Here is a 56,213-nt window from a genome sequence, read left to right as displayed (position 1 = left end):
ATGTCTATAACGTCTTCAGGGAGAGGCCAGTCGCCGTCATAAGTTCTTCCATAGAAGACGCGCCGACCTGTTTCGCCGCCTCGCAGACGATGAAGGCGCAGGCCCGGGCGTCGTCCAAGGCCTGATGGTGGCGGAAGGAATAGCCCAGGAAACCGGCTACCGTATCGAGCTTGTGATTGGGCAGGCCGGGCCAGACCTTGCGGGAAATTTCCACCGTGCAGGCGTACGTCGCCCGGGGCGGTTTCAATTCGTACGTCTTGAGGAGGCTGCGCAGGACCCGCGTGTCGAACACGGCGTAGTGGGCCACGAGGATGCGGCCCTCCAGATGAGGCCGGACGCGGTCCCACAGGGCGTCGAATTTCGGCTTGTCCCGCACCTGGTCGGGCGTGATGCCGTGGATGCGGATGTTGTCCGGCGAAAAGGACATGTAGGGAGGGCGGATGAGGGTATAGCCTTCCCGGACCGTCTCGTAGTCCCGTACGGAAACGGCCGCCAGGGAGCAGGCGCTGTTGTAATATTTATTGGCTGTTTCAAAATCGATAGCCGTAAAATCGAGCATGATAGTATCTCCTTGCAGCATATAGTATAATATGATGGTATTATACCACATCGACAGAGGAGAAGAACATGAATCCCATATCGCAGCGCCCCATCTGCCTCGGAGACCGTCAGCTGACGTACATCCTGGAGCGGAAGGCCGTCAAAAACATCAACCTCCGCGTCCGCCCCGACTTATCCATTTACGTGTCGGCAGGGCCCCGCGTCCCCATAGAGCACATCGAGGCCTTTCTGCAAAAGCAGGGTCCCTTCATCGTAAAAGCTCTGGACGAGTACGCCTGCCAGAAAGCCCTGCCGGTACTGGCCTTGCGGGACGGCGACGGCCTGTACGTGGCGGGGACGGCCTGCACCCTCGACGTGCGCCTGGGCCTGCGCAATACGGTGCGCCGCCGCAGCCGGACCGTATACATGGAGCTGGCCGACAACACCATCGAACAGCGCCGCCATCTGTACCACGAGCTGCTGCGCAGGGAAGGGGAGAAGCTGTTCGCCGAAAGCCTGGCCCGCATCTTCCCCCGGCTTTCGGCCTACGGCATCGCCATGCCCAAGCTCCGCCAGCGCGTCATGCGCTCCCGCTGGGGCTCGTGCATGCCTGCCAAGGCCATCATTACCATGAACACCTATTTAGCCATCATGCCGGAGGAAATCATCGACCACGTCATGCTCCACGAGCTGTGCCACCTCGTCCATCCCAACCACTCGCGCCACTTTTACAACGTCATGACGATAATCATGCCCGACTGGAAGGAGCGCCGCGCCGCCATGACGCCATACCTGCCGTACTGCGTGTAGTATTGTTATAGAAAGGAGTAGAACTATCCATGGCTAGACACATTTACCCGAAACGCAATCCGTATCCGCCAGTTTCTTTAAACCCTATGACCTTTTTAGATACGTCAAGTAATCGATGGTCTGATCGCATCCTATTTTCCCCGAAAGAAGTATCCGAACTAACGGGAGTCCCTTTGACGGGCATCTATGAATTATGCTACAGCGGACAGCTGCAGGCTTTTAAAATTGGCAAGCGATGGCGTATTCATCGCGAAGGATTGTACAACTACTTAAAACATCAACTGGACACGGCGATTATCATATAAATCCTCAGCAGCATCTCACCAACTACATCTCGTCGTATTGCAAAAAAATTGCGGAACTGTCATCTCGACGACAATTCCGCAATTTTTTATGTCTGCCACCGCGTACAGCCTATCATAATTGGACCGTCGGCCGCTTTTCCAGCAGCGCTGGCTTTCCCTGCCAGAAGGTCATGATAAAGACCGGCTTGATAGCGTCGTGGTTGGCGTCCAGGGCGATCATGCCCGTCACGCCGTGGTAATCGATGGTCTTGGCCAGCTCTGCGGCGATTTTTTCCGGGTCTGCCGAGCCGCTGCGCCGCACGGCCTCAGCTACCATCATGAAGGAGTCGTAGCCCAGGGCGGCGTAGCTGTCGGGAAGCTCGCCGTATTTTTCATAATAGGCCTCGGCAAATTCCTCCGCCACGGGTTCGCTGGCGTCGTTGGCATAGTGGTCCGTATAGAACAGGTTCTGCAGATACGCCGGCGACAGGGACTGGGCCATGCGCCGGCCGTTCCAGCCGTCAGGGCCTAAAATCAGGGCCGCAATGCCGGCGTCGCGGGCCTTTACGATGAATTCCATAGCCTTTTCATCGTAAAAGGGCGCATATACGACCTGGCACGGCGAAGCCTTCAAGGCCGCTACGGCCGCCGCAAAGCTGTCATCTGACGAGACGTCAACGTAGACCGGTACCTGGCCGCCGTCGGCTAAGAAGGACTGCTTGAAAAAAGCCGCCAGCCCTTTGGAGTAGGCCTGCCGTTCGTCGTACACGACGGCGGCCGTGCGGGCCTTCAGCTGGCCGAAGGCGTAATCGGCCATAGCCCGCCCCTGATAGGAGTCGATAAAGGTCGCCCGGAACATGTACTCGTGGGCTTCGCCCGTCCCATGGTCGACGGTGATGTCGGGATTGGTGCCGGCCGGGCTGATGACGGGCATCTTCGCCGCCGTCGCGTCGCGGACGACGGCCAGGGCGCAGTGGGATAAGTTCGGGCCGATCATCGCCACGGCATGGCGGCTCGTCAGCTGCTTCACCGCCGCTTCGGCGTCGCCGGCGCTGCCGTGATTATCGACGGCGACGACCGTTACGGCCTCGTCCAGCAGGCCGCCTTCGGCGTTGATCTTATCGCGGGCCATGCCGATGCCCCGGGCCGTCGCCTCGCCGTAGGCCTTTTCCTCGCCGCTGAGGGCCAGGTTGACGCCGATGACGACGTTATGGGGCCGCTGGACGTAGGACGTGCCGAAGCCCAAGGCGCCGACGACGATAAAAAACAAGATAACGCTGCCATAATATTTGAGTTTCTGCATAACAACCTGCCTTTCAAAAAAAGAGGCGGCGCCGCCCTATATAGGGCAGCGTCCCCTCATCTTTACGGCAAGAACAACAAGGGGTCGGTCGGAGTCCCTTGTACGCGGACTTCATAATGGACATGGGGCCCCGTGCTGCGGCCCGTGCTGCCGGCCAGGGCGAGGATGTCGCCGGTATGCACCGTTTGTCCCACTACGACGAGAACCATGGAGTTGTGACCATATCGCGTGACAAAGCCGTTGCCGTGATCGACTTCGACAAGGTTTCCGTAGCCGTCTACCCAGCCGGCCGCCGTGACCTCGCCGGCCGCCGTCGCCTGAACGGGCGTACCGTAATCGACGGCAATATCCAGGCCTTCGTGGAAGCCCGTGCCGCCGCCGATGGGATTGCCGCGGTAGCCAAAGTTAGACGTAATCGTGCCGTACGCCGGCCAGATAGACGGCGTCGTCGACGATGCGTATTGCGCTGATACCTGCTGCATCTGCCGGACCTGCAGCCCCGCCGTATCGCTCAGTACGGTTTTCAGCGTAATGAAGCTGATAATGCGGGCGTTCGTTTTCGTTTCCAGACGGGCGGTGGCCAGCAGCAGGTCGTTGTAATCGGCAGACGAAAGATCCGGCCCTTTCTTCTGCGCCCCTGCTGCGCCACCGTCACCTTTTGGGCTGCTGCCCGTCCCTGCGCCCTTGACCATCTGGCGGAGCTCCTGGTCCAGGGCGTCCATCTTATCCATTTTTTCCTGAAGCGACGCCGTCTTTTCCCGCATGAGCTGCAGCTGCTGCTCGTGGAGCGACTCCTGGGCCCGGGCCTGCTGCAGGGAAATGAACTGGTACAGGCCGAACCCGATAGCCGCGACTAAGACGACGGCCCCGGCGATGGCCGCCCGCAGCGCCGTCCGATACTGCTGCGGCGACAGGGTGACCGGCTCCGTCCCGGAACGGCGCAGGGCGCCGGCCAGGTCGGCGGCGGACTGCGTCATATTGCGCCAACGGGCCCTAAGCCCCGTCATGATTTCCTGTAATTTCAAGGTCTATCCCTTCTTCAATCCTACAATACGGCGCTGCCGCGCCTGTTATCCTAATCCTTCCGGACCGGCTGCACGTCGCCGTGATAGTGCAGGGCCTGGTCCAGGCTTTCCTTTTCCTCTTCGCTCATGCCGTACAGGCATTTTCCCTCGACGATGGGCTTGGCAAAGATGCGCGACTCGCTGCGGCCGTATACGCTCGACAGGCAGAAGCCGTCGTCCTTGCCGTCCAGGACGGTGCAGGCGAAGCTCAGGTTGTTGCCGATGTTGTCAAAGGCGTTGTACCGCACGAAGCCGATTTTACGGAAGCAGTGGTTCTGCACGGCCAGGATATCCTTCTGGGTCTCGTGAATCCGGTCCAGCGTGTCCTGCAGGCCGTGGAGCTCCGCCACGTCCTCGCGCAGCTTGGCTTCGACGCTTTTCCCCGTTTCATCCTTCATAAAAAAGGTGTATTTTTCTTCCAGCGCCTTGATGCGCCGGTTCAATATGACAATATACGCCAGCAGCAGCACCAGCACGAGCCCGGCGATGCCGGCTCCTATCATGTACGCGAGCTGCGCGTCCAATCCGTAAAGCATGTCTTTCCTCCTGACAGGTCAATAACTTTCGTAAACAGGCCTGTTTTTGCCGATCACACGCGGAAAGAGGAAGGGGAGAAGGAATCCCCGTCTTCCGGCTCATCAGTCAAAATAGCCAGCAATCGTTCAAATTCTTCTTCTGAGGCAAAGGAAATCTCGATTTTCCCCTTCTTCTTGTTCCGGCCCAGACGGATGGCTACGTTGGTACCCAAATGCATCTTCATCCGGTCCTGCATGGATTCCAGATAGGCGTCGGGCTCCGGCGCGTCCTTCGGCGGCTCTTCCCGGAGCATGGCCCGGACCATGGCTTCGACCTGACGGGCCGACAGCTCCTGGTCGATGATGCGGGCCGCCGCTTCCAGCTGGGCCTGCCGTGCCTTCAGCTGCAGCAGGGGGCGGGCCTGTCCGATAGACAGGACGCCGTCGATTAAATACTGCTGGATTTCCTCCGGCAGCTGGAGAAGGCGCATCATATTGGACACGTGGACCCGGCTCCGGCCGACCTTTTCCGCCGCCTGCTCCTGGGTCAGGCCGAATTCCTGAATCAGGGCGCGGTACGCCGACGCTTCTTCTACAGGGTCCAAATCTTCCCGCTGCAAATTTTCAATGAGGGCCAGCTCTGCCGACGCCTGAGGCGCGCAGTCCCGCACGACGGCGGGAATCTTCGTCAGGCCGCAGAGCTTCGCCGCCCGCAGCCGCCGCTCGCCGGCGATCAGCTCGTAGGCGCCGCCCTTTTTCTGGACGACGACGGGCTGGATCAGGCCGTACTGCCGAATGGACTCGGCCAGCGACTGGAGCGCCTCATCGGAAAAGGCCCGGCGGGGCTGCTTCGGGTTGGGGGAAATCAAGTCGATGTCGATTTCCAGGGCTGCGCCGTCGTGAGGCTCCGGATGCTCCTTCAGCCCCAGGGCCTGCAGGCCCCGGCCTAAGGGCTGGTTCTTGCCCAGTCCCATCTTCTTAGCCGACACGGCGTATCACCTCTTTCGCTAATTTCGTATACACCTCGGCGCCCCGCGAATGGGGATCGTATATCGTAATGGGCTCGCCGTGGCTCGGCGCTTCGCCCAAGCGGACGTTGCGCGGAATAATCGTGTGGAACACCTTGCCGCTGAAGTATTTCTTCACTTCCTCCGTCACCTGGATGGACAAATTCGTCCGGCCGTCGTACATCGTCATGAGCAGTCCCAGGAGCTGCAGGCGGGAATTCAGATTGTCCCGCACCATGTCCACGGTCTGCATAAGCTGGGCCAGCCCTTCCAGCGCGTAAAACTCGCACTGCACGGGAATGAGGACGAAATCAGCCGCCGCCAGGGCGTTGAGCGTCAGCAGCCCCAGCGAAGGAGGGCAGTCGATGACGACGTAGTCGTAGGACTTCTTCACCTGCCCCAGGTAGGCCTGCAGGGCCTTCTTCAAAATATACTCGCGGTCTTCCATCGTGACCAGCTCCACCGCCGCGCCGGCGACGTCCATCGTGGCCGGTACGAGGGATAATTTCTTTATCATTGTCGGCTGCACGACGTCTTCCATCGGCCTTCCTTCGATCAGGCAGTCGTACAGATTCGTTTCCAAGCTCGCCTTGTCGACGCCCAAGCCGCTTGTCGCGTTGCCCTGCGGGTCCAAATCGACGAGGAGCGTCCGCTTGCCGCTTTCGGCCAGACAAGCGCTTACATTGACGGCCGTCGTCGTCTTGCCGACACCGCCTTTCTGGTTCGTTATGGCGATGATATGCGCCAACACACCCACCTCATTCCCTGTATATAAAGTCAACTTCATTTTAAAGTCTATATTATAGTATAGCATAGTCAATGTCTCGTAGCCAGTGGTCAGCGAGGTATGATAACGTAAAGTTGCAGAATGATTTACGTATGGTTCCGTTGTTCCAGCGCCAACCCAATCAGCCGGTCCGTTTGGTCAGCCATAAACAGGGGAATGTTCAGCATATCGTCGTCCAGCTTCAAATTATCCAGCGAAAACCGGACGCGGAGCTTCACCTGCTTTGGGAACAATTCCTTGAATTTCTTTAAGCTCTTGCTGGCTGTGTTTGCCTCGGATTTGACTTCGATTGGAAATATGTCGTTCTCCCGCTGAATTAAGAAATCTACTTCGTAAGGCGGATTGTTCTGGCTCCAGTACCGCGGAACGACTTCAAATTGCGTAATCAAGGTCTGCAGCACGAAATTCTCCGTCAGCGCCCCCCTGAACTCGGTAAACAAGCGATTTCCCTCGCCAAAGGCCGTCGGCGCCAGCTGAGCCAGCCGGCGGAGCAGCCCCACGTCTGCCAGGTAAATCTTAAACGCTGAAAGATCATCGTAAGCAGACACGGGCAGGCCCGGCGCGGTACTTCGGTAAATCTTATGCACCAGGCGGGAATCGACCAGCCACTGCAGGGCGTCCTCATATTCGCGGGCTCTTGCCCCTTCTTTGACTACTTTATAAAGAAACTTTTTATTTTCCCTCGCCAGCTGGGACGGAATCGATTTCCAGATCATCGAAATCTTGGGAAACTCGCTGACGTTGGGGTGCTTGGCAAAGTCTCGCTCATAGGCCCCCAGGATATCGGACAACGCCTCCTGCATGGCCTCCACATCCCGCGCCTCAGTCCACATCTTGACAGGTTCGGGCATGCCGCCGGTCACATAATACATTTTCAGCTTTTCGTATAAAGGATTAAAAAAGGCGTCGGGAATGGGCTCTAGGGTATTCACTGTTTCCAGATATGCTGCCAGGTTTTCATCCCCATTGGCCAGCAGGAACTCCGTAAAGGTCATGGGGTCAATCTGCATGAAGTTGACCTTGCCTACGGGGAACGAAGAGGGCTTTGCCAAAGCGATGCCCAAGAGGGAGCCGGCGCAGGCCACGTGATACTGCGGCGCATTTTCACAGAAATACTTCATGGAGTTCATGACCTTGGGGCAGTCCTGCACCTCGTCAAAAATGATCAGGGTTTGTTCCGGCACGATCTTTTGGCCGCTTGCCAGCATCAGATTCTGCAAAATCCGGTCTATATCCTTTGTCGTTTCAAAAAACTGCTTATATTCTTCATGTTCATCAAAGTTGAAATACGCCGTGTTTTCATAACAGCGTTTTCCGAATTCCTTCAGAATCCAGGTCTTGCCGACCTGGCGCACGCCTTTCAAAATCAACGGCTTGCGATAGGGGGAATTCTTCCATTTCAGCAGTGTATTCAATATCAATCGTTCCATAGGCCCACCTCATCACACTTTTATACGGTATTTAGTGTTGTTGTATCACATTTTTATTGTATATCACTGGCCATGAAAATGACAAGGCCCATCACAAAATTATCAGTAGCCTCAAATTTTTATGGTATAATAAGACCATCGTCACACATCGTTCAGAAGACGACTACACTACACGAAAGAAAGGGAACCATCATGCCAGTATACGAAGGTACCATACCCTCCATCAACATGGAGCAAGTGAGAGAATACGCCGCCCAGCGGGGACAAGGGGATGCAGACGACGCCGTCGTCAGCGAAGCCTGCACCACGGCCCTGCGCCTGGCCGCGCCGAAGGGCGTCTTCCAGCAGGGATACTACGACGCCGCGTCCCATCATATCCTCTGCAGCGCCCCCTTTAAGCTGAAAAGCGAGCAAATCGTCCCGTATTTGGAACAGGCGCGCATCCTTCTCATGGCCGCCGTCACCATCGGCCCGGCCGTAGAAGAAGAAATCGACAAGCGCTTCCTCAACCAGGACGTCGCCGGCGGCATCGTCCTCGACTCGGCGGCAGCTGTCGCCACGGGACAGCTCCTGGACCAGCTGACCCATCACATCAACGAAATCTGCGAACCCAAGGGATATAAAATCCTCTGGCGCGTCAGCCCCGGCACGGCCGACTGGCCCATCGGCCAGCAGATGGACCTGGCCAACGCCGCCGGAGGCGGGCAAATCGGCCTGGCCGTCACGGCCGGCGGCATGCTCAGCCCCCGCAAAACCCTGACAGCCCTGTTCGGCCTCGTCCCGACAGAAGAAGGCTGCGGCGGCTCCTGCTCGAGCTGCTCCATGTCGGGATGCTGCGGCAGCTGCTAAGCTGTTAATGTAATAGTATATAAGACGTCAAACGCCGCCGCGCGATGAAAAAGTCGCGCGGCGGCGTTTTGCCTTACCGTTTCAAATCCTCCATAAGCTCGGCGACAGAACCGAAGGTCCGGCTTAGATTCTTTCCCTGCTGTACGTTCTCTATAGCCGCTGTCGTCTCGGCGTTGGGAGCAGAAGGGAGTGCATCATCCGGTCCATCTTCGCCAAAGCGCCGTATCACCCGGCAGGGATTGCCGACGGCTACGCAGTTGGCCGGAATCGAGCGGGTCACGACGCTTCCGGCTCCGACGACACTGTTTTTCCCGATGGTGACGCCGGGCAAAATGACTACTCCACCGCCAATCCACACGTTGTCCTGTATTTCCACCGGCAGGGCGTAGGTGCGGAAGAAGGGCTCTTCCGTCTCGTTCCCGTCCAGACGCAGCCGTTCCTGGGGCAAAATGGGATGGGACGAGGTGTAAATCTGCACGTTCGAGGCGATGAGCACCTTGCTTCCAATCCGTATAGGCTTATTGTCTACGAAGGTGCAGTTCATGTTGATGATGACGTCGCTGCCGATATGGATATTCTTCCCATAGTCGCAGTAAAAGGGCGTGTCGATTTCTACATTTTTACCGATTTCGCCCAGCAGCTCCTCCAGGATAGCCCGTCTCCGTTCCGCGTCTTCATGGTCCGTCATATAGTATTCCCTCGTCAGCCTGCGCGTGCGGGCAATCAGCTTCATCGTCGCCTCGCCGTTTGTTTCTACAAAATCCGTCGTATCATACTGCATCGTATCGCCGCCTTTCCAAAAACCTGCGCCGGTATACGGAAAAGGCCGGCCCCAGATAGGCCGGCTCTTTTCCTCATGTTGTATTGTTATGGTGAAAATCCAAAAATCTCTTAGAAGATGTCGTGCAAGATGATGGTCTGGCTGCGGTTCGGGCCGACGGAGACGATGCCCAGGGGGACTTCCGTCAGTTCGCTGATGCGTTCCACGTACTTGCGGGCCGCTTCAGGCAGTTCTTCATAGGTCTTGCAGTCCGAAATGTGGCATTTCCAGCCGGGCATTTCTTCGTATACCGGTTCGACCTGTTCCAATACGTCAAGGCTGGCCGGGTATTCTTTGAGCAGCTCGCCCTGGTATTTGTAGCCCGTGCAGATCTTGATCGTGTCGAGGTCGTCGAGGATATCCAGACGGGTGATAGCCAGGTAGTCGAGGCTGTTCAGCATAGCCGCGTATTTGACGACAGCCGTATCGAGCCAGCCGCAGCGGCGGGGACGGCCCGTAACGGTGCCGAATTCATGGCCCGTGTTGCGGAGGTATTCGCCGATTTCGTTGTTCTGTTCCGCCGGGAAGGGGCCTGCGCCGACGCGGGTCGTGTAGGCTTTGACGACGCCGACGATGTTTTCCATGCGGCGGGGGCCGACGCCGGAACCGGTGCAGGCGCCGCCGGCCGTCGGGTTGGAGCTGGTGACGAAGGGATACGTGCCGTGGTCGAGGTCGAGCATGGCCGCCTGGGCGCCTTCAAAGAGGACCTTCTTGCCTTCCTTGACGTACAGGTTGGCCGAGTAGTTCGTATCCTTGACGTACTGGCGGATCTGGTCGGCGTAGCCCAAATATTCCTTGAGCATCGTATCGTAATCGAAGCCTTCGCAGCCGTAGTATTTCTCAAATAAGCGGTTCTTCAATTCCAAGTTGACGCGCAGCTTTTCGGCGAAGACCTTTTCGTCCATCAAGTCGCCGATGCGGATGCCGACGCGGTTTACTTTATCTGCATAGCAGGGACCGATGCCGTTTTTCGTCGTGCCGATCTTGGCGTCGCCCTTGAGCTTTTCGTCTTCTTCATCGATGCGGATATGGTAAGGCATGATGACGTGGGCCCGCGTGGAGATTTCCAGCTTGCTGATCTGCACGCCCTTGGACGTCATGCCTTCGATTTCTTCCAGGAGGACGGCCGGATTGACGACGACGCCGCTGCCGATGATGCAGGTCTTATCGGCAAACAAGATGCCCGACGGCAAAAGACGGAGCGCAAAGGATTTATCGTCGACGACGACCGTATGGCCTGCGTTGTTGCCGCCTTGGGAACGGATGACAACGTCCGCTTTCTGCGCCAAATAATCTACGATTTTACCTTTACCTTCATCACCCCACTGGGTGCCTATTACCATTGCTGTAGCCATATATTCAACATCCCTTCACTAACTTTCAAATTAACAAACACTTATATTATACACGAAAACCGGCTGAATTCCTATTCTCTTGCGAAAAATATATACAAAAGGCCGGGAGAATTTGGCATGGCTTCCATTTTTTGCATAGTTTTTACAGTATTGCGGTAGAAAACCCCGAAATTACCTTGCTATGATAGGGTATACATGGAAAAAATTGCAGTAAAACAGAATAAAGGCAGGGATTTTCATGGCAAAAACATACGTAATCGACACGAACGTACTCATCCAGGCGCCGTACGCCCTTCAATGCTTTGAAGAGAACCGCCTCGTCCTTCCGCTGGTCGTCCTGGAAGAGCTGGACGGCCTGAAAAAGGCCGACGGCGAGCGGGGAGCCAACGCCCGGCGGGCTATCCGCTTTTTGGAAAAGCTGCGCCTCCAGGGCGACCTGCTGGGCGGCGTGGCCTTGCCCACAGGAGGGACGCTGCGCGTCGAGGCCAACTGCTCCGATGTCGAGCTGCCGGCGGCCTTGCCCGACGACAAGGCGGACAACCGCATCCTCAAGGTCTGCCAAGGCCTGAAGGAAGAAGGGCCTATCCTCGTCACCAAGGATCTCGTCCTGCGCCTGAAGGCCCAGATCCTCGGCATCGAAGCCGAAGATTTCAGCACCGAGCAGGTCATCCCCGAGGAGGACCAGTACACGGGCCGCCTCCAGTGCTACGTGCCCGAAGACAAGTTCAAGGATTTCAAAAAGAAGGGCGTCCCGACGAAGGACGTCTACCTGTCCGACGCCGAAGGGAACACGAGCCGCCCGGACCTGACGGAAAACCAGTTCGTCATCTTAAAGGCCGACCAGTCCCTGCGCAAAACCCACCTGGGCCGGGTCAAGGGCAAAAAGATCGTCCCCCTGGAATACAAAAAGAGCCAGCCCTACGGCGTCAAGCCCCGCAACTCGGGCCAGTATTTCCTCCAGGAAGCCCTCATGAAGCCGGCCGATGAAGCGCCCCTGGTCATCGTCAAGGGCCAGGCCGGCACGGCCAAGACCTTCTACGCCCTGGCTGTCGGACTGGAGAAAATCGTCAACCGCCCGACCGGCGAATACCGACGCATCCTCGTCTGCCGTCCCAACGCCCAGTTCGACTCGGACATCGGCTTTCTGCCCGGCGACGAGCAGGAAAAGATTTCGCCCCTCATGCGGCCCATCATCGACAACCTGGAGCAGCTCATCGACGCCAGCGAGGAAGAGCGCTATGAAAACGAATTGGAGCTGAAGGACAAAATCGACGAGCTCTTCGACCGCCACGTCATCCAGACAGAGGCCCTCAATTTCATCCGCGGCCGCTCCTTCGTCAAGACCTACCTCATCATCGACGAGGCCCAGAACATGACGCCCAACCAGGCCAAGAGCATCATCACCCGGGCCGGCAAGGGGACGAAAATCATCCTGCTGGGCGACCCGAACCAGATCGACAAGCCCTTTTTGGACGAGCGGACCAACGGCCTGAGCTACGCCTCGGAAAAGATGAAGGGCAGCCCCCTGTGCTTTCAGATCACCATGACGGCCGACGAATGCGAGCGCTCCGAACTGGCCTTAGACGCCGTTCAGCGCCTGTAAATATAAGGAAAGGATAAGGGAAGGCGCGCCGCACAGGCGGAGCCAAGGCCTTCCCTGCACAGCACGACTATGAAAAAATTCACCTATGAAAACGTAATGAACGCCAAAGAACTGAACATCTACCTCGAACAGGGCAACGAAGTGCTCGGCGTCCTGGGCTACACGGAGCATTCGCGCCGCCACGCCGCCAAGGTCGCCGTCACGGCCGGCAAAATCCTGAAAAAGCTCGGCTACGACGAGCACACCGTCGAGCTGGCCCGCATCGCAGGCTACATGCACGACCTGGGCAACTGCATCAACCGCGTCGACCACGCCCACACGGGAGCCCTCATGGCCTTCCAGTTCCTCCGCCACTGGGGCGCGCCGCCTGAGGACATCGCCGTCATCATCACGGCCATCGGCCAGCACGACGAGGGCAGCGGCACGGCCGTAGACCCCGTATCGGCGGCCCTGATCCTGGCCGACAAGACCGACGTGCGCCGCAACCGCGTCCGCAATCAGGTCCGGGAAACCTTCGACAAGCACGACCAGGTCAACTACGCCGCCCTGTCGTCGAAGCTGAAAATCGACGCCGCCAAAAAGGTCGTCACCCTGGAAATCGAGCTGGACGAAACGATCTGCTCCATGATGGATTACTTCGAAATCTTCCTCCAGCGCATGCTCATGTGCAAGCGCGCCGCCGAACGGCTGGGCCTGCGCTTTAAGATGACGGCCAACGGCAACAAGATCTGCTGACCTGACCATATGCCGCCTCCGGCCCTTCTATGCCGGAGGCTTTTTCACGCCTTTATCCCATCCAATCCCCTCCAAGGTAGTCACATCGCCTCAATTCATCATGACAATTCGCAATACATATTATTCACACATAGAAAAAGATTAGATTTTTGCGGAGATTTAGTTTATAATGATGAATAAAACTTAAAACCTTTTTTGATTACCAAGGAGAGATTGCCCATGTTATTTGATAGATGCCGTATCGGCGGTATTGACGCGGCGTGTCCCATCGTCCGCTCGGCTACCTTTGAAGGGATGGCCGACGCCCAGGGATACCCTACGGATAAATTAGCTCAGATGTACGAACGCCTCGCCGACGGCGGCGTCGGCGTCATGATTACGGGAATGATGGCCGTCAGCACGCTGGAACCGCGGCAGCACCGCCAAATCCGCATCGACGACGACAGCTGCGTCGCCCCGCTGGCGGACATGGTACGGCGCGTCCACGGCCGCGGCGGCAAGATCGTCGCCCAGATCGTCGTCATGGGCTCGTCCATCATGATGCCCGAAGGGGAAGGGCGCATCATCGTCAGCCCCAGCGGCGTCACGGAGAAATTAGGCAAAATCGAACAGGAATCCCACGCCCTGACGACGGACGAAATCGCCCGCCTCACGGAAGACGCCGGCCGCGCCGCCCTGCGGGCCAAGGAAGCCGGCTTCGACGGCGTGCAGTTCCACAGCGCCCACGGCTATTTGGCCAGCAAGTTCTTATCGCCCTATTTCAACCGCCGCGACGACGAGTACGGCGGCAGCCTGGAAAACAGGGCCCGCTTCCTCTTGGAATGCATCGCCTCGATCCGCAAACACGTCGGCCCGGAATACCCCGTATGGGTAAAGATCAACAGCGAAGACTTCATGAAAGAGGGGGGCATGACCTTCGACGAAAGCCTGCAGGTCATGGAATGGCTGGCCGACGCCAAGGTCAGCGCCATCGAAGTGAGCGGCGGCAACATGTCGTCCCTGCCGCGCAAGGGCCCCATCCGGGCTATCCGCCGCACGAAGGAGCCCATGTATTTCGTCCCTTACGCTGAAAAGGCTGCGGCGAAATTAAAGGGCCGGACCGATGTCGGCGTCATCGGCGGCTTCCGCCAGGTCGGCGAAATCGAAAGCTGCCTGGCAAATACGGACATCGCCTTCGTCTCCCTGTCCCGGCCCCTCCTGCGCCAGCCCGACCTGCCCAAGCTGTGGCGGGAAGGCAGCACGGAGCCTTCGACGTGCATTTCCTGCTCCCGCTGCTTCGGCGCCGAAGACGTGGACTGCATTTTCAATAAACAAGAAAAGGCCTGACCGATAAAAGGATTTTGCCCCCTTAGCCTCGAATACTATGTACAGGCGGGAATTTCCGCCTGAAAGGGAGGGCAGCGCGTATGGGCATCGTCGTCATAACGGCAGCCGCCGTATTATGCGCGGCGGCCGTGCTGTTCATACCCTTTACCTATCATGTCAGTATCCGCACGGGCCGGCCGTTCCGCCTCTGCGTCCGGGCCGGCTGGTTCGGACGGGCCCTGGCCGGCACCTGGGATTATACCTGGGGTCAGCGGCCCGTTTCGTCGGTATACATAGGCTGGAAGCGGCAGGCCGGACCGCCGCCGGACCTATCGGAAGACACGGCGAAAAAAGCGGCAGACCAGGCCGCCGAGGCCGTCCGGCAGCAGGCGGAGACAGCCGGCGCCGTGACCTATGAATCGCTGAAACAGGAAGACGACAGCGGCGCGCCGAAGACGGCAGGCTTTCATTGGAAGCCCCTGGTCTTCAACAGGGACTTCGCCGCAGCCTTCTTCTGCTGGCTGGGACGCATCCTGCATCATTCGCGGGTCCGCTCGCTGGACATCCGCGGCGTCGTCGGACTGGGGCAGCCTCATGAAACGGGTATCCTTGCCGGCGCGCTGTACGCCGTCGTCCCAGAGGCCATCGGCGGCCTGCGCTTCGACTACCTGGAAGAACGGTACGACAGCACCATCTGCGGCAGCGGGACCCTGTATCCGGCGGCGCTGCTGTGGTATTCGGCGCTCTTTATAGCGTCCCGTCCCGTTCGCCGTCTCATCGCCGGCTGGCATGCATCGAAAAGGGGAGAGCATCATGGACAACACGATAAAAAACAATCTGGAAACGATCTTCAATAATTTCAGGGAAATGATCAAGGTAGAAACCGTCGTAGGACAGGCCGTCCAAATCGGCGGCGCGACGATCATTCCCTTCGTCGACGTCACCTTCGGCTTCGGCTCGGGCTCGACAGAGGGCCAGGGCAGCCGCGCCGGCGGAGGCGGCGGCGCAAAGCTGGAACCGGCGGCCGTATTGGTCATCAAGGGCGACAGGGTGGAAATGTTTTCCATCAAAAAGGACGGCTATCAGGCCTCGGCCTTTGAAAAGCTCATCGCCATGGCTCCGGAAATCATCGACAAGATGAAAAAGGATAAATATATTTACATCAAAGACGAAGACGAGGAAGCACCGGCGGCAGACAAAGAAAAGTAATTTCCAAGGTTACAAAATTGTCTCAGTTTTACGGGGCCCGTTGTAGTTTTTCAATGAGTCTGATATAATAAAAAAACGAATAAAGTTAAATCTATTCAACGCAGGAGGATTGTTAGAATGAAATTGAAAAAGCAGATAGCTTCTCTCGCAGTAATCGGTATGATGAGCGTAGTAGCCGCTACGTCCGCCTTTGCAGCCGGCGTCGGTTACGTCAACTTCGATACCTTGATTTCTTCTCATAAAGATTATCCGAAAGTCAGCGCTCAGATGCAGGAAGCCATCAAAAAAGCCGACGCAGAATTTACGAAAAAAGCTGCCAACATGAAGACGGACCAGGAAAAACGCGATCTGGCAAGACAGCTGAACCAGAACATCGCCGAATTGGAAAATAAACTGGTCGTTCCCATGGAAAAAGACGTCGTACAGGCCGTCGACCAGGTCCGCAAGAACAAGGGCTTAGACGCCATCGTCGTTCAGGGCTCCATCATCGCCGGCTTCGAAAATGCGACAGACGAAACGCAGGAAGTCGTCAATATCCTGAAAAAATAAGGGAACCCAGTCCCTTGCAAATACTCCCGTTCAGGGAGTATTTTTTTATCTGCCAAGGGGCAAGGGCATAGACCTGCAATACTAGCTCGTCAGCTTCTATTCTAAACAAAAGGTGCGTGTACTATGGATTTATTTTATATCATTTCCAATCAGCTGTTTCAATTCTTCGTCATGATGGTCTGCGGGTATATCGCCGCCCGCCGGGGAATCTTGTCCCAGCCCTCGCTGGACGTATTGTCCAAGGTCATTATCGGCATTCTGCTGCCCATCCTCATTTTTGCCAACGCCATGAACGGCACGACGCGGCAGGTTCTGTTCGACTGCTACGCCATGATCCTCCTATCTGCCGGCATATACGGCGGCCTGATCATCGTGCAGGCCGTGATGGCCCGGCTGCTGGGCCGCAGGGGAAACCTGGGCCGCATATACCAGGCCACGATGATTTACGGCAACGTAGGCTTTCTCGGCATCCCCTTATTGTCGGCAGCCTTCCCCGAACGGGGCGGCCTGTACATCGCCTTGTTCAGCATTATCGACCAGCTCGTCTTGTGGACCTACGGCATGTACCTCACGACGCCGGGCGAAAAAAAGGCCGCCTTTTCGCTGAAAAAATTTTTTAATCCGGCCTTATGCGCCATCGTCTTGGCTATCGTCCTGATCCTGGCCGGCATAGGCCTTCCCAACGTGCTGGAAACATCCCTGCTGACAGTCGGGCGGGCAGCGACGCCCTTGTCGCTCCTGTATCTGGGCGGCCTCATCTACTATACAGACTGGAGCGTCGGAGCCAAGACGAAGGACCTGTACGCAGGCATTGCGACGAAAATGCTGCTCTTTCCCGTCGCCTTCTTCCTCGTCGCCCGCAGCCTGTGCGGCGATCTGGAAATGGTCCAGGCGGCGACGCTCATCGCGGCCCTGCCGACGATGGCCGCCGTGGCCATGTTCGCCCAGTCCAACCGCAATCACGGCGACTACGCCCTGAGCATGGTCCTCCTAACGACGGTGGCCTGCCTGGGCACGATGACCGTCGTAGCCTATTTGATTTTCAACGTGCTGTAACCGATCGCCTGCAAAAAGCTCCCCATACAGACCTATCCGCAGATCGGTATGGGGAGCTTTTGTCATCTCCAGGGAAAATCGGCCGTATGCTGGTCCTCTGCGACGACCTGCTTCAACAGGTCGATATAGGTTTCGACTTTCCCTTGTTCGTTCAAATTCCGCTGCAGCAAATCGTCATCGGCTTTGGCGCCCTCGTCGTCGCCGTGCCCTTCTATTACGTCTTCTATAAGCGCCGCGGAACGCGAGCTGCCTCTGAATAACCAAGCATACCCATAGACTATAAAGCGCAGTTTCTTCGGGAGCTGCGTTTTTTCTGCAACATCCTGTCCCTGCGTCATGATTTTTTTCGCCCGTTGGTATATAATGGACTCAACGAAAGCAGGACGGATATATAATTTCATTTCAGCGAGAGGTGATACGATGGACGTATACGGCGAGTACAGAGAAAAGCTCCGCACGCCGGAGCAGGCGGTACAAATTGTAAAGGACGGCGACTGGGTAGACTACAGCCATTGCTGCTCCTTTCCGGCGGCCCTGGACAAGGCCCTGGCCGGACGGCGGGACGAGCTCAAAGACGTCAAGGTCCGGGGCAGCGTGACCTGCCGGCCCGTACAGGTGCTGGAACAGGACCCAGATAATGAGACCTTTACCTACAACGTATGGCACTGCTCGGCCATCGACAGGAAGTACCTGGACCAGGGACGAGCCTATCATCAGCCCATGCTGTTCCGCAACTGCGGCTCCTACTACGAACGGGGATTCGCCCCCGTCGACGTGGCCATGATTACCGTAGCGCCTATGGACCGGCAGGGGAATTTCTCCTTCGGCCTGACGAACTGCTGCCAGCAGGAGGTCCTTGACGCGGCGAAGCACATCGTCCTGGAGGTCAATCCGGACATGCCCGTCGTGTACGGCGTAGCCAACGACCACATCCACATCTCCGACGTAGACTATGTCGTCGAAAGCGACGAGCCCATCAGCGCCGCGCCGGGACGGCCGGCCAGCGAGCTGGATAAGAAAATCGCCGCCCAGATTTTCCCCTATCTCCACGACGGCATGACCCTGCAGCTGGGCATCGGCGGCATGCCCAACGCCTTAGGCGAGCTCATCGCCGAATCGGATCTGAAAGACTTAGGCATGCATGCCGAAATCATGAGCGACGGCTATTTAAAGCTCTATCAGTCGGGAAAAATTACTAATAAAAAGAAGCCCCTCCAGCGGGGAAAGGGCGTGTTTTCCGTCTGCCTGGGCTCGAAGGAGCTGTACGAGTTCCTCCATTATAATCAGGGGATTTTGTCGGCGCCCATGTACTACGTCAACGCTGCCGAGACGATTCGCCAGCTCGACGACTTCATCTCCATCAACAGCTGCATTGCCGTCGACTTGTACGGCCAGGTCTGCGCCGAATCGGTCGGGACGCGGCAGATCAGCGGCACCGGCGGTCAGCTGGACTTCGTGACGGGCACCTACATGGCCTCCCACGGCAAGGCCTTCCTGGCCATGCCCTCCATGTACTTTGACGCCTACGGCGTCGGCCGCTCCAATATCCTGCCGAAATTTACGGACGGCGACATCATCACGACGCCGCGGACCCAGACGCCTTACGTGGCGACGGAATACGGCGCCGTCAACCTGTCGGGCCTGGCGACGTGGCAGCGGGCCGAGGCCCTTATCAGCATCGCCCATCCCGATTTCCGCGACGCCCTGATCAAGGCCGCAGAAAAGCAGCGCATCTGGCGGCGGAGCAACAAGCGGTAGGCCGCGCAATTCCATATACTCCATGAACAAAGCCCTGCACGGACGAGACGGTGCAGGGCGTTCTTGCAGTTTTGATATCGTACAGTTCGGGTACCGTCTCTATTTGCATGGCAAATCCATGAAATATAGAACTAATGTCCATTCTAAAATGACCCATTATTGACAATTTCGCATAATCCATATATTATTTACTTATAAGAAACCGAACGTGTACATGGAAATTAAATATAGAGAAACCAGCAGAGACGCCGCAACAGGCGTCAGTAAGAAGGTTTGCCGCGCCGCAGACAGGAGCATGGCCCGCCCTTCGTATAAACGGTTAATTTTTATATTCCCCCGACTAAAGGCTGCCCAAGGCAGTTTTGGTGATAGAGAAGACCTGTAAAGGAGGAACTGGTATGGAATTGCAGAAGTTGATTTACACGGTAGAAGACGGCATCGCCGTCGTTACGATGAATTACATGAAGAACCTCAACGCCATTGACGAGCAGATGGCCGACGAGCTCATGTACGTCGTCGACAAGGCGGAACACGACCCGGACGTGCGCGTCCTGGTCATTAAAGGGGCGGAAAAGGCCTTCTCCGCCGGCGGCGACATCGGCTATTTCTACAAACTCATCCAGGCCGGCGGCGAAGTCAACATGGACGGCCTGATCAGCAAGGTCGGCAGCGTCGCCGACGGCTTGAAGAAGATGAGCAAGATCGTCATCACCTCGGTCAGCGGCGCGGCGGCCGGAGCCGGCGTGAGCCTGGCCATCGGCGGCGACTTCATGATCTGCGCCGACAACGCGAAATTCATCCTGGCCTTCGTCAACCTGGGCCTCGTCCCCGACACGGGCGCGACGTATCTCCTGACCCGCCTCATCGGCCCGAACCGCACGATGGAACTGGCCGCTACGGGCCGCCCCGTCGGCGCGGAAGAAGCCAAAGCCCTGGGCCTGGCCTATAAGGTCACGACGGTGGAAGAGCTGGACAGCGTGACCATGGCCTTTGCCAAGAAGATCGCCGCAGGGCCGCTCCTGTCGTACAAGAACATCAAAAAGCAGATATACGACGCCATGTATGTCGACTACAAGAAGTGGCTTGACGAAACGGAAGTGCCGACGCAGCGCGAATGCTCGGCGTCCATGGACTTCCAGGAAGGCTGCAAGGCCTTTATGGAAAAACGCAAAGCCATATTCCAAGGGAAATAAGCGTATAGACGCAGTGTTATAGGAGGAAAGGAGGTCATTTTGTGTTTGCAAACAAAGTAGTGACCAAAGAAGAAGCGCTGAGCAAGATTCACGACGGCCAGACGATTATGTTCGGCGACTGGCACGGCGAATTCGCCGCCGATGAAATCATCGACGGCATGCTGGAAAAGGGCGTAACGGACATCCACGCTATCGCCGTTTCGGCCGGCATGCCCGACCAGGGCGTCGGCAAGCTGATCGTGGCCAAACGGGTCAAGAGCATTATTACGACCCATATCGGCCTGAACCCCGTCGCAAAGGACCAGATGCTGGCCGGCGAGCTGGACGTCGAATTCAGCCCCCAGGGCACCTGGGCCGAACGCATCCGCTGCGGCGGCGCAGGCCTCGGCGGCTGCCTGACCCCGACGGGCCTCGGCACGGAAGTGGCCGAAGGCAAGCAGGTATTGACCATCAACGGCAAGGACTATCTCCTGGAGCTGCCCCTGCGGGCTGATGTCGCCCTGGTCAAGGCGACGAAGGCCGACAAGGCCGGCAACATTTCCTTCCGCCTGAACTCGCGGGCGACGAACAGCACCATCGCCCTGGCGGCGGATTTCGTCATCGCCGAAGTCGAAGAGCTGGTTGAAATCGGCGAACTGGGCCCTGAAGAAATCGACGTGCCGGCTCCCATCGTCGACATGGTATACGTGCGGACCGGCGAAAAACGGCCGATGTGCCCCATGTGGCAGCGGGCGAAGGCCAAGGCCGAAGCAAAGGCTAAGGCTGCGGAAGGAGGCGGAAAATAATGGCGGCATTAACTGGACGGGCGCTCATCGCATCGCGGTGCGCTAAATTCTTCAAAAACGGCGACTTTGTCAATCTGGGCATCGGCGTTCCTCTCTTGTGCGTCAACTATCTGCCTGAAGGCGTCAACCTCTGGCTGGAAGCGGAAATCGGCACCGTCGGCAGCGGCGCGACGCCGCCCTGGGACAGCGTCGACATCGACGTCATCGACGCAGGCGGCCAGCCGGCCTCCATCATCACCGGCGGCAGCGTATACGATCATGAAATGTCCTTCGCCTTCATCCGCGGCGGACACATCGACGCTACCGTACTGGGCACCCTGCAGGTCGACCAGGAAGGCAACCTGGCCAACTGGACTATCCCGGGCAAGCTCGTCCCCGGCATGGGCGGCGCCATGGATCTGTGCGCTGGCGTCAAGAAGATCATCGTAGCGACGGACCACTGCGAAAAGAGCGGCAAATCGAAGATCCTGAAAAAATGCACCCTGCCCCTGACGGGCGCGAAATGCGTCACCGACATCGTCACCGAACGGTGCTACTTTGAAGTCACGCCGGAAGGCTTAGTCCTGCGGGAACTGGCCGCAGGCTACACCGTAGACGACATCAAGGCCTGCACCGAAGCGGATTTCATCGTCCCCGACGAAATCGGCGTCATGGAATAAAAGTATATAACGTATAAAACGACAAAACGGTATGGGACAGCAGCGCTTATAGCAGCTGTCGTCCCATACCGTTTTTTATTTCTCAGCTCCTTCCGTACGTCCGTCCAATCTCTCTTCGGCATCTTGACATATACCCTTACTGGGTATATTATGTTTATATACCGGTATGGGGTATATCATCTCTGCGCATATGTCAGGAGGGATACATATGGATTTAACGAACGATACGAGCTGCTGCGGGGGCATGAAGCTGAAGCACCGCGACGAGAAGGAATATAAACGACTGATTTCCCGGTTAAACCGGATTGAAGGGCAGGTACGGGGCATCAAGCGCATGGTAGAGACGGACCGCTACTGCATCGATATCCTGATGCAGGTCACGGCCATCCAGTCGGCCCTGAATTCCTTCAATAAGGAACTCCTCGGCCAGCACATCAAGACCTGCGTCGTCCACGATATCCGCGAGGGGAAGGACGACGTCGTCGACGAGCTCGTCTGTACCCTGCAAAAATTGATGAAGTAAGGGAGTGATTGCATGAAGCATGAAACATACCAGGTAACGGGCATGTCCTGCTCGGCCTGCTCGTCCCGCGTCGAAAAGGCCGTCTCCAAGCTGGAGGGCATAGAAAAGGCCAGCGTCAATTTGCTGACCAATAGCATGCAGGTCGATTACGACGAAACGATCCTTACGAGCCAGGCGATTATAGACGCCGTCGTCAAGGCCGGATACGGCGCGTCCCTGGCCGGCGGGCAAGCCGGAACAAAGGGCGCTTCGCCGCAGGCAAGTCCGGCCAATACGGCCGAGCAGGAAGTCAGGCAGATGAAGCGGCGCCTCCTGTGGTCCATCGTCTTTCTCATTCCTACAGTCTACATCGCCATGCATCATATGCTGGCCTCTCATCTGGGCATTCCCGTCCCGTCAGCTATATCAGCAGTATTCGACGGCCCGGAAAATGCCATTTCCTTCGCCTTCGCACAGTTCCTGCTCATCCTGCCGATCATGTATTTGAACCGCAAGTACTACATCAACGGCTTTTCCAACCTGCTTCGCGGCGCGCCCAACATGGACAGCCTCGTCGGCATGGGCTCCATGGCCTCGGCGGCCTTCGGGGCCTTCGCCATCTTCCGCATGGGCTGGGGCATGGGCCACGGCGACTGGGCCTTGGTACAGACCTATAGCGCCAACCTGTACTTCGAGTCGGCCGGCATGATCGTCACCCTCATCACCGTAGGCAAGTATCTGGAAACGAGGGCCAAGGGCAAGACCAGCGCGGCCATTGAAAAGCTCATGAAGTTAGCGCCTAAGGAGGCGACGGTCCTGCGCGGCGGCGTCGAAACGGTCATTCTCGTCGAAGACTTAGCCGTCGGCGATGAAATCGTCGTCCGCCCGGGCGAGCGCATTCCTGCCGACGGCATCGTGTCTCAGGGCACGACGAGCATTGACGAATCGGCCATTACGGGCGAAAGCATTCCCGTCGAAAAACAGGTCGGCGACAAGGTCACGTCGGCGACGATCAATACGTCGGGCTATATTCACGTCACAGCCCAGCGGGTCGGCGACGATACGACGATCAGCCAGATTATCCGCCTCGTCGACGAAGCCAGCGCCAGCAAAGCGCCTATTGCAAAAATCGCCGACGCCGTCGCCGGTATCTTCGTCCCGGCTGTCATCACATTGGCCGTCGCCGCTACGGCCCTATGGTATTTCGCCATGGGAGCCGATTTGGAATTCGCCTTTTCCATCGGCATTTCCATCTTGGTCATTTCCTGCCCCTGCGCCTTAGGGCTGGCAACGCCTGTCGCCATCATGGTCGGCACGGGGAAGGGTGCGGAAAACGGCATCCTCATCAAGTCCGGCGAAGCCCTGGAACGGGCCCACGCCGTCGATACCGTCGTCATGGACAAGACCGGCACCATTACGGAAGGAAAGCCCCACGTCACCGATGTACAGGCCCTGACCTGCAGCGAAACAGAGCTCCTCGGCCTGGCTGCCGGCATGGAGCAGGGGAGCGAACATCCCCTGGCCGAAGCCATCGTAGCCTGCGGAAAAGAAAGGGGCATCGCGCCGAAGGCCGTATCTGATTTCCGGGCCGTCTTCGGAAAGGGCGTCATCGCCTCCGCCGATGGGAAAACCTATTACGCTGGCAACGCCGCCCTCATGGCAGAACAGGGCATCGACGTCAGCAGCTATGCAGACCGTCTCGACGCCTTAGCCGATCAGGGCAAGACGCCCCTCATATTCGCCGATAACAGCGGCGTCATCGGCATCATCGCCGTCGCCGACGTAGAAAAAGCCACCAGCGCCGAAGCCATTTCCCGCTTTGCCGCTATGGGCATCGACGTGGTCATGCTGACTGGCGACAACGCCCGCACGGCCGAAGCCATCCGCAAGCGCTTGGGCATTCCCAAGGTCATCGCCGGCGTCCTGCCTCAGGATAAGGAACGGCACATCGCCGAGCTGCAGGCCCAGGGGCGCACCGTCGCTATGATCGGCGACGGCGTCAACGACGCGCCGGCCCTGGCTAAAGCCGACGTAGGCATCGCCATCGGCGCCGGGACCGACGTCGCCATCGAAAGCGCCGACGCCGTCCTCATGCGCAGCGACCTCCTCGACGCCGTCAGCGCCGTCCGCCTCAGCAAGGCCGTCATCAAAAACATCAAAGAAAACCTGTTCTGGGCCTTCTTCTACAACGTCATCGCCATTCCGTTGGCAGCCGGCCTGTTTTACCCGGCCTACGGCCTCAAGCTGAACCCCATGATCGGGGCGGCGGCCATGAGCCTGAGCAGCGTCTGCGTCGTCCTAAACGCTCTGCGCCTGCGCTTCTTTAAGCCCAACCATTCGGCTGGAACTGTTTCACGTGAAACACCACGGGAAACTCCAAATACACCTATATCTGAACAGAAGGAAGGAGAACCTGCTATGAAAACAACATTACACATCGAAGGCATGATGTGCCAGCACTGCCAGAAACACGTTCACGACGCCTTAGCCGCCATGGACGGCGTAACGGACGTAACCGTCAACTTGGAAGGCAAGACGGCCGACGTCACGGCGACAAAGGACATTACGACGGACGAATTCGCCAAGGTCATTACCGACGCCGGATACGAACTGGTAAAATAAGACGCAGCAAGCAAAACGGGACCGCTGATGAAGAAAAGCAATCCTTCATCGTCAGTCCCGTTTTTATATATCATATCCAACGCACTGCGCATCCACAGGCAATGACCATAAACCTTGCCATCTTATGAAGAAACGCTGCAAAACCAAAGTGTATCGCAAGAGCGCTGAATGCAGAAATATGCTGCTATTGTCTTTCAAATCATATACTGCAAAACAGGGGCATATGTTTCACGTGAAACAGTATGTCCCTGTTTTTATATATCAATAGATTTTTTACGTTGAAGGGCAGACGGCCCGACACTCTCAAAAGAGAAGGGAAGGCCTTTACAGAATATATTCAAACAAATCGAATTCGGTCCATCCCGTATCTTCATAAAACATGCGGGCCGTCCGGCAGTAAGCAAATCCAACCTTTCGATAGGCCCGCTCTGCCGGAACATTTCCCTTCAGCACATCGAGGCGAATCGTCTTCATCCCCGTTTCCCGTCCCAGCCGGATGGCATATTGCGTCATCACCTTGGCTATGCCCCGGCCGGCAAAGGACGGGCGCACGCCTAAGGCGTGGACGACGAGAAGCTCGTCGTCCGACGCGTCGACAGACCACGGCGCGCCGTCATAGCTTTCGTTGTATTCGTGGTTGACGACCATCGCCGCCGCAAGATGTCCTTTGATTTCGCCGACGTAGAGCTCGCCCTTATCCAGTGACGCCCGCAGAAAGTCCTGCGACGGGTACACGTCCCGTTCCCATCCCGGCTTAAATTCGGCGTCCTTCATTTCGTCGATCACAGCGTAATAAAAATCCCGTACTGCCGCAAATTCCGCTGTGCCGGCTCTGCGAATCTGTATCATAAAACTGCCTCCTGCCGCGTTGTCATATACGTCCATCCCTCCCGTATACTGCCGTCTCAGCCCAGGGGAAGGTATATGTAAAAGGTCGTGCCCTTGCCGACTTCGCTTTCCACGTCAAGCAGGCCGCCGTGGCTGACGACGAACTGCTTCGCCAGAGCCAGCCCGATGCCGCTGCCGCCGCTCTTGCGGCTCCGCGATTTTTCGCCGCGGTAGAAATATTGGAAAATATGGGGCAAGTCTTCAGGAGAAATGCCATTTCCCGTATCGGCAATAGAGACTAGAACGTACTCTTTTCCTTCCTTGACGGCCCGCTCCGTAGTTACGGCTATCGTATCGCCCCGGTTGATATAGCGGATAGCGTTGTTCAAAATATTGTAGACGACTTGGTTGATCCGGTCCACGTCGATGGAGACATTCGGCAGCTCAGGGCATAGGTGCAGCCGGACGGTCAGCTCCTTTTCGTCGCACAGGGGCTGGAGCATGCTGACGGCCCGTTCCAGCAGTATGTTTATATCGGCCCGTTCCTTATGGAGGACGAGCTTGTCGATTTCCGCTAAAGACAAATCGTTCAAATCCTGTACCAATCGCCCCAGCCGCAGGACTTCGTCTTCCATGGACAAAAACATCTTTTTGTTGGCCGGAATGACGTCGTCGATCATGCCTTCCAAGTTTCCCTGGATAATCGCCAAGGGCGTCCGCAGCTCGTGGGCTACGCTGGCAAAGAGGTGGCGGCGCATGGTTTCGTTTTGCTCCAGCTCCGTCGACATGTCGTTGAAGGTCTTGGCCAGGATGCCCACTTCGTCCATCCGTTCTACAGGTACGGTCTGCCCGAATTTCCCTTCCTGTACGGAACGCACGGCCTCAGTCAGGGAGAGAAGGGGACGGACGAGCTTCTGCACGACGATGTAGCTGACGCCGACGCTGATGACCGTCATGCCCAGGCCGACCCACAGGAGGGAGCGATGGATGGACTCGACGTACTGCAGCTCCGCTGCGCCGCGCATCATGTGATGCCCCATGCCCATTCCCATGCCGCGGCGGGGAGCCATCTGCAGGTATTGGGTGAAATGCGTATCCATCTGGCTGTTTACCAAAAAGAGGATGACGGCAATCGTCACGGCCAGCAGGATGAAGACCATCGCCGTCAGGCGGAATACTAAGCTGTCTGTCCGTTTCATAGGCCGCCTCCGGAAAACTTATAGCCGATGCCGTATACGGTCAGAATATACGTCGGCTTGGCCGGCTCCGGCTCTATTTTTTTGCGCAGGTTGCGGACGTGCGTATCGATGGTCCGCTCATAGCCTTCAAAGCCGTAGCCGCCCTGGGCCTTTTCCATGATCTGCATGCGGCTGAACACCCGGTCCGGCGAAGAGGCCAGGGCGTCGAGGATGTTGAACTCCGTCGGCGTCAGCACGATGGGCTCGCCGCTGCGGAACACGGTGAACTTGTCCCTGTCGATGAGCAAATCCCTGACAGCGTAGCGAGACGAGCTCTGAATGACTTCGCCCCGGGCCCGGCGCAGCAGGCTGTGGACGCGGGCGATGAGTTCCTTGACGTTGAAGGGCTTCGTCACGTAATCGTCGGCGCCGATATTCAGCCCCACGAGGCGGTCCAGCTCGTCGTCCTTGGCCGTCAAGAAGATGATGGGGACGTCGCTGAACTGGCGGACGCGGCGGCAGACTTCAAAGCCGTCCATGACGGGCAGCATCAAATCCAGCACCATAATCTGCGGCTCGTGCCGCCGTACCATCGAGACGGCCGTCATGCCGTCATTGGCAATATATACCAGGCATTGCTCTTGCTCGAAGTAGGAGCGCAGCAGGGCGCACAATTTCTCGTCATCGTCGACGATGAGGATAGAGTAGGGGACCATAGGATACACCTCCGTAATGTGTCTATGCAGTCAACTATGTTTCACGTGAAACAACGATACTATTTTCCGCCGCCGTGGAGAAATTCGTCGGCGTAGGGCAGGGTGTCCTTGCCCATCATGTGCTTTTCCGTCCCGGCCTCGACGGCCCGGCGATAGTAGTCGCACTTGTGATTGATGACTTCCAGCGATTTCTGCAGCTCGGCAATCTGCCGCTCTACAGCTTCCTTGCGGCGGACAAATAAATCGTACCGTTCCTTCAGCGAGCTGTCGCCTTCCTGCACCCATTGGGAAAACTGCTTCATCTCGCTGATGGACATGCCCGTCGCCTTCAGGCACTGCAGCACCTGCAGCATAGCCAAATCGACGTCGGAAAAAGCCCGATAACCCGACTCGCGCCGTTCCAAAAAGGGGAGCAGCCCTTCCTTATCGTAATAACGCAGCGTCGTCGCCGGAATATGGGTCATCTTCGCCACCTGCTGAATCGTATACATAGGAAAACCTCCTTAGAGAAGCCTGAGTAAAAATTTCTCAAAATTTTCGAAACGTAAGATTGACTTTAAAGCTAACTTTAATGATATAGTAAAGCTGACCAAACGTCAAGATATTCCGTCGATTTATATACTGTACGATGAAGGAGAGTGCATGATGATGAAATCTCGTATGATGAAAGCAGCTGTCCTCACAGGGCCGCGCCAAGTAGTTGTTAAAGAAGTTGCCGTGCCGGACGTACGTCCCGGCGAAATCGAAATCGCCGTATCGGCCTGCGGCGTCGTCACCAATCCCGGCGACAGCTCGTTTAAAAGACATCGTACAAAGCTCTCTGCCCGCAGTAATGCATCTGCGGACAGAGAGCTTTGTATCGTTATAGGGAAAATGTTTCACGTGAAACACATCGGAGTATAGGCCAAGAGGAAAGCCTCGAAATTCTCTTCGTTGAAGATATATTACAAGCCGCCGGAAAGGCCAAGTGATACAATAAGCGATGAGGGGGAATCATCTATGAGGAAAGAAATAAAAACCCTGGTCTACGACGAGGAGCTCCGCTTGGAAGCCTATCGGTTTGAGGGGATAGGCCGGCCCTTTCCCAACCATTTCCACGACTACTACGTAATCGGGTTCATAGAGCAAGGGGAGCGCCGCTTATGGTGCAGAAACCAGGAATACCCAATCGGGCCAGGCTGCATCCTGCTGTTCAATCCCGGCGACACCCACGCCTGCATCCAGACAGACGGCAGCGTCTTGGATTATCGGGGATTTAACATCGCAACGGAAGTCATGCTGGATTTGGCCGAAGAAATCACGGGAAACAGGACACTGCCGGGATTTTCGCCGGCCGTACTTTGCGACGAAGAAGTGTCCTGCTATTTGCGGCCCCTCCATGACCTCGTCATGAACGGGTCCCTGGAATTTGGAAAAGAAGAAAGCCTCCTCCTGATGCTGTCCCTGCTTATGCAGCGATACGGACAACCCTTTGAAGACTGTATTCCCGAATGCCGGGAGGAAATCGAGCGGGCCTGCGCATTTATGGAGGAACACGCTGCAGAACGCATCTCCTTGGACCAAATATGCCGCGAGGCTGGCTTGAGCAAATCTACCTTACTGCGGGCCTTCGCCAAATCAAAGGGCGTCGCGCCGTACTGCTATTTGGAAAGCTTCCGCATTGGCAGGGCAAAAAAATTGCTGGAACAAGGCATGTCTCCCATGGAAGCGGCCCTGAAGACAGGCTTTTCCGACCAAAGCCATTTCACCAATTACTTTGCCCGCTTCATCGGCGTAACACCCGGCGCATATCGGGATATTTTCCTAAAGAGCAGCGGAACAGGAGCGGAGGGGCAGGCTTCCCCATAGGAGGGTCTTTTCAGCTGGCAAGGCTGCGTTTCAATGGCTGCCGGGACTTACAGCCGTGCCGATTCCCCCAAAAAGTATGCGAAATGAGGTGGAACGCAATGAACGTACACGATGAAAAATGCGTCATGATACTCGACGAACGATTGCCCTTGGGGATTATGGCGAATACAGCGGCAATTCTGGGGATTACCCTGGGAAAGGCCATGCCGGAAATCGTCGGCGCCGACGTGGCCGACAAAACAGGACACGAACATTTAGGCATCATTGAATTTCCCGTCCCCATCTTGAAGGGCAATGGCGAAAGCATAAAAGCCATCCGCGAAAGGCTGTATGGGTCGGAGTTTTCCGACGTGACAGTCGTCGACTTTTCCGATTTGGCCCAAGGCTGCAAGACCTATGACGAATTCGCAGGAAAGATGAAGGCCGCAGCGGAAGCAGATCTGAACTACTTCGGAATCGCCATGTGCGGGGCAAAAAAGAAAATAAACAAATTGACGGGACAGATGCCCCTGCTGCGCTAGACCGGCCCATAGGCAGGAGCTCATCTCTTCATTACACAGCAAAAAGCTCTCCATCTGCATCGCCTTCGTTGCAGACGGAGAGCTTTATCTCGTCGTGGAGAAAGTTTTGATGTTTCACGTGAAACACTGACTTACTTATACACGCACCGCTGGCAGGGCGTCAGGTTATAATCGCATTCTTCCTGATAGTATTTGTCGGCCCAGCGGCAGATGTTCTGCAAGATAGGCACGACGGACCGGCCCTTACGGGTCAGGGAATATTCGACTCGGGGAGGAATCTCGTCGTAGGACTTGCGGAGTACCATCTCGTCGGCAATGAGTTCCTTCAGCGTCGACGCCAGCACGGCGTCGGTAATATTTCCCATTTCGCTGCGCAGCTGGCTGTACCGCAGGGTCCCCAAGGCGGCCAGCACGCAGATAATCCGCGATTTCCATTTGCCGGCGAAGATATCCAATCCGTATTCCAGAGGGCAGCGGATATCGGGCTCCAATTTTTTCTGATACATAGGCAGGCCTCCTTTTTTCCTTTATTGTATCATAGCCCTTCTGGTATTTTAAGTACCTATGGAATGTATGAGCCTGCCGTCTCCTGCAGCTGCGGCGCGCCTTTATGACACAGGCCCGCGCATATGCCGCAGCCGAGGCAAAGAGCTTCCTGCACGACGCAGCGCCAGCCCGGCGTCATGATGATAGCCCCGGCCGGACAGGCTTCGAGGCACGCGCCGCAGCCGACGCAGGCCGCCTCGTCGATATGGGCTGTATACGTCGCCATGAGCATATCCTCCTAAACAAAAGGAGCGAGCCCGAAAACAAGACACTCATGTTCAGGCTCGCTGCCAGCCCTCCTTCTTATAATACCTTCTTATTGTCTGCGCCGGGAGTCGTCACGATGACCTGTTCCGGCGTAATGACCAGGGCGCCTTTAGCCGTCGCCGCCCCGCGGAAGGTCTTTTCTACCAGGCCTTTAAACATATCGACGACAGGCCCTTCCGTCACGTATTCAGCCGTGCCTTTGACCTGATAGCCTTCGTAGGTCTTGGCGTCGTATGCCGAAATGGCGACTTTCCCGTTGGCCTTGACGTTGTTCATCGTCGTTTCCATAAACACGTCGCCGACGACTAATTTGCCATCTTCCGTTACGTTCTTAAAGGCTACGGGCACGACGTTCGGATTGCCGTCGTCAGAGCAGGTAGCTACGTCCCACATGTAAGCTTTCAATATTTTTACTACGTTTTCGTTCATCATCATCCATACCTCCTGTGTTGTCCTGTTCATTTCCTTACCTGTGCTCATTATAAAAAATTAACTCGCAGCGAACAATATATTAGAAAATTTATAAGTCGCTCATAAATTTATGAGCGGCAGAAAAAACAAGCTCCCTCCGGAGGGATATCCGCTGAAGGGAGCTTGTCCGTTATTTCTGTGTCACTGTCTGGGCGTCGTTCTGATGGCAGTAGCCGCGGTGGTGGTGATGCCCTCGTCCCTGGCCGCGTCCCCGGCCGTCGCCGTAGGGGCAGTCCTGATGATAGGGGCAGGTATACTGGCTCTGGCTCTGATTCGTCTGAGCCGTATCTGCCGTGCCGTCGGCGGCAAAGGCTGCCGTACAGCCGACTAAGGCGACGACTGCCAAGATATACCGGAATTTTTTAGCCATAATGATCGTTTTCATACTATACCTCCTATGCTGAAATCCATTGTATGATGTGTTCCTGATTACAAGTACAGTATATAAGAGGCCTGTGAACAAAGAATGGAGAAGTTATGAAGAAAGTATGAAGATTTTCATCATCCGAAAGGGCGGGCAAGAATAGACAAAAAAAGCTTTCTCTCCTCATCTGCAATGGATAAGGAGAGAAAGCTTTTTACGCTCCTGCGCCAGCGCTACCAGCCGCAACCGTGATGATGACCGTGGCCGGAGCCGTCGTGGCAGTAAGAATAGGCGTCAGGGCTGACCTGAACGAAAGCAGCCTGTCCGTCGGCGGCAAAGGCCGCCGTACAGCCGGCGAAGGCCATGACGGCCAGGGCGACGCGCAGCTTTTTAGCCAAAAAGAGTTTCATAAGTACGCCTCCTTGTAATACGTGAGTTATGTAAAAGAAAGTATATCTGTTCTTCATTACATCTATAGTATACTGCCTGCCTGTGAAAAAGTCATGAAGAAATTGTCAAGAAAATGTGAAGACAGAAGAGGGAGGCGTTGTTTCACGTGAAACAATGGGCTTGTCCTAATGGGTCTGGCCGTGATGTTCTGCGCAGCGCACTTCGCGGACGGCATTCTGCCCGTCGACCATGACGACAGTCGGCACGTAGGACCGGGCTTCGTCCTCGGTCATAAAGGCGTAGGCCATGATGATGACCACGTCGCCGGGCTGGACGCAGCGGGCCGCCGCGCCGTTTAGGCAGATGACGCCGGAGTTCTTCGGCCCGGGAATGACGTACGTTTCCAGGCGGGCGCCGTTGTTGTTGTCGACGACCTGGACTCGTTCGTTCGGCAGGATATGGGCCGCTTCCATCAGGGCTTCGTCGATGGTAATGCTTCCCATGTATTGCAGGTTGGCTTCCGTAACGGTAGCGCAATGGATTTTAGATTTCAGTAAATTCAGTATCATTTTGCGGCATCTCCTAAAATAACGTTGTCGATCAAGCGGGTCTTGCCGATGCGGACGGCGATGGCCAGCAGGCACGGTTCATTCACTGTTTCCACAGGCAGCAGGGCCGGGAAGGAGAACAGGTCTACGTAGTCGATGACGGCCATGGGCTCGCTCTGGATTTCTTCCGTGACGATGGCTTTCAGGGCTTCGGCATTCGTTTCGCCGCCGTCGTAAGCGGCTTTAGCCTTTCTCAGGCTGCGCGACAAGACCAGGGCCGCTTCCTTTTCCGCCGGCGAGAGGTAGGCGTTGCGGGAGCTGCGGGCCAGGCCGCTGTCTTCGCGGACGATGGGCACCATGTTGATGTGAACGGGGATGTTCAAATCGTCGACGAAGCGGCGGACAACGACGACCTGCTGGGCGTCTTTCTGGCCGAAAAAGGCTTCGTCAGCCCGGGTAATATTCATGAGCTTCGTGACGACCGTCGCCACGCCGCGGAAGTGGATGGGACGCTGAGCACCGCACAGCTTATGAGTAATGTCGCCGTCTACGTTGACGTAAGTGCAGTACCCTTCAGGATACATTTCAGCCGGTTCGGGATGGAACACGGCGTCGACGCCGACGCTTTCCAGCTTGCGGCAGTCTTCTTCAAAGCGGCGCGGATAGGCGTCGAAATCTTCGTTCGGCCCGAACTGGGTCGGGTTGACGAAGACCGAGGCGACGACAACATCGCACTTTTCCTTCGCCGCCCGCATGAGCGTCAGGTGGCCTTCGTGCAAGGCTCCCATCGTCGGAACCAAGCCGATGCATTTTCCTTCTTTTTTTAACGCGGCCGCAAAGGCCTGCATGTCTGATACTGTCGTAAAAATTTTCATGATAGAGATGCTCCTTTATGCCAAGTGAATTGATTCTACATTCTTTACGTCTACGTTTTTCCGTTCGTCCCTACGGGCGAAGTAGTTCGCTACGATGGAGCCGGAAATATTGTGCCATACGCTGAAAATCGCGCCGGGAATGGCCGCGGCCGGACTAAAATACAGGACGGCCAGAGAGGCGGCCATGCCGGAATTCTGCATGCCCACTTCGATGGACACGGTGCGGGCCTTTTTGGAATCTAGGCGGAACAGGCGGGCCATGCCGTATCCCAGGACCAGGCCGAAGGCGTTGTGCAGCACGACGATAGCCGCCATGAGCAGGCCGACGTCCAGCAGGCTTTCAGCCCCCAGGGCCACGACGCCGCCGACGAGCAGGACGATGGTGACGACCGATACGACGGGCATGACAGGCAGTATCCTTTCTACGGTCCGTTCAAAGAAATGGTGCGCCGTCAGCCCCAGCAGCAAGGGCAGGAGGACCATCTGGGCGATGGAAATCATCATGGCCGTAAAGGACACTTCGATCCACGAGCCGGCCAGGAGCCAGGTCAGGGTCGGCGTGACGACCGGCGCCAGGAGGGTCGTCGCCATAGTCATGGAAACGGACAGGGCTACATCGCCCCTGGCCAGGTAGGAAATGACGTTGGACGCCGTGCCGCCCGGGCAGGTTCCCACCAGGACGACGCCGATAGCCAGTTCCGGCGGCAGGGCGAAGAGCCAGACCAGAAACCAGGCCGCCAGCGGCATGATGAGAAACTGGGCTGCGACGCCCAGCAGGACTTCCCAGGGCCGCTGCAGAACCCGCTTAAAATCCTGAAAGGTGAGAGTCATGCCCATGCCGAACATGACGACGCCCAGCAGCCAGCCCACGTAGGGGCCGACCCAGGTCAGAGTCTGAGGCCGCACGGCCCCGACGACGCCTATGAGAAGGACGAAGAGAGCCATGTTGTTCACTAAAAAGCCGCAACATTTTTTCAAGGTATCAACCTCCTAATAAAATAGTCGGGGCAAAAGAAAAACGCCTTCCGGCGTAGACCGAAAGGCGCACATACACAAGTGCTACAACCAGCGCGCAGAGACACGAACGCAGCAATCCCCTGCACGCCTGATTATGATGAGTGACCCTTTCTGTCTCGGTCCGTTACGATCCAAGCAGATGCACGTACATCGCGCAAATATAATTATCCGAAAAAGTATAACTCACAAAGGTGATGTCATCTTTTGCCTTGCCCGTATCTTACCACATCAGGCTGAAAGAAACAAGAGTAAAATTTCACAAACTTTTCCCCAAGGCGAAAAGGGCAAGACCTCTTCGTCGGCCATACCGCAGCGGCATATACAACGATACGTGTTGTGCTATCGAAAAAACGAATTGACAAGACCGGCCTCGTACTGTTAAAATAAGCTGTTATTTGTCGCAGTAAGTTGAAATACATTACCACTACCGGCGGCAATACTTTCTTTATCTGTATGCACATATGTTGTATAAATTAAACGCCGATGCGCGACGATTCCGCGGGCCGTTCTCACTGCCAGGGCAGGGGACGGGCCGGTTTCGCTGCCGTCAGGGTTCACAAAAGAGGAGACCTCCCTATGCTTATTGAAATCGCAAAAGCCGTATTGTTCGGCATCGTCCAGGGCATTACGGAATGGCTGCCCATTAGCAGCACAGGCCATATGATCCTGTTGAACGAATTCGTGACCATGAACATGTCGGAAAAATTCATGGAAATGTTTTTCGTCGTCGTCCAGCTCGGCGCGATATTGGCGGTACTCGTCCTGTTCGGCGACAAGCTCCTGCCCTTTACCCTTCGCGGCGGCTTCCGCCTCAAGGCCGAAGCCCTGGCCTTATGGCCGAAGATCGTCGTAGCCAGCATTCCTGCCGGCGTCGTCGGCCTGCTGTGGGGCAACGAGCTGAACTCTTTGTTTTTCACTTATCCCGTAGTCATCGTCATGCTGGCCTTGTTCGGCGTCCTGTTTATCGTCGTGGAAAACAGGAACAAAGGCAAAGCCCCCGTCGTCGAAACGACGGCCGACCTGACCTACAAGGCCGCCCTGTGGATCGGCTGTTTCCAGCTCATCGCCGCCGTATTTCCCGGGACGTCCCGTTCGGGCTCGACGATTATCGGCGCCCTCATGATCGGCGTATCCCGCGTCGCCGCAGCAGAGTTCACCTTTCTTCTGGCCGTGCCGATTATGATAGGGGCCAGCGCCGTCAAGCTGCTGGATTTCGGCCTCCATTTCACGGCTACGGAGGGAGCCGTCCTCCTGACCGGCATGGTCGTGGCCTTCGTCGTATCCGTCCTGGCCATCCGCTTCCTCATGTCCTTCATCAAGACCAACGACTTCAAGGTCTTCGGCTGGTACCGGATTATCCTGGCCGCCGTCGCTTCCTTATATTTCTTTATACTCCAGTAACGATCCCGGGCTCCTGCAAGCATTTCCGCAGGGGCCCGGTTTTATTTGTCAAGAAAATAGATTCATCTATTCAAGTATCAGCGCATCTTTCAGGACAAACGTTTTACGTTTCAGAAAACATATTAAATATTGAGACAAAGGGAGAAGGCCATGTAAAATTTATTGGAAAACTGCGGATATTTTCTTCTTTTTTCAATAAACTACCTTGTATTTTTCTCCGTTTTGGAATACAATAATAACATCTTATGTTACTGTTGTTGCATTGTACGGAACTACAGTTGCGATAAACAGCTTTTCTGAAGGGGATGAATGGAAAATGTCTATTCAGTTGTGTATTGTCATTTTATATATCGTCTTATTATTCGCCATTTCATTTTACGTCAAACGGCGGGCCAGCAAAAACCCGACGGAATACTTGTTTGCCGGACGGCGCTTCTCTACGGGTCTCGTCGCCGTCAGCATCACCGGCATGGCCGTCGGCGCCGCGTCGACAGTCGGCGTAGCCGAAAGCGCCACGACCATCGGCCTGGCAGCGGGCTGGTACAACGCCGCCTGGGCTATCGGCGCCGTCATCATGGGCTTCGTCGCCGCCGGCAAGTACAGGGCCCTGAATTGTACGACTATTCCCGAGCTCTTTGAACGGAGTTACGACAAAAAAGCCCGGGTCATCAGCGTCATCGGCTTATCTCTCATCATGATCTGCATTACGTCGCTGCAGTACGTCGCCGGCGGGTCTATCCTGCACGCCCTCATGCCCGATATCTTTTCCATGCACGCCGGCATGATTACCAGCGCCGTCGTCTTCATCGGCATTACGGCTATCGGCGGCCTCTGGTCGTCGGGCCTGTCCAATATCCTGAGCGTTACGGTCATTTACCTCGGCATTATCTATTCTATGGTACGCATCCTCATCCGCGACGGCGGCATCAGCGGCATCAACGCCGCCTTGCCTCAGGCTGATTTCGGCTGGTTCACTCCCATGGGCGGCCTGTCCTTCGCCGTCCTCATCGGCTGGATCATCGTCATGACGACCCAGGCCATCACGGCCCAGGGCCCCGTGCAGATCGCCTGCGGCGCCAAAGACGTCAACGCCGCCCGCAAGGGCTATATCTTAGGAGGCCTCCTGATCTTCCCCGTCGGCTTCCTCTGCGCCGTACTGGGGCTGGCGGCCAAAGCCCAGTTCCCCGAACTGAACCCGACGATGGCCCTGCCGCAGATCATCATGAGCCTCGATCCCTTCTCGTCGGGCATGACCCTGGCAGCGCTTTGGGCTGCCGACGTATCGACGGCCTGCACGATTCTCCTCGGAGCCGGCACCCTCGTCGCCCAGGATATTTTCAAGCGCTTCTTCAAGCCCGATATTTCCCAGGCCAATTACGTCAAGGCCAACCGGCTGATTATCCTGATTATCGGCTTAGGCACGCTGTGGCTGGCCTTTAACGCCGTCGGCATCGTCAAGGTCATGCTCATCGGCCTGAGCCTGACGACGGCCTTCACGCTGGTCTTCCTGTGCACCATGTTCTGCCCGTCCCTGTGCCGCAAAAACACGGCCTTCTGGACGACCCTCGTCGGCATCGCCGGCCTCGTGGCCTGGCAGCTGTTCCCGGAAGTCCGCGTGCTGCCGCACGTCATCTACTTCGAATGGCTCATCTGCATTATCACGCTCCTCATCGTCCGCGTCGTCGACAAGACGCCGATTACGCTGCCTACAGTCAAGGCAGAATACGCCGAAGAACCGGAGCAGGTACAGCAAGTGCTCCATTCGGGCTCGGTAAAAACAGCGAACTAACGGCATACGATTCATACAAGCAGTCAGGCCTGCGGGCCCGGCTGCTTTTTTACTGCCGGAGCCGTCCTGAATCTTGACCGGTGAAAAAATATACGATATAGTAAACGTACGGGTGAGCACCTACCGACAGTCAGGCTGAAAAGTCTGGCTGTTTTTCTATATCAGAGGAGAGGGGAGTCCAAGCCATGACCCTGTATTCCAAAGACCATCCTGCCGCCGTCCTGCTCGTCTTCAGCCTGCCCTTGATCCTGAGCGGGATGCTGCAGCAGCTGTACAGCTGGGCCGATGCCTATATCGTCGGCCACGTCGTCGGCGAAGAGGCCCTGGCCGCCGTCGGCATGACGACGGCCGTCAGCAATTTGTTTACTATGTCCATGACGGGCTTTACCCTGGGCCTGTCCATCTTAGCCGCCCAGAAATACGGCAAAAAAGAATACGAGACGCTGCCCCGCATCTTGTCGGCCTTTCTCGTCCTCCTCGTCCCGGCCTGCGCCCTCTGTGCCGCCGCCGGCTGTATCTGGGAGAAAGCCCTTCTCGACGCCCTCCGCACGCCGGCGGACATCGCCGAGTTTACGGGCCAGTACCTGCGCGTCATCCTGCTCGGCATGCCCTTTCTGGCTGTCTATAATCTCTACTCTGCTCTGCTGCGGGCCATCGGCGACAGCCGGACGCCCTTTTTCGCCATCGTCCTGTCGTCTGTCGTCAACGTCGTCCTCGACATCGTCTTCGTCGCCGTCTGCCGCTGGGGCGTAGGCGGGGCGGCCTGGGCTACGAGTATATCGCAGATCGCCATGGCTGTCTTCATCGTCTGGTACGCAGAAACGAAGCGGCCCCTGCTGCACCTGTCCCTGAAAGAAAAACTCGTCCAGCCCCATATCGTCGCCCAGGGATGGCGGTTCGCCCTGCCGCCAGCCGTCCAGAGCAGCGTCATGGCCCTGGGAAATATGGCCCTCCAGCAGTTCATGAACGGCTTCGGCTCCGCCACCGTGGCCGCCGTTACGACGGCTTACCGCATCGACCTCATCATGCTTCTTCCCATCATCAACCTCGGCTCGGCCGTCTCGACGATGGTCGCCCAGAGCAAGGGGGCCGGCAATTTAACCAAGGCTCAATCGTTCTGCCGGTACGGCGTCGCCCTGAACGCAGTCATTTCCTTCCTGCTCATGGTCGTCATGGCGGCCTTCGGCGGCAAACTGGTAGCCATGTTCGGCGTCGGAGACGAAGCGTCGTTCATCGGCAGCGAATTCTTCCGGCAAATCGCCGTCTATTACCTGTGCTTCGGCATCGCCTCGGCCCTCCGCGGCGCCGTAGAGGGGATGGGCCTGGTCCTGTATTCCAGCATCGTCGGCGTCGCGTCCCTGCTGGCCCGCATCGCCTTGTCCTACGCCCTGGCTCCGTATCTCGGCAACATGGCCATCGCCCACGCCGAAGGGCTGCAGTGGATCGTCATGCTGGCATGCTACGTCCCGTACTTCTTATGGCACAAAAAACGGGCCGCCTCGCCGTAATATATGCGAGTCAGCCCGTTGGCACAGACAATATTATTTTAACGCTTCTTCAGCCGTAGCCGGCAGATCGGGAGCGTCCGTATTGAACCACTGTTTATACAATTTCTGGAATTCGCCCGTTTCCTTCAGCTTCGCCAGGGCCGCGTTGACTTCCTTCTGCAGCTCCGTGTTGTTCTTATTGAGGGCGAAGGCTAAGTATTCCGATTTTGTATCGGGAATGTCGATGATTTCGTACTTGCCCTTGCCGTCCTGAGCGAGGAAGTAATCGGCTACGGGCTTATCCAGGATGCCGGCCTGGGCGCCGCCGACCTGCAAATCCATGATGAGCTCGGAGTTGTGGTCAAACTGCTTGATGTTCAAGCCCTTCTGTTCGGCATAGCCTGCGCCGGTCGTGCCCATCTGCACGGCTACGGTCTTGCCCTGCAAGTCGTCGATAGACGTGATGCCGCTGCCGTTGGGAGCGAGGATAACCAGCTTCGATTCGTAGAAGGGAGCGGCGAAGAGGACGTTCTTAGCCCGTTCCTGGGTCATCGTCATACCGGCGGCGGCAATATCCATATCGCCCTGCTGGATGACCGGAATGATGCCGGAGAAGGGAAGGTTATTGATTTGGACTTCCCGGCCCATTTCCTTGCCGACGGCCTTAATCAAATCCATTTCAAAGCCCTTGTAATCTTCCGGATTCGCTTCGTCCTTAAACTCGAAAGGCACAAAGGTAGCGTTGGTAGCGACGCGGAGCGGCTCCTTCTTTTCAGCAGCGGCCTTGTCCTGGCCGCCGCAGCCGGCGATCATCGACGCGGCCAGCATGCCGGCCAAGGCTGTCACAACGTATTTCGTAAATTTCATATCGTTCATCCCCTTAGTAATCTCAAATACATATGAATTAATTAAGCAAAATTATACAACATTTATTAGTAAAAATGCAATAGATAGCATAAAAAAAGTAATTCCCAAATCACATGCTTGGGAATTACTTTTTTATGGTCTGCAAATTATTTGCTCAAATCGAGAGAGCGTACCTTTTCCCGCAGGGGAAGCACCAGGGGAGGGCTGACGGATAATTCGTCGACGCCCATGCGCAGGAACGTTTCGGTCAGCGTCAGATCCGCGCCGAGCTCACCGCAGATACCGACCCAGATGCCGGCCTTATGGCCGTTTTCGACGGTCTGCTGAATGAGGCGGAGCACCGCCGGATGGTGGGCGTCGAAGAAGGCGTCCAGCTTCGTCTGCTGGCGGTCGATCGCCAGTGTATACTGCGTCAGGTCGTTGGAGCCGATGCTGAAGAAGTCTACTTCCTTCGCCAGCTCGTCGCTCATGATAGCCGCCGCCGGCGTTTCTACCATGATGCCTACTTCCATATCCTTGTCATAGGCGACGCCTTCGGCGTCCAGCTCGGCCCGGACATCAGCCAGGATAGCCTTGCACCGCTTCACTTCGTCTGCAGAGATAATCATGGGGAACATGACGGCGATTTTGCCGAAGGCCGAAGCCCGCAGCAAGGCCCGCAGCTGCGTCTTGAACAGTTCCGGACGGGTCAGGCAGATGCGGATGGCCCGCATGCCCATAGCCGGGTTTTCTTCCTTGTCCAGCTGGAAGTAGTCGACCTGCTTGTCCGCGCCGATATCGAGGGTGCGGATGACGACGGTCTTGCCGCCCAGCGCTTCGGCCGTCTTCTTATAGGCTTCGAACTGCTGGTCTTCCGTCGGATAGTCGCTGTTTTCCAGATAGAGGAATTCGCTGCGGAACAAGCCGATGCCTTCGGCGTCGTTGTCGAGGACCTGGGGAATATTGCCGGGATTTCCGATGTTGGCGAATATCTTGACGGAACGGCCGTCTTTCGTTTCCGACGCCGCGCCCCGCACTTCTTCCAGACGGCGCTTCCGGTCCGCTTCTTCGCGCTGCTTTGCTTCCATAGACTGCAGCGTTTCTTCATCGGGATTGATGTATACCGTGCCGGTCAGGCCATCTATAATGGCCATCATGCCGTCTACATCCGTATGCAGGGGCGTATCCGTGCTGACGACGGCGGCGATGCCCAGGGTACGGGCCAAAATCGCCGTGTGGGAATTCGTGCTGCCTGCCGACGTCACGAAGCCCAGGATCTTGTCCGTGTCGAGCTGCAGCGTTTCGCTGGGAGCCAGGTCGTCGGCGGCGATGATGACGTGGTCGTATTTGCTGAAATCGACGCCCGGTCCGCCGCACAGCTGCTGTTCCACGCGGCGCGATATGTCGAGGACGTCGGCGGCGCGGGCCTGCATGTAGGCGTCGTCCATAGAGCGGAACATTTCGGCAAACTGCTGGGCCGTCCGGTCGACGGCCGCTTCGGCGTTGAGCATTTCATCGCGGATCTGCCCTTCGATAGAGTCGATATAATCGTCGTCGTCCAGCATCATCTGGTGTACTTCAAACACGGCGGCCTGTTCTTCGCCTACTTTTTCCAGGGCTTTTTCATATAAGTCCTTCAGCTGTTCAATGGCTACCTTGCGAGCATCCTGAAAGCGGGCTACTTCGGCTTCGGCATCCTGAATCGGACGCTGGGCCGTCGAAATCGTGTTGCGGTGGAACAGCGCCAGCGGCCCGATCGTAATGCCGGGAAAGACGCTTTTCCCTTTTAACGTCAGCATGGATACATCCCCCTTATGTCGTAGATATTAGAAGTTTTCCTTGAGGAAAGTTTCAACCATCGCGGCGGCTGCTTCTTCGTCGGCGCCTTCTACCTGGACCGTAACGGTTTCGCCCTGTTTAACGCCGAGAGCCATAATGGTAAAAATCTTTTTCAAATCGCCCTTGCGGGAGCCCTTGAGCATCGTAATAGCCGATTCATACTTTTTGGCTTCCTTGACCAGCAGTCCGGCCGGACGAGCGTGGATACCCATAGGATCGGTGACAGTAAACGTAAATTCTTTCATGTGTAGTTCCTCCTTCGCAGGCGCGTGCGCCCAATATATTATGTGAAAATATATTACATACTATAAGTGTATCTGATTTTACAGCCGAATGCAATTAATCAGCCGACTGTTTTTTACGAACAATTCCCATCAGCACGGCCGCGACGACGACGCCTGCCGCCAGAGCCGCGACGTACATGAGCGGATTGGTCACGACGCCGAAGACGAAGATGCCGCCGTGAGGAGCCGGAACGGCGCAGTGAAAGAGCATGGACAGGGCCCCGGCGACGGCCGCGCCGACGGCGCAGGGCGGAATGATGTGCACCGGGTCGGATGCGGCAAAGGGGATAGCCCCTTCCGTAATGAAAGACAATCCCATGATGAAGTTCGTCACCGTAGACTGCCGTTCCTTCGCCGTGAATTTCTGCTTGAACAGCAGCATAGCCAGGGCAATGGCAATGGGAGGCACCATGCCGCCGATCATGACCGAAGCCATGATACCCGAAGAAATCGCTTCGCCGGAGGCGCTCATGAGGGAGGCCGTGCCGAAGACGTAGGCCGCTTTATTGATGGGGCCGCCGAAGTCGATGGACATCATGCCGCCCAGGATAAAGCCGAGGACGATGCGGCTCGTCGTAGTCATGCTGTTCAGGACGTCAAAGAGCCACGTGTTGAACAGGGCCGTCGGCGGGTTGATGATATAGGTCATGATGACCCCGATGAGGACGAGTCCCAAGACGGGATAAATCAGGATGGGCTTCGTGCCGTCCAGGGCCTGGGGCAGGTTGGCGAATACCTTCTTGAGCAGGATGATGAGGTACCCGGCGATGAACCCGGCAAAGAGGGCCCCGAAAAAGCCCGAGCCGCCTGTCGTAGCCAAAAAGCCGCCGACGATGCCCGGCATGAGTGCAGGCCGTTCGCCGATGCTCATGGCGATGTAGCCGGCCAGGATAGGCATCATCATGCTGAAGGCCAGGCCGCCGATGTTTTTCAGGAAAGCCGCCAGAGGTGTACCCGTGCCGAACTGGGCCGTGCCGGCGTGTTCCATGTCGAAGAGGAAGGCCAGGGCGATGAGGATGCCGCCGCCGATGACGAAGGGCAGCATGTGGGATACGCCGTTCATGAGGTGCTTATAGATTTGACGGCCGGCGCTTTCCTTTTCCGCCGCATCCAGCGATACGGCCTCGGACGACGAGCTTTCGCCGTGGAAAATAGGGGCCTTGCCGTCGAGGACAGTCTGGATCAGTTCTTCCGGAATCTTGATGCCGTTGGCGACCTTCGTAAAGACGACGGGCTTGCCGGCAAAGCGCTGCGTCGGCACGTCCTTGTCGCAGGCGACGATGACGCCGACGGCCCGCTCGATATCCTCGGCAGTCAGATGGTTTTTGACGCCGCCGGAGCCGTTTGTTTCGATTTTAATGTCGACGCCCATAGCGGCTCCCTTGCTTTCCAGAGCTTCCGCCGCCATGTAGGTGTGGGCGATGCCCGTCGGGCAAGCCGTGACGCCGATGACGAAGGGCCGGTCCGACGGAGCGGGGGAGGCCGGTTCGTCAGCCGGAGCCGTTTCTGCTTCGGCAGCTTCTTCTTCCGCTTCCGCCGCCAGCTGGGCCGTTTCCGTCTCGTCGATGACGGCCAGGTATTCGTCGGCCGTCTTGGCGTTCATCAATTTTTCCCGGAATTCGTCGTCCATGAGCATACGGCTCAGGCGGCTCAGCACTTCCAGGTGGACGTTGGCTCCGCCGGCCGGGGCGGCGATGAGGAAGAACAGGAAGGCCGGTTCGTCGTCCAGGCTTTCATATTCTACGCCCGAACGGACGATCATCGACGCCAGCCCCGGAGCCGACACGGCGTCCGTCTTGGCGTGGGGGATGGCGATGCCTTCGCCGATGCCCGTGCTGCCTTCGGCTTCGCGGGCCAGCACGGCCTTGCGGTATCCTTCCAGATCCGTCACGTTGCCGCCTTTATCCATCAGGGATACGAGATGGTCGATCGCCGCGCCCTTGTCGGCGACGACGGCTTGTAAGTCGATACTTTCTTTTTTCAATAAATCTACAATCCGCATGAATTTACAATCTCCTTTTACCTACAAACCTGCGTTACGGCAGCTGGCCGTATACTTCTTTAATATCGTCTTCCGTCGCCAGCCAATCGTGGAAGGCCGAAGCGCTGCCGGCGCTGATGCCCATCTTGAGGGCCTCCTGCAGGTCGCCGCCCGACGATTCGAAGCCGGCTAAGAACCCGGCTACCATGCTGTCGCCGGCGCCGACGGAATTGACCAGCTTGCCCTTAGGCGACTGCATGCGGTATACCCGGCCGTCTTCGCCGAGGAGCAGGGCGCCGTCGCCGCCGAGGGATACGAGGACGTTTCGCGCGCCCATATCCTGAAGCTTTCTTGCGCATTCGGCGATTTCTTCGTCCGTCTTGAGGACGGTATCGAACAATTCGCCCAGCTCGAAGTTATTCGGCTTGACTAAAAAGGGCTTATATTTCATGACGTTTTTCAGCAAATCGCCCGTCGCGTCGACGACGACCCGTACGGAGCGGCCTTCGAGGCGGCGCAGGATCCGTTCGTATATGTCGTCGGGAAGGGCGGCCGGGATGCTGCCGGCCAATACGAGGGTATCACCGTCGGCCATCCCGTCGATCTGGGCCATCAGGGCCTGCAGTTTGTCGTCGGGGATAACCGGCCCCATGCCGTTGACCGCCGTTTCGTCAGCTGCGCTGATCTTCAGGTTGATGCGCGAATAGCCTTCGTCCAGCACGATGAAATCGCAGTCGCTGCCGCATTCCAAAGCCAGCCGTTCTATTTCCCGTCCCGTAAAGCCGGCGATGAAGCCGAGCATTTTCGCCGGAATGTGAAGATTTCCCAGTACCAGCGCCACGTTGACGCCCTTTCCGCCGGGATAAATCGTTTCCGCTTCGGCCCGGTTGATGTCGCCGGCCTTAAATTCCTTCATCTGCACTACATAATCCAGCGAGGGATTGAACGTAACCGTATAAATCAAAGGATATGCACCTCCGTCAAAGATTCGTAAGAACTATAGTCCATGTCTTCTTCGCCCTTGGCCGTGACGACCGTGACCTGGGCCAGGTCTGCAAAGGTAATGTGCGCCGACTGGCCGAACTTGCTGACGTCGGCCAATACGTAGGCTTGCCGGCACTGCCGCACGGCTGCGCCCTTGCAGGCCGCTTCCTCCACGTCGGGCGTCGTGCAGCCCTCCTGAGGCGTCAGGCCGTTCGTGCCGAAAAATCCCTTCGTAAAGTGGTAGCGGCTCAGCATGTCCCGCATTTCGCTGCCGATGACCGATTCGGTCTTTCCCTTGACCAGGCCGGGCAGGACGTACACCTTTACGCCGCTGCGGGCCAGCTTCTGAGCCGTCGGCAGGCCGCTGGTCACAAAGGACGCCTCGGAGCCGACGAGAAAATCGGCCATCTGCTCGACCGTCGAGCCGCCGTCGAGATACACGAAGTCGCCCGGACGGACCAGAGAGGCGGCAAACTGGGCGATGCGCCGTTTTTCTCCAATATGCAGGGAGTATTTGTCCTGCAAATCTTCCATGGCGGCGTCATAGGCTCCTTCCTTCAAGGACGTCGCCCCGCCGTGAACGCGCCGCAGCAGCCCTTCTTCGTCTAAGGCGGCCAAATCCCGCCGGACCGTCGATTCGGAAATATCCAGATAATTGACCAGCTCCTGAACCGACACGGCGCCGTGCACGTTGACGATCCGCATGATTTCAGCTTGTCTTTCTTCGGTCAGCATGACCCTCATCCTTTCTGCTAAGTTCCTTTACACCTGCATTATACAATCAAATTCTTTCTTTTTCAATCATTTTCTATCATAATTGCGTATTTTTCAATCATTAACAGTCAATTATGCGCACGAATCATACATTGTGATTTATATCACAGAACAACCGCCAGGGTGGACGCAAATACGGAAGCCAGAAGGCGCAATTTATGATATAATAACGTATAAGCTTACTGATTTTACTACATTAGGAGTGATTGTCATGAATAAAAAAGCCGAAAGCTTCCAGGCATATTTAAAAGAAAAAAATCTGTCCGCCTTTACAGTCGACGAAATCAAGGACGACCCCTTCCATACCGTCGTCTTCCGCTCGCAGCTCAATATCGACGGCAATAACCTGCCGACCATCGTCATCGCCGACGACAGCATTTACGGCATTATCCGCATCTTAGTCGCCCCGAAAGTCCCCGAAGGAAGCGAAGGCCTCGCAAAATTGCTCAACACGTACAACCAGACCTTCAAGGCCTTTAAGTATTACGTTGACAACAAGGGCTCCCTGATCCTGGATATTTCCATCGTCAGCGCCGACGAATCGCTGAACGGCGACCTCGTATACGCCTTGTTCCAGACCGTCATCGAGCACCTGAACGAATCGTATAAGAACATTATGAAAGAAATCTGGAAATAACAATTTGACGTCCCCTGCCGGTAAAGCAGGGGATTTTTTCGATTATATCCCCATTACATTAAAACCATACGAATTTCCTATGGATAGATTAAATACTTTTTCTTGACAGGCTGCGTGTAAAGTAATACGCTACTATAGTAAAGTATTACTTTATATCAATAGGGGAATGATAACGTATACCTTTACAGCATAATTACATAGGAGGGGATCCGTATGAAACACACCGCTGCCGCCGTCGCCGTAAGCGACGACACGCGCGGCTCTTTTCTCAAATGGTTGGAACGGGTAGGCAACAAGCTTCCCAATCCAGCTATTCTTTTTTTGATTTTCTTCATGGTGCTGGCCCTTTGCTCTTACGTCCTGCAGCTGGCCGGCGTAACGGCCGTCAATCTCAAGACCAATGAAATCATCCATATCCGCAGCCTCATCAGCGCTGAAGGCTTGGACTGGCTCCTGACGAACCTCATCAAAAACTACATTAATTTCCCGCCCCTGGGCATGATCATCGTCCTGACCTTCGGCCTGGGCGTGGCGTCGGAAACGGGGCTGCTCCAGACGCTCATCCATCACTCCATGCACAATATCCCGCGGAAGTACGTGACCCTGGCCGTCGTCTTCATCAGCCTCATGAGCCATATCGCCTCTGACGCGGCCATCGTCATTATGCCGCCCTTAGCGGCCATGCTGTTTTATTCCATGGGACGCCATCCCTTAGTCGGCTTCGCCTGTTCCCTGGCCGCCATCTATTCGGGATTTACGGCCAACATCCTCATCGTCACGACGGACGTCCTCTTGTCGGGTATTACGACCCAGGCCATCCGTACTATCGACGCGACGATGACTGTCACGCCGATCGATAACTGGTATTTCATGTCCTTCGCCGTATTCTACCTGACGGCCGTGACGACCTTCATTACGGAAAAATTCGTCGAACCGCGCATGGGCGTATATGACCCGGCCCACGCCCAGGAAAATCTGACCATTCCCGACGTGTCGCCGGAGGAAAAAAAGGCCCTGCGCCACACCCTCATCGCCGCCGTCCTGTATTTGGCCGTCGTCTTCCTCATGGCCTTTCCCGACAACGGCCTGCTCCGCAATTCCCAGACCCATTCGCTCCTGGGGTCGCCTCTGCTGCGCGGTGTCATCCCGCTGCTGTGCGGCTTTCTCCTGACCGTCGGCCTGACCTATGGCGTGTCGATCCGTAAAATCAAAAACGCCGACGACATGATACATTGTATGACCAACGCCGTCAAAGGCCTGTCGGGCTTTTTGGTCATGGCCTTTTTCATCGCCCAGTTTATCGCAGCCTTCGCCTGGACCAACATGTCGACGATGATCGCCATGAAGGGGGCCCTGTTCCTGAAAGACGTAGGCATGACCGGCCTGCCGGCCCTCATCTGCTTCATGCTCTTCGGCCAGCTCCTGGGCCTCTTTACATCCAGCGGCTCCGCCGTATGGGCCCTGCTGTCGACGGTCTTCGTCCCCATGTTCATGCTCCTGGGCTATCACCCGGCCTTCATCCAGGCTGCCTTCCGGGCCGGCGACGGCGCGCTGAATACCGTCGCCTTAGTCAACCCGTTCCTGCCCCTGTTCTTGGAAATCATCCGCCGTTACAAAAAAGACAGCGGCATCGGCACCTATTTATCCCTCATGATGCCCTACGCCATGGCTTTCCTGGTCATGTGGTACGCCTTGTTCATCTTCTGGTATCTCACAGGCTGGCCTGTCGGCCCGGGTATTCCCCAGCGGCTTTAAAATACATAGACCATGTGCTGTTCTGCAGAATCGCATTCTGCGGACAGGGTATGGTCTATTTTTTTATATTTCTACAAATGATGCATAGGTTTCTATATGGATACGCCTGCAGTTATTGCCAAAAACTATTGTAAACAGAATGTCTTCCATAATGTAAATATTTAACACGCAATATGGTATAATATGTTCATCAGTATTCGTTTTCATTTATTTTACAAAAAAATATTATCCAGCCTAGTCGCCGAAGCAGCTAGCGGCTCGTATATACTCAAAAACAAACTGGACGCACGGCGTTTTCCAATTATCCATACAGCCAGTAAGGGGGCTTGCGAATGACCACTATATTGCAAAGCATACAAGAATCCGTTATTAAGTATGCCCATATGATAGAGCAGGTAACGAAACTCGACGTTGAAATCGTCGACACCAATTTAAACCGCATCGCCGGAACGGGATTAAAAAACAACAACCTGAGCCAAAGTATGGCCAGCGAAGGCCACGTATATGACCAGGTGCTGCGAACTGGAAAATTTATCTACATCGACAATCCCAGGGAAAACGCCCTGTGCCAGCAGTGCACCCGAAAGAACTCCTGCTACGAGTGGGCCGAAATGGCAATTCCCATTACGCTGGCCGACGAAATCATCGGAGTCATCGGCCTGATTTGCTTCAGCGCTGAAGCCAAAAAGCGCATCGACGACGACTTAACCCTGTATCAGGCGTTTACCAAGTCTATTGCCGAGTTTATCGGAGCCAAGGCGTTTGAATACCAGAAAACAACGCGAGCTATGCAGACAATGGACGTGCTGAAAGAAGTAATCAGCCATGTATCGGAAGGCATACTTCTCCTGCAAAACGATGGATACGTCCAAGATACAAATGTGGCGGCCGAAAAACAGCTGCAAACAGATAAATTAAAAGGAAGCGTCCTGCGCATAGAAGAAACGGGAGACACGATTTTAGACCAAAAAGAATATCGCATAACGATGGGCAAACACCATTGGTACGTCATTGGCGAAAAAATCCCCATTTATCCTAAGCCCGCCGATTATGACGCTATCTTCTTGTTCAACGACATAAAGAACGTCAAATCTACGATTTATAATTTAACCAACGTAACGCCAAAACAGCAGGCAAGCCAAATCATCGGCAGCACGCCTGCAATGCTTACGCTCAAGCAGCAAATCAAAAAAATCGCCGATTCTTCGTCAACCGTACTCATCACAGGGGAGAGCGGCACGGGCAAGGATCTCGTGGCCCGCGTTATCCACAGCGAAGGAAACCGCAGCAATAAGCCCTTCGTCTCCATCAACTGCGGGGCTATTCCCGATACGCTGCTGGAAAGCGAACTCTTCGGCTACGTCAAAGGCGCTTTCACAGGCGCCGACCCGCGGGGAAAAATCGGTAAATTTGAAATCGCCAACAAAGGAATCATTTTCTTGGACGAAATAGGAGATATGCCCCTGTATTTACAGGTAAAGCTCCTCCGCGTCCTGCAGGATCGCAAAATATCCCGAATCGGCTCCAATCAGGTGATCGATATCGACGTCCGCGTCATCGCCGCTACTAACAGGGATCTAACCAGCCTGATTCAAAAGAATAAATTCCGCCGCGACTTATATTACCGCCTGAACGTCATTCCCCTCCAGGTCCCGCCGCTGCGCGAACGCAAGGAAGACGTTCCCGAATTAATTCATATGCTCCTAAAAAAATATTGCGCCCTCTTCAATCGAAGCAAAGTAGATATAGATTTAGAAGCCATGAAGCTGTTGCTGGAATATTCCTGGCCAGGAAACGTCCGTGAACTGGAAAATACTATCGAGTTCATGATAAATATGTCCGAATCAGACCACATCACTGTCGGCTGCCTGCCGGAAAATATCCGCCTGTGCCAATGTCCAAAAGGAACGCCGTCAGCACTCTTGTCTGAAGCAGGGGAGAACGCCATTATTCCGTTAAAGGATTTAGAGAAAAACGCTATTCTCCAAGCGCTGAAAACCTACGGCGAAAGCATGGAAGCTAAGCAGGAAATCGCTAAAAAGCTAGGAATAGGCATCGCTACTTTATACAGGAAATTAGAAAAATATAAAATCAAATAACAAAATTTTAAAAACTGCAATAATACAATAATATGTGCCGCAGCATAATTCTTACTGTAATAACTTATTATCATTTTGATATATCATTATCAGAATGATAATAAGTTATTTTCGTTTTTCCATTCTCTTTCTTTGTAAAAATAGCGTAAATACGCCGTTTTTAATTTTTTCAAAAAAAATATTTTTTGGCATGTAAATTTCATATATACTGGCAACTACGAAATACCTATGGATTTTAAATGGAGGAACATACCGAATGAACAAACAAATTATCAACACAGAAAAAGCACCGTCCGCTATCGGACCGTATTCGCAGGGAACACAGTGGGAATCGTTAATTTTCACATCCGGTCAGCTGCCCATCGACATGGCGACGGGCGCATTTCCTGAAGGAATTGAAGCGCAGACGAAGCAATCGATCGAAAACGTAAAAGCAATTTTGGAAGCCGCCGGCAGTTCTCTGGACAAGGTCCTGAAAACGACGGTCTTCATTAAAGATATGAACGACTTCGGCAAAGTCAACGAAGTATACGCTTCGTATTTTAATACGGATTGCCCGGCAAGATCGTGCATCGAAGTAGCCCGCCTTCCGAAAGACGCTTTAGTAGAAATTGAAGTAATCGCACATCAGTAAACAGAGGAGTGACCTACCAGAATGGATATTAAATACGAATTGAACTCGATGAAAAAGGAAACGCGCGAACACGTCGACTTTTTGAGCATGGAAGAAATCCAGAAAGCCAGAGATTTCCACAAAAGCTTTAAAGAATACGAGCCGACGCCGCTGGTTTCCCTTAAAAATATGGCGGAAACGTTTGGAGTTAAAGGTATCTACGTAAAAGACGAATCGTACCGCATGGGCCTGAACGCTTTTAAAGTCTTGGGCAGCTCCTACGCCATCGGCAAATACATTGCCCAGAAATTAAACAAGGATATTTCCGAACTTCCCTATGACAAGATGGTATCGGATGAAACGAAACAGGAACTGGGCGAAATCACCTTCGCCACGACGACGGACGGCAATCACGGCCGCGGCCTGGCTTGGACGGCCGAACGCCTTCGCCAGCATTCCGTCGTATACATGCCGAAGGGCACGCAGGAAATCCGCTTGAAGAACATCCAGAAGCTCGGCGCAGAGGCCGAAATTACCGACCTCAATTATGACGACGCCGTCCGCTATACCTTTGCCAAAGCCCAGGAAAATGGCTGGATCGTCGTACAGGATACGGCTTGGGAAGGCTACACGGAAATCCCGACGTGGATCATGCAGGGCTACGGCACGCTGGCGCTGGAAGCCTTCGAACAACTTCAGCAGGCAGGCGTTGCAGAACCTACGCATATCTTCGTACAGGCCGGCGTCGGCTCTTTCGCCGGAGCCGTACAGGGCTTCTTCACGAATGTCTGCAAAGACAACCCGAGCACGGTCGTCGTAGAAGCCGGCGCAGCAGACTGCTTGTACAAATCGGCTGTCGCTAAGGACGGCAATCCTCATGCCGTTGGCGGCGATTTATCGACAATTATGGCCGGCTTAGCCTGCGGCGAAGCCAATACCATCGGCTGGGACGTTTTGAGAGACAACAGCACCATGTTCGTATCCTGCCCCGACTGGGTAGCGGCAAACGGCATGCGCATCCTCGGCAACCCCCTCGGCAACGATACGAAAGTCGTTTCCGGAGAATCGGGAGCCGTACCGACAGGTTTATTCGTAGAATTGATGACTAACCCGCAGCTGGAAGATATGCGCAAAGCCTTGAAGCTCGATGAAAATTCGCAGGTCCTCATCTTCAGCACCGAAGGCGATACGGACCCCGACATGTACAGAGATATCGTTTGGAACGGAAAATTTGCCAAGAAATAAATTACAGAAACGAAAAGGAGAATACCGCCATGTTAACAGAAAAAAGACAAGAACAAGTAATTCAGTGCTGCCAGGATTTAATTCGCTGCCAGAGCTACTCCGGCCATGAAGATAAAGTCGTCGCCTGCTTAAAGGAAAAATTCACCGCCTTAGGCTTCGACGAAGTCATCGTAGACGAATACGGCAACGTAATGGGCCACATGAAAGGCAGCCGCCCCGGCAAGACCATCGTCTTGGACGGCCACATTGACACAGTTCCCGTAGAAGACGCTTCGGCCTGGACGCACGATCCCTTCGCCGGTACGATTGAAGACGGCAAAATCTATGGCCGCGGCACCAGCGACATGAAAGGGGCCGTCGCCGCTATGGCCTGCGCCGTCGCAAATTTTGCCGAAGACAATAAAAAAGATTTTGCAGGCGATATTTACGTCGCCGGCGTCGTTCACGAAGAATGCTTCGAAGGCGTCGCAGCCCGCGCTATCAGCAAACGACTTCATCCGGATTACGTCATCATCGGCGAAGCTTCCCAGCTCAACCTGAAACGCGGTCAGCGCGGCCGCGGCGAAATCGTCGTAGAAACCTTCGGCAAACCGGCACATTCCGCCAATCCGCAGGCCGGCATCAACGCCGTATACAAAATGGCTCAGCTTATTCAGGAAATCCAGAAAATTAAACCGCCCTATCAGGACATCTTGGGCGACGGCATCCTCGAATTGACGGATATCAAATCGTCTCCCTATCCCGGCGCTTCCGTCGTTCCGGAATACTGCCGCGTAACGTACGACCGCCGTCTATTGGTAGGCGAAACAAAAGAATCCGTATTGAAGCCGATTCAGGACGTCATCGACGAAATGTCCAAAAAAGATCCTGATTTCAAAGCCAAGGTATCGTACGCCGTAGGAGAAGAACTTTGCTACACCGGCAATACGATTACAGGCGAACGCTTCTTCCCGGGCTGGCTCTACGATGAACAGGACGATTTCGTTCAGGCGTCTTTAACCGGCTTGAAGAAAATGGGCCTGTCTCCTGAAATTACGCAGTATTCCTTCTGCACGAACGGAAGCCACTACGCAGGCGAAGCTGGTATCAAAACGATTGGTTTTGGACCGTCCCGCGAAAACCTGGCTCATACAATCGACGAATACATTGAAGTAGACCAACTCTGCAAAGCTACGCTGGGCTACTATGGAATTTTGGAAGAAGTCATGAAATAAGGAGGAGCTGACCATGGCAAAGACGTTATTAAAGAACGGCATCATCATCGATGGAACGGGAAAAGAACGCTTCGTCGGTAACGTTGAAATCGCAGACGACAGAATTGCCGCCATTACGCAGGAATCGGATGAAACGCAGTTCGACACGGTTATCGACGCGACGGGCAAAGTCGTCGCCCCCGGCTTTATCGATACGCACAGCCATTCCGACTTGGAATTGTTCCTCGATCCCTACTTAGCTCCTAAAGTATTTCAGGGTATTACGACGGAACTCCTCGGCCAGGACGGCATTTCCCTAGCTCCCTTGCCGGAAAAATACATCAGCCCGTGGCGCAAAAACTTAGCCGGCTTGGACGGAGACAGCGACGATATTGACTGGCATTTCAAGACGACGGAAGGGTATCTCCGCAATATCGAAGCATCCGGCATCGCCATTAACGAAGCCTATTTAGTACCTCACGGCAACGTCCGCATGGAAGCAATCGGTCTCGACAACGTAATTCCAAACGATGAAGAACTGCAGAAAATGTGCGATATTCTCCGCCGCGAAATGGAAGCCGGCGCATACGGATTATCTACAGGCTTGATTTACATGCCCTGCGCATACAGCCAGACGAAGGAAGTCGTCGAGCTTTGTAAGGTCGTTGCGGAATACGACGGAGTATTCGTCATCCATCAGCGCAGCGAAGCCGACACGATTATCGATTCCATGAAGGAAGTCATCGAAATCGGCCGTCAGTCCGGCGTAAAAGTTCATTTCTCCCACTTTAAAGTATGCGGCCGCAAGAACTGGGATCTCCTTGAGCAGGTAGTAGAACTCCTGGAGCAGGCTAAACGCGAAGGTATCCGCGTCTCCTTCGACCAGTATCCTTACGTCGCCGGCAGCACGATGCTCGGCGTTATCCTGCCGCCTTGGGTTCACGACGGCGGCACGGACAAGCTGATCAAGCGCCTGGAAGATCCGGAACTGCGTAAAAAGATGATTAAAGACATCGAAGAAGGCATTCCCGGCTGGGATAACTTCATCGACTTTGCCGGATTAGACCAAATCTACGTCACGAGCGTAAAAACAGAAGCAAATAAGGACGTCATCGGAAAGAGCTTAGTAGAAATCGGGGAAATGCGCGGCAAGGATCCCTATGAAGCGACCTTCGACCTGCTTCACGACGAAGAAAACGCCGTCGGCATGGTAGACTTCTATGGAAAAGAAGAACACATTATCCGCCTCATGAAACGGCCGGAGCAAAACGTCTGCACCGATGGCCTGCTCGGCGGAAAACCGCATCCTCGCGTATACGGCGCATTCCCCAGAGTTCTCGGCAAATACGTCCGCGAAGAACAGCAGTTTACGCTGGAAGAAGCAATTTATAAGATGTCCGGAAGACCGGCTTCCGTATTCCAGCTGAAAGACCGCGGCACTCTGGCTCCTGGAAACTTTGCAGACATCGTCGTATTCAATCCCGATACGATCATTGACAACGGCACGTTTGTCGACCCTGCGCAGTTAGCTACCGGCATGGAACACATCTTCGTCAACGGCGAATGCATCTTAGCCGACGGCAAGCAGATTTACGTTAAACCGGGCCGCGTCCTTCGCCTGAAATAGTTGCGTACGAGAGAAAGAGGTAATTCTATGAGCGATATTACAAAAAATCAAGGCGGTTGGAAATGGAAAGCCAGATATTCGATTTTGGCCGCCATCTGGTGCGGCTGGATGGTTTCCTTCCTGGACCGTATGGTCATGAGCATTTCTCTTCCCTTTATCGGACAGGATCTGGGCCTGACTCCGACGATGGAAGGTGCCGTACTGAGCGCCTTCTTCGCCGGCTACGCCTTATTCCAGATTCCCGGCGGCTTGCTGGCCGACAAGTTCGGCTTCCGCAAAATGATGACGATCGGCATCGCCTGGTGGTCCGTCTTCACCTTCCTGACGGGTCGTGTCATCAGCTATCCCATGATGCTCGTATGCCGCTGCTTATTCGGCGTCGGCGAAGGGAGTTTCCCCGGCGCGTCGTGGAAATGTATCGCCACGTATTTCCCGCCTAAGCAAAGAGCTACGGCTACGGCAATCCAATCCACCGTAAACACATTGGGCCCGGCGGTAGCATCGATCGTCGCGGCAGGCATTATCGCAGCGCTGGGCTGGCGGCACGTATTTATGTTCCTGGCGATTCCCGGCCTGGCCGTAGCCTTCTATTTCTGGAAATACGCAAAAGATAACCCGGCAGAGCACGGCCGCATGACGCCGGAAGAACTGGCGGAACTGCAGGAAGGCGAAGAAGCCGTCCAAGCAGATGGAAGCGGCCTCACGTTCAAAGAATTTTTCAAAAAGCCCCTCTTGTGGCAGATGGTGTTAATCTGGTTTCTCTTCGACATCACCTTCTGGGGCTTCGTATCCTGGCTGCCGTCGTACTTGATGAAGGTCAGAGGCATGTCCCTCATGCAGACCGGCGTCGCCAGCGCCATCCCCTTCGTCTGTGGAGCTGTCGGCACCCTTCTCGGCGGCTGGCTGTCCGACAGAATGGCCGGAAAAAGAAAGTGGCTGTACATTCCCAACGCCGTCATTGCTGGCGGATTCCTCTACCTGATGTACAGCGTATCTTCCGTCGATATGGCTATTATTTACCAGTGCACATCTTCGTTCTTCATGTTCCTGGCAATGGCCGCATTCTGGGGCATCGTAATGGACAGCATTCCACCCAATATCATGGGCAGCTGCTCTGCTACCGTTAACTTCGGCGGACAGGCGGCTGGATTCATTTCCCCCTTCGTCATGGGCTATCTCATTAATGTCAGCGGCGGTTCCTTCGACACGGCGTTCTTGTTCTTAGTCGTGGCAATCCTCGCTTCGTCTGTCATTACGATGACCGTTAAAAAACAATAGTTATATAACCTTACGACAAAAGATATCTATCTCCATATCCTTTACAAAAAAGAAGCTGCGGTAACTGCGTGC

At 55.6% G+C, this 56,213-nt stretch carries 58 protein-coding genes; 31 read left to right on the top strand and 27 right to left on the bottom strand.

What is annotated here, in order from left to right; translation table 11 throughout:
* Positions 1-4 precede the first annotated feature (4 nt).
* Positions 5-559: a 3'-5' exonuclease gene (locus tag E0L13_RS05625; RefSeq protein WP_168060892.1), complete on the bottom strand. Its 555-nt coding sequence runs from the start codon at positions 557-559 to the stop codon at positions 5-7.
* Positions 560-627: 68 nt separating this feature from the next.
* Here E0L13_RS05625 and E0L13_RS05620 point away from each other — a divergent pair, with 68 nt between their 5' ends.
* Positions 628-1,350, top strand: a complete 723-nt coding sequence (locus E0L13_RS05620) for a SprT family zinc-dependent metalloprotease (protein ID WP_168060890.1) — start codon at positions 628-630, stop codon at positions 1,348-1,350.
* Positions 1,351-1,379: 29 nt separating this feature from the next.
* A complete protein-coding gene (locus tag E0L13_RS05615; protein ID WP_168060888.1) occupies positions 1,380-1,655 on the top strand; it encodes a helix-turn-helix domain-containing protein in 276 nt (91 codons plus the stop codon).
* Positions 1,656-1,767: 112 nt separating this feature from the next.
* On the opposite strand, the gene E0L13_RS05610 is transcribed toward E0L13_RS05615, so the two are convergent.
* From E0L13_RS05610 to E0L13_RS05585, 6 genes are all read right to left on the bottom strand, one after another.
* Positions 1,768-2,937, bottom strand: coding sequence for an ABC transporter substrate-binding protein (locus E0L13_RS05610; RefSeq protein WP_168060886.1), 1,170 nt, complete (start codon positions 2,935-2,937; stop codon positions 1,768-1,770).
* A 62-nt stretch (positions 2,938-2,999) separates the two neighbouring features.
* Entirely contained in the window at positions 3,000-3,962 is a 963-nt protein-coding gene (locus tag E0L13_RS05605) for a M23 family metallopeptidase (protein WP_240924664.1), read from the bottom strand.
* A gap of 50 nt (positions 3,963-4,012) precedes the next feature.
* Complete coding sequence (locus tag E0L13_RS05600; protein ID WP_095629029.1) at positions 4,013-4,537, bottom strand: DUF4446 family protein; 525 nt, start codon at positions 4,535-4,537, stop codon at positions 4,013-4,015.
* Positions 4,538-4,590: 53 nt separating this feature from the next.
* On the bottom strand, positions 4,591-5,505 hold the full coding sequence (locus E0L13_RS05595; protein ID WP_239386336.1) for a ParB/RepB/Spo0J family partition protein: 915 nt from the start codon (positions 5,503-5,505) through the stop codon (positions 4,591-4,593).
* A complete protein-coding gene (locus E0L13_RS05590; protein WP_095629028.1) occupies positions 5,495-6,271 on the bottom strand; it encodes a ParA family protein in 777 nt (258 codons plus the stop codon). The genes E0L13_RS05595 and E0L13_RS05590 overlap by 11 nt, the downstream gene beginning before the upstream one ends.
* Positions 6,272-6,396: 125 nt before the next feature.
* On the bottom strand, positions 6,397-7,740 hold the full coding sequence (locus E0L13_RS05585) for an ATP-binding protein (RefSeq protein ID WP_168060884.1): 1,344 nt from the start codon (positions 7,738-7,740) through the stop codon (positions 6,397-6,399).
* 192 nt (positions 7,741-7,932) lie between these two features.
* Here E0L13_RS05585 and E0L13_RS05580 point away from each other — a divergent pair, with 192 nt between their 5' ends.
* The gene (locus tag E0L13_RS05580) at positions 7,933-8,589 is read left to right on the top strand and encodes a hypothetical protein (RefSeq protein WP_087478437.1); all 657 of its coding nucleotides are present in this window, start codon (positions 7,933-7,935) and stop codon (positions 8,587-8,589) included.
* A gap of 73 nt (positions 8,590-8,662) precedes the next feature.
* Here E0L13_RS05580 and E0L13_RS05575 read toward each other — a convergent pair whose 3' ends face one another.
* Together E0L13_RS05575 and E0L13_RS05570 are read right to left on the bottom strand one after the other, a co-directional pair.
* On the bottom strand, positions 8,663-9,370 hold the full coding sequence (locus E0L13_RS05575; protein ID WP_095629026.1) for a sugar O-acetyltransferase: 708 nt from the start codon (positions 9,368-9,370) through the stop codon (positions 8,663-8,665).
* A 110-nt stretch (positions 9,371-9,480) separates the two neighbouring features.
* Positions 9,481-10,764 (bottom strand): adenylosuccinate synthase, encoded by a 1,284-nt coding sequence (locus E0L13_RS05570; protein ID WP_087478433.1) that lies wholly within the window; start codon positions 10,762-10,764, stop codon positions 9,481-9,483.
* 238 nt (positions 10,765-11,002) lie between these two features.
* Between E0L13_RS05570 and E0L13_RS05565 the strand changes: the two genes are divergently transcribed.
* The 14 genes from E0L13_RS05565 (at position 11,003) to E0L13_RS05500 (ending at position 24,740) form a co-directional block, all read left to right on the top strand.
* A complete protein-coding gene (locus E0L13_RS05565; RefSeq protein WP_087478432.1) occupies positions 11,003-12,367 on the top strand; it encodes a PhoH family protein in 1,365 nt (454 codons plus the stop codon).
* Between the two features lie 69 nt (positions 12,368-12,436).
* The gene (locus E0L13_RS05560; RefSeq protein ID WP_095629025.1) at positions 12,437-13,102 is read left to right on the top strand and encodes an HD domain-containing protein; all 666 of its coding nucleotides are present in this window, start codon (positions 12,437-12,439) and stop codon (positions 13,100-13,102) included.
* Positions 13,103-13,321: 219 nt separating this feature from the next.
* Positions 13,322-14,428 (top strand): NADH:flavin oxidoreductase, encoded by a 1,107-nt coding sequence (locus E0L13_RS05555; protein WP_168060882.1) that lies wholly within the window; start codon positions 13,322-13,324, stop codon positions 14,426-14,428.
* A gap of 80 nt (positions 14,429-14,508) precedes the next feature.
* Positions 14,509-15,264, top strand: a complete 756-nt coding sequence (locus E0L13_RS05550; RefSeq protein ID WP_168060880.1) for a hypothetical protein — start codon at positions 14,509-14,511, stop codon at positions 15,262-15,264.
* Positions 15,221-15,616: a spore germination protein GerW family protein gene (locus E0L13_RS05545; RefSeq protein ID WP_168060878.1), complete on the top strand. Its 396-nt coding sequence runs from the start codon at positions 15,221-15,223 to the stop codon at positions 15,614-15,616. Before E0L13_RS05550 ends, E0L13_RS05545 begins: the two co-directional genes overlap by 44 nt.
* A gap of 117 nt (positions 15,617-15,733) precedes the next feature.
* Positions 15,734-16,165, top strand: coding sequence for an OmpH family outer membrane protein (locus E0L13_RS05540; RefSeq protein WP_087478427.1), 432 nt, complete (start codon positions 15,734-15,736; stop codon positions 16,163-16,165).
* Positions 16,166-16,288: 123 nt separating this feature from the next.
* Entirely contained in the window at positions 16,289-17,221 is a 933-nt protein-coding gene (locus tag E0L13_RS05535) for an AEC family transporter (protein ID WP_168060876.1), read from the top strand.
* Between the two features lie 59 nt (positions 17,222-17,280).
* Positions 17,281-17,481: a hypothetical protein gene (locus tag E0L13_RS05530; RefSeq protein ID WP_206081538.1), complete on the top strand. Its 201-nt coding sequence runs from the start codon at positions 17,281-17,283 to the stop codon at positions 17,479-17,481.
* Positions 17,482-17,641: 160 nt separating this feature from the next.
* Entirely contained in the window at positions 17,642-18,979 is a 1,338-nt protein-coding gene (locus E0L13_RS05525) for an acetyl-CoA hydrolase/transferase C-terminal domain-containing protein (RefSeq protein WP_168060872.1), read from the top strand.
* Positions 18,980-19,377: 398 nt separating this feature from the next.
* On the top strand, positions 19,378-20,172 hold the full coding sequence (locus E0L13_RS05520) for an enoyl-CoA hydratase-related protein (RefSeq protein ID WP_087478421.1): 795 nt from the start codon (positions 19,378-19,380) through the stop codon (positions 20,170-20,172).
* Positions 20,173-20,213: 41 nt separating this feature from the next.
* Entirely contained in the window at positions 20,214-20,957 is a 744-nt protein-coding gene (locus tag E0L13_RS05515; protein WP_168060870.1) for a CoA transferase subunit A, read from the top strand.
* Positions 20,957-21,616: a 3-oxoacid CoA-transferase subunit B gene (locus tag E0L13_RS05510; protein ID WP_087478419.1), complete on the top strand. Its 660-nt coding sequence runs from the start codon at positions 20,957-20,959 to the stop codon at positions 21,614-21,616. The genes E0L13_RS05515 and E0L13_RS05510 overlap by 1 nt, the downstream gene beginning before the upstream one ends.
* 208 nt (positions 21,617-21,824) lie before the next feature.
* Positions 21,825-22,139, top strand: a complete 315-nt coding sequence (locus E0L13_RS05505) for a metal-sensing transcriptional repressor (protein ID WP_168060868.1) — start codon at positions 21,825-21,827, stop codon at positions 22,137-22,139.
* Positions 22,140-22,151: 12 nt separating this feature from the next.
* On the top strand, positions 22,152-24,740 hold the full coding sequence (locus E0L13_RS05500) for a heavy metal translocating P-type ATPase (protein WP_168060866.1): 2,589 nt from the start codon (positions 22,152-22,154) through the stop codon (positions 24,738-24,740).
* A gap of 324 nt (positions 24,741-25,064) precedes the next feature.
* Here the strand turns inward: E0L13_RS05500 and E0L13_RS05495 are convergent, their stop codons facing one another.
* The 4 genes from E0L13_RS05495 to E0L13_RS05480 are packed head-to-tail and all read right to left on the bottom strand — an operon-like array spanning position 25,065 to position 27,953.
* Positions 25,065-25,589: a GNAT family N-acetyltransferase gene (locus E0L13_RS05495; protein ID WP_168060864.1), complete on the bottom strand. Its 525-nt coding sequence runs from the start codon at positions 25,587-25,589 to the stop codon at positions 25,065-25,067.
* Between the two features lie 56 nt (positions 25,590-25,645).
* Positions 25,646-26,767, bottom strand: a complete 1,122-nt coding sequence (locus tag E0L13_RS05490; RefSeq protein ID WP_168060861.1) for a HAMP domain-containing sensor histidine kinase — start codon at positions 26,765-26,767, stop codon at positions 25,646-25,648.
* On the bottom strand, positions 26,764-27,462 hold the full coding sequence (locus E0L13_RS05485) for a response regulator transcription factor (protein ID WP_154877078.1): 699 nt from the start codon (positions 27,460-27,462) through the stop codon (positions 26,764-26,766). Before E0L13_RS05485 ends, E0L13_RS05490 begins: the two co-directional genes overlap by 4 nt.
* A gap of 59 nt (positions 27,463-27,521) precedes the next feature.
* Entirely contained in the window at positions 27,522-27,953 is a 432-nt protein-coding gene (locus E0L13_RS05480; protein WP_168060859.1) for a MerR family transcriptional regulator, read from the bottom strand.
* Positions 27,954-28,107: 154 nt separating this feature from the next.
* On the opposite strand from E0L13_RS05480, the gene E0L13_RS05475 reads away from it, so the two are divergent.
* From E0L13_RS05475 to E0L13_RS05465, 3 genes are all read left to right on the top strand, one after another.
* A complete protein-coding gene (locus E0L13_RS05475) occupies positions 28,108-28,365 on the top strand; it encodes a hypothetical protein (protein WP_168060857.1) in 258 nt (85 codons plus the stop codon).
* Positions 28,366-28,461: 96 nt separating this feature from the next.
* Entirely contained in the window at positions 28,462-29,310 is an 849-nt protein-coding gene (locus tag E0L13_RS05470) for an AraC family transcriptional regulator (RefSeq protein ID WP_168060855.1), read from the top strand.
* 98 nt (positions 29,311-29,408) lie between these two features.
* Complete coding sequence (locus E0L13_RS05465; protein WP_095629012.1) at positions 29,409-29,831, top strand: DUF2000 domain-containing protein; 423 nt, start codon at positions 29,409-29,411, stop codon at positions 29,829-29,831.
* A 131-nt stretch (positions 29,832-29,962) separates the two neighbouring features.
* Here the strand turns inward: E0L13_RS05465 and E0L13_RS05460 are convergent, their stop codons facing one another.
* From E0L13_RS05460 to E0L13_RS05425, 8 genes are all read right to left on the bottom strand, one after another.
* Positions 29,963-30,337 carry a helix-turn-helix domain-containing protein gene (locus E0L13_RS05460; protein ID WP_095629011.1) on the bottom strand — a complete coding sequence of 125 codons (375 nt, stop codon included), beginning with the start codon at positions 30,335-30,337 and terminating at the stop codon, positions 29,963-29,965.
* Positions 30,338-30,393: 56 nt separating this feature from the next.
* Positions 30,394-30,603, bottom strand: a complete 210-nt coding sequence (locus E0L13_RS05455) for a 4Fe-4S dicluster domain-containing protein (protein ID WP_206081537.1) — start codon at positions 30,601-30,603, stop codon at positions 30,394-30,396.
* 77 nt (positions 30,604-30,680) lie between these two features.
* Positions 30,681-31,079: a pyridoxamine 5'-phosphate oxidase family protein gene (locus E0L13_RS05450; RefSeq protein WP_240924663.1), complete on the bottom strand. Its 399-nt coding sequence runs from the start codon at positions 31,077-31,079 to the stop codon at positions 30,681-30,683.
* Positions 31,080-31,245: 166 nt separating this feature from the next.
* Positions 31,246-31,500 carry a hypothetical protein gene (locus E0L13_RS05445; RefSeq protein WP_168060851.1) on the bottom strand — a complete coding sequence of 85 codons (255 nt, stop codon included), beginning with the start codon at positions 31,498-31,500 and terminating at the stop codon, positions 31,246-31,248.
* 212 nt (positions 31,501-31,712) lie between these two features.
* On the bottom strand, positions 31,713-31,889 hold the full coding sequence (locus tag E0L13_RS05440; protein WP_158221356.1) for a hypothetical protein: 177 nt from the start codon (positions 31,887-31,889) through the stop codon (positions 31,713-31,715).
* Between the two features lie 165 nt (positions 31,890-32,054).
* Entirely contained in the window at positions 32,055-32,438 is a 384-nt protein-coding gene (gene panD, locus E0L13_RS05435; protein WP_095629008.1) for an aspartate 1-decarboxylase, read from the bottom strand.
* Entirely contained in the window at positions 32,435-33,292 is an 858-nt protein-coding gene (gene panC / locus E0L13_RS05430) for a pantoate--beta-alanine ligase (protein WP_168060849.1), read from the bottom strand. The genes panD and panC overlap by 4 nt, the downstream gene beginning before the upstream one ends.
* Positions 33,293-33,307: 15 nt before the next feature.
* On the bottom strand, positions 33,308-34,270 hold the full coding sequence (locus E0L13_RS05425; RefSeq protein ID WP_168060847.1) for a bile acid:sodium symporter family protein: 963 nt from the start codon (positions 34,268-34,270) through the stop codon (positions 33,308-33,310).
* A 615-nt stretch (positions 34,271-34,885) separates the two neighbouring features.
* On the opposite strand from E0L13_RS05425, the gene E0L13_RS05420 reads away from it, so the two are divergent.
* The 3 genes from E0L13_RS05420 (at position 34,886) to E0L13_RS05410 (ending at position 39,007) form a co-directional block, all read left to right on the top strand.
* Positions 34,886-35,710 carry an undecaprenyl-diphosphate phosphatase gene (locus E0L13_RS05420; RefSeq protein ID WP_168060845.1) on the top strand — a complete coding sequence of 275 codons (825 nt, stop codon included), beginning with the start codon at positions 34,886-34,888 and terminating at the stop codon, positions 35,708-35,710.
* 316 nt (positions 35,711-36,026) lie between these two features.
* Positions 36,027-37,499 (top strand): sodium:solute symporter family protein, encoded by a 1,473-nt coding sequence (locus tag E0L13_RS05415; protein ID WP_240924662.1) that lies wholly within the window; start codon positions 36,027-36,029, stop codon positions 37,497-37,499.
* A 185-nt stretch (positions 37,500-37,684) separates the two neighbouring features.
* Positions 37,685-39,007, top strand: a complete 1,323-nt coding sequence (locus tag E0L13_RS05410; RefSeq protein ID WP_168060843.1) for an MATE family efflux transporter — start codon at positions 37,685-37,687, stop codon at positions 39,005-39,007.
* Between the two features lie 33 nt (positions 39,008-39,040).
* On the opposite strand, the gene E0L13_RS05405 is transcribed toward E0L13_RS05410, so the two are convergent.
* The 6 genes from E0L13_RS05405 to E0L13_RS05380 form a co-directional block, all read right to left on the bottom strand.
* Positions 39,041-39,853 carry a basic amino acid ABC transporter substrate-binding protein gene (locus E0L13_RS05405; RefSeq protein WP_168060841.1) on the bottom strand — a complete coding sequence of 271 codons (813 nt, stop codon included), beginning with the start codon at positions 39,851-39,853 and terminating at the stop codon, positions 39,041-39,043.
* A 146-nt stretch (positions 39,854-39,999) separates the two neighbouring features.
* Positions 40,000-41,631, bottom strand: coding sequence for a phosphoenolpyruvate--protein phosphotransferase (gene ptsP / locus E0L13_RS05400; RefSeq protein ID WP_168060839.1), 1,632 nt, complete (start codon positions 41,629-41,631; stop codon positions 40,000-40,002).
* Positions 41,632-41,658: 27 nt separating this feature from the next.
* Positions 41,659-41,916: an HPr family phosphocarrier protein gene (locus E0L13_RS05395; protein WP_087477747.1), complete on the bottom strand. Its 258-nt coding sequence runs from the start codon at positions 41,914-41,916 to the stop codon at positions 41,659-41,661.
* 94 nt (positions 41,917-42,010) lie between these two features.
* Positions 42,011-43,957 (bottom strand): fructose-specific PTS transporter subunit EIIC, encoded by a 1,947-nt coding sequence (locus E0L13_RS05390; protein WP_168060837.1) that lies wholly within the window; start codon positions 43,955-43,957, stop codon positions 42,011-42,013.
* Between the two features lie 34 nt (positions 43,958-43,991).
* Positions 43,992-44,900, bottom strand: coding sequence for a 1-phosphofructokinase (pfkB, locus tag E0L13_RS05385; protein ID WP_087477749.1), 909 nt, complete (start codon positions 44,898-44,900; stop codon positions 43,992-43,994).
* The gene (locus E0L13_RS05380) at positions 44,897-45,655 is read right to left on the bottom strand and encodes a DeoR/GlpR family DNA-binding transcription regulator (RefSeq protein WP_087477750.1); all 759 of its coding nucleotides are present in this window, start codon (positions 45,653-45,655) and stop codon (positions 44,897-44,899) included. The genes pfkB and E0L13_RS05380 overlap by 4 nt, the downstream gene beginning before the upstream one ends.
* A gap of 250 nt (positions 45,656-45,905) precedes the next feature.
* On the opposite strand from E0L13_RS05380, the gene E0L13_RS05375 reads away from it, so the two are divergent.
* From E0L13_RS05375 to E0L13_RS05340, 8 genes are all read left to right on the top strand, one after another.
* Entirely contained in the window at positions 45,906-46,331 is a 426-nt protein-coding gene (locus tag E0L13_RS05375; protein WP_154877066.1) for a YbjN domain-containing protein, read from the top strand.
* Between the two features lie 213 nt (positions 46,332-46,544).
* On the top strand, positions 46,545-48,086 hold the full coding sequence (locus E0L13_RS05370; protein ID WP_107196297.1) for an AbgT family transporter: 1,542 nt from the start codon (positions 46,545-46,547) through the stop codon (positions 48,084-48,086).
* A gap of 332 nt (positions 48,087-48,418) precedes the next feature.
* The gene (locus E0L13_RS05365; RefSeq protein WP_168060835.1) at positions 48,419-50,185 is read left to right on the top strand and encodes a sigma 54-interacting transcriptional regulator; all 1,767 of its coding nucleotides are present in this window, start codon (positions 48,419-48,421) and stop codon (positions 50,183-50,185) included.
* A 256-nt stretch (positions 50,186-50,441) separates the two neighbouring features.
* Positions 50,442-50,819, top strand: coding sequence for a RidA family protein (locus E0L13_RS05360; protein ID WP_168060832.1), 378 nt, complete (start codon positions 50,442-50,444; stop codon positions 50,817-50,819).
* Positions 50,820-50,840: 21 nt separating this feature from the next.
* Complete coding sequence (gene dpaL, locus E0L13_RS05355; RefSeq protein ID WP_168060830.1) at positions 50,841-52,043, top strand: diaminopropionate ammonia-lyase; 1,203 nt, start codon at positions 50,841-50,843, stop codon at positions 52,041-52,043.
* Positions 52,044-52,072: 29 nt separating this feature from the next.
* Entirely contained in the window at positions 52,073-53,257 is a 1,185-nt protein-coding gene (locus tag E0L13_RS05350; RefSeq protein ID WP_168060828.1) for a YgeY family selenium metabolism-linked hydrolase, read from the top strand.
* Between the two features lie 13 nt (positions 53,258-53,270).
* Positions 53,271-54,863, top strand: a complete 1,593-nt coding sequence (locus tag E0L13_RS05345; RefSeq protein WP_168060825.1) for a D-aminoacylase — start codon at positions 53,271-53,273, stop codon at positions 54,861-54,863.
* A 27-nt stretch (positions 54,864-54,890) separates the two neighbouring features.
* Positions 54,891-56,141 carry an MFS transporter gene (locus E0L13_RS05340; RefSeq protein ID WP_168060823.1) on the top strand — a complete coding sequence of 417 codons (1,251 nt, stop codon included), beginning with the start codon at positions 54,891-54,893 and terminating at the stop codon, positions 56,139-56,141.
* The last annotated feature ends 72 nt before the right edge of the window (positions 56,142-56,213 follow it).

It is taken from the genome of Megasphaera sp. SW808, assembly GCF_012027795.1.
Classification (GTDB): domain Bacteria; phylum Bacillota; class Negativicutes; order Veillonellales; family Megasphaeraceae; genus Megasphaera; species Megasphaera stantonii.
Note: the sequence above shows the minus strand (reverse complement) of the source record. Positions and strands in the feature narration are given on the sequence as shown.

Excerpts from the sequence above, each read along its gene's own strand:
- E0L13_RS05480 (WP_168060859.1), bottom strand. The coding sequence starts at position 27,953 with ATGTATACGATTCAGCAGGTGGCGAAGATGACCCATATTCCGGCGACG.
- E0L13_RS05600 (WP_095629029.1), bottom strand. The coding sequence starts at position 4,537 with ATGCTTTACGGATTGGACGCGCAGCTCGCGTACATGATAGGAGCCGGC.
- dpaL (WP_168060830.1), top strand. The coding sequence starts at position 50,841 with ATGGATATTAAATACGAATTGAACTCGATGAAAAAGGAAACGCGCGAA.
- E0L13_RS05510 (WP_087478419.1), top strand. The coding sequence starts at position 20,957 with ATGGCGGCATTAACTGGACGGGCGCTCATCGCATCGCGGTGCGCTAAA.
- E0L13_RS05610 (WP_168060886.1), bottom strand. The coding sequence starts at position 2,937 with ATGCAGAAACTCAAATATTATGGCAGCGTTATCTTGTTTTTTATCGTC.
- E0L13_RS05575 (WP_095629026.1), bottom strand. The coding sequence starts at position 9,370 with ATGCAGTATGATACGACGGATTTTGTAGAAACAAACGGCGAGGCGACG.
- E0L13_RS05585 (WP_168060884.1), bottom strand. The coding sequence starts at position 7,740 with ATGGAACGATTGATATTGAATACACTGCTGAAATGGAAGAATTCCCCC.
- E0L13_RS05505 (WP_168060868.1), top strand. The coding sequence starts at position 21,825 with ATGGATTTAACGAACGATACGAGCTGCTGCGGGGGCATGAAGCTGAAG.
- E0L13_RS05565 (WP_087478432.1), top strand. The coding sequence starts at position 11,003 with ATGGCAAAAACATACGTAATCGACACGAACGTACTCATCCAGGCGCCG.
- E0L13_RS05375 (WP_154877066.1), top strand. The coding sequence starts at position 45,906 with ATGAATAAAAAAGCCGAAAGCTTCCAGGCATATTTAAAAGAAAAAAAT.
- E0L13_RS05340 (WP_168060823.1), top strand. The coding sequence starts at position 54,891 with ATGAGCGATATTACAAAAAATCAAGGCGGTTGGAAATGGAAAGCCAGA.
- E0L13_RS05555 (WP_168060882.1), top strand. The coding sequence starts at position 13,322 with ATGTTATTTGATAGATGCCGTATCGGCGGTATTGACGCGGCGTGTCCC.
- E0L13_RS05580 (WP_087478437.1), top strand. The coding sequence starts at position 7,933 with ATGCCAGTATACGAAGGTACCATACCCTCCATCAACATGGAGCAAGTG.
- E0L13_RS05440 (WP_158221356.1), bottom strand. The coding sequence starts at position 31,889 with ATGAAACTCTTTTTGGCTAAAAAGCTGCGCGTCGCCCTGGCCGTCATG.
- E0L13_RS05395 (WP_087477747.1), bottom strand. The coding sequence starts at position 41,916 with ATGAAAGAATTTACGTTTACTGTCACCGATCCTATGGGTATCCACGCT.
- E0L13_RS05365 (WP_168060835.1), top strand. The coding sequence starts at position 48,419 with ATGACCACTATATTGCAAAGCATACAAGAATCCGTTATTAAGTATGCC.
- panC (WP_168060849.1), bottom strand. The coding sequence starts at position 33,292 with ATGAAAATTTTTACGACAGTATCAGACATGCAGGCCTTTGCGGCCGCG.
- E0L13_RS05390 (WP_168060837.1), bottom strand. The coding sequence starts at position 43,957 with ATGCGGATTGTAGATTTATTGAAAAAAGAAAGTATCGACTTACAAGCC.
- E0L13_RS05415 (WP_240924662.1), top strand. The coding sequence starts at position 36,027 with ATGTCTATTCAGTTGTGTATTGTCATTTTATATATCGTCTTATTATTC.
- E0L13_RS05625 (WP_168060892.1), bottom strand. The coding sequence starts at position 559 with ATGCTCGATTTTACGGCTATCGATTTTGAAACAGCCAATAAATATTAC.
- panD (WP_095629008.1), bottom strand. The coding sequence starts at position 32,438 with ATGATACTGAATTTACTGAAATCTAAAATCCATTGCGCTACCGTTACG.
- E0L13_RS05350 (WP_168060828.1), top strand. The coding sequence starts at position 52,073 with ATGTTAACAGAAAAAAGACAAGAACAAGTAATTCAGTGCTGCCAGGAT.
- E0L13_RS05370 (WP_107196297.1), top strand. The coding sequence starts at position 46,545 with ATGAAACACACCGCTGCCGCCGTCGCCGTAAGCGACGACACGCGCGGC.
- E0L13_RS05485 (WP_154877078.1), bottom strand. The coding sequence starts at position 27,462 with ATGGTCCCCTACTCTATCCTCATCGTCGACGATGACGAGAAATTGTGC.
- E0L13_RS05535 (WP_168060876.1), top strand. The coding sequence starts at position 16,289 with ATGGATTTATTTTATATCATTTCCAATCAGCTGTTTCAATTCTTCGTC.
- E0L13_RS05490 (WP_168060861.1), bottom strand. The coding sequence starts at position 26,767 with ATGAAACGGACAGACAGCTTAGTATTCCGCCTGACGGCGATGGTCTTC.
- E0L13_RS05570 (WP_087478433.1), bottom strand. The coding sequence starts at position 10,764 with ATGGCTACAGCAATGGTAATAGGCACCCAGTGGGGTGATGAAGGTAAA.
- E0L13_RS05445 (WP_168060851.1), bottom strand. The coding sequence starts at position 31,500 with ATGAAAACGATCATTATGGCTAAAAAATTCCGGTATATCTTGGCAGTC.
- E0L13_RS05345 (WP_168060825.1), top strand. The coding sequence starts at position 53,271 with ATGGCAAAGACGTTATTAAAGAACGGCATCATCATCGATGGAACGGGA.
- E0L13_RS05620 (WP_168060890.1), top strand. The coding sequence starts at position 628 with ATGAATCCCATATCGCAGCGCCCCATCTGCCTCGGAGACCGTCAGCTG.
- E0L13_RS05450 (WP_240924663.1), bottom strand. The coding sequence starts at position 31,079 with ATGATGATGAACGAAAACGTAGTAAAAATATTGAAAGCTTACATGTGG.
- E0L13_RS05525 (WP_168060872.1), top strand. The coding sequence starts at position 17,642 with ATGGACGTATACGGCGAGTACAGAGAAAAGCTCCGCACGCCGGAGCAG.
- E0L13_RS05520 (WP_087478421.1), top strand. The coding sequence starts at position 19,378 with ATGGAATTGCAGAAGTTGATTTACACGGTAGAAGACGGCATCGCCGTC.
- E0L13_RS05615 (WP_168060888.1), top strand. The coding sequence starts at position 1,380 with ATGGCTAGACACATTTACCCGAAACGCAATCCGTATCCGCCAGTTTCT.
- E0L13_RS05540 (WP_087478427.1), top strand. The coding sequence starts at position 15,734 with ATGAAATTGAAAAAGCAGATAGCTTCTCTCGCAGTAATCGGTATGATG.
- E0L13_RS05420 (WP_168060845.1), top strand. The coding sequence starts at position 34,886 with ATGCTTATTGAAATCGCAAAAGCCGTATTGTTCGGCATCGTCCAGGGC.
- E0L13_RS05360 (WP_168060832.1), top strand. The coding sequence starts at position 50,442 with ATGAACAAACAAATTATCAACACAGAAAAAGCACCGTCCGCTATCGGA.
- E0L13_RS05380 (WP_087477750.1), bottom strand. The coding sequence starts at position 45,655 with ATGCTGACCGAAGAAAGACAAGCTGAAATCATGCGGATCGTCAACGTG.
- E0L13_RS05405 (WP_168060841.1), bottom strand. The coding sequence starts at position 39,853 with ATGAAATTTACGAAATACGTTGTGACAGCCTTGGCCGGCATGCTGGCC.
- E0L13_RS05410 (WP_168060843.1), top strand. The coding sequence starts at position 37,685 with ATGACCCTGTATTCCAAAGACCATCCTGCCGCCGTCCTGCTCGTCTTC.
- E0L13_RS05455 (WP_206081537.1), bottom strand. The coding sequence starts at position 30,603 with ATGGCGACGTATACAGCCCATATCGACGAGGCGGCCTGCGTCGGCTGC.
- E0L13_RS05545 (WP_168060878.1), top strand. The coding sequence starts at position 15,221 with ATGGACAACACGATAAAAAACAATCTGGAAACGATCTTCAATAATTTC.
- E0L13_RS05495 (WP_168060864.1), bottom strand. The coding sequence starts at position 25,589 with ATGATACAGATTCGCAGAGCCGGCACAGCGGAATTTGCGGCAGTACGG.
- E0L13_RS05470 (WP_168060855.1), top strand. The coding sequence starts at position 28,462 with ATGAGGAAAGAAATAAAAACCCTGGTCTACGACGAGGAGCTCCGCTTG.
- E0L13_RS05465 (WP_095629012.1), top strand. The coding sequence starts at position 29,409 with ATGAACGTACACGATGAAAAATGCGTCATGATACTCGACGAACGATTG.
- E0L13_RS05475 (WP_168060857.1), top strand. The coding sequence starts at position 28,108 with ATGATGAAATCTCGTATGATGAAAGCAGCTGTCCTCACAGGGCCGCGC.
- ptsP (WP_168060839.1), bottom strand. The coding sequence starts at position 41,631 with ATGCTGACGTTAAAAGGGAAAAGCGTCTTTCCCGGCATTACGATCGGG.
- E0L13_RS05460 (WP_095629011.1), bottom strand. The coding sequence starts at position 30,337 with ATGTATCAGAAAAAATTGGAGCCCGATATCCGCTGCCCTCTGGAATAC.
- E0L13_RS05500 (WP_168060866.1), top strand. The coding sequence starts at position 22,152 with ATGAAGCATGAAACATACCAGGTAACGGGCATGTCCTGCTCGGCCTGC.
- E0L13_RS05560 (WP_095629025.1), top strand. The coding sequence starts at position 12,437 with ATGAAAAAATTCACCTATGAAAACGTAATGAACGCCAAAGAACTGAAC.
- E0L13_RS05550 (WP_168060880.1), top strand. The coding sequence starts at position 14,509 with ATGGGCATCGTCGTCATAACGGCAGCCGCCGTATTATGCGCGGCGGCC.